This window comes from Paenibacillus agaridevorans, from assembly GCF_003112455.1.
Taxonomy (GTDB): Bacteria; Bacillota; Bacilli; order Paenibacillales; family Paenibacillaceae; genus Pristimantibacillus; species Pristimantibacillus agaridevorans.
In genome coordinates this window covers 395,047-442,421 of sequence record NZ_BDQX01000171.1, presented here as the reverse complement: position 1 = coordinate 442,421, position 47,375 = coordinate 395,047, and the positions used below count along the sequence as shown (strand labels likewise).

At 53.6% G+C, this 47,375-nt stretch carries 42 protein-coding genes and 1 tRNA gene; 37 read left to right on the top strand and 6 right to left on the bottom strand.

Annotated features, from left to right (window positions below):
• Positions 1-155 precede the first annotated feature (155 nt).
• Complete coding sequence (gene rph, locus PAT3040_RS16905; protein WP_108993644.1) at positions 156-893, top strand: ribonuclease PH; 738 nt, start codon at positions 156-158, stop codon at positions 891-893.
• Positions 894-897: 4 nt separating this feature from the next.
• Positions 898-1,575, top strand: coding sequence for an RdgB/HAM1 family non-canonical purine NTP pyrophosphatase (gene rdgB / locus PAT3040_RS16900; RefSeq protein WP_181376667.1), 678 nt, complete (start codon positions 898-900; stop codon positions 1,573-1,575).
• Between the two features lie 149 nt (positions 1,576-1,724).
• On the opposite strand, the gene asnB is transcribed toward rdgB, so the two are convergent.
• Positions 1,725-3,569, bottom strand: a complete 1,845-nt coding sequence (gene asnB / locus PAT3040_RS16895; RefSeq protein ID WP_108993643.1) for an asparagine synthase (glutamine-hydrolyzing) — start codon at positions 3,567-3,569, stop codon at positions 1,725-1,727.
• 155 nt (positions 3,570-3,724) lie between these two features.
• Here asnB and PAT3040_RS16890 point away from each other — a divergent pair, with 155 nt between their 5' ends.
• Positions 3,725-4,069: a hypothetical protein gene (locus PAT3040_RS16890; RefSeq protein ID WP_087566552.1), complete on the top strand. Its 345-nt coding sequence runs from the start codon at positions 3,725-3,727 to the stop codon at positions 4,067-4,069.
• Positions 4,070-4,199: 130 nt separating this feature from the next.
• On the opposite strand, the gene PAT3040_RS16885 is transcribed toward PAT3040_RS16890, so the two are convergent.
• A complete protein-coding gene (locus PAT3040_RS16885; RefSeq protein ID WP_087566551.1) occupies positions 4,200-5,297 on the bottom strand; it encodes an AI-2E family transporter in 1,098 nt (365 codons plus the stop codon).
• Between the two features lie 182 nt (positions 5,298-5,479).
• Here PAT3040_RS16885 and PAT3040_RS38710 point away from each other — a divergent pair, with 182 nt between their 5' ends.
• Complete coding sequence (locus tag PAT3040_RS38710; protein WP_305778781.1) at positions 5,480-5,809, top strand: metal-sensitive transcriptional regulator; 330 nt, start codon at positions 5,480-5,482, stop codon at positions 5,807-5,809.
• A gap of 49 nt (positions 5,810-5,858) precedes the next feature.
• Here PAT3040_RS38710 and PAT3040_RS16875 read toward each other — a convergent pair whose 3' ends face one another.
• Complete coding sequence (locus PAT3040_RS16875; RefSeq protein ID WP_108993642.1) at positions 5,859-6,188, bottom strand: four-helix bundle copper-binding protein; 330 nt, start codon at positions 6,186-6,188, stop codon at positions 5,859-5,861.
• A gap of 110 nt (positions 6,189-6,298) precedes the next feature.
• On the opposite strand from PAT3040_RS16875, the gene PAT3040_RS16870 reads away from it, so the two are divergent.
• The 3 genes from PAT3040_RS16870 to PAT3040_RS16860 are packed head-to-tail and all read left to right on the top strand — an operon-like array spanning position 6,299 to position 8,716.
• A complete protein-coding gene (locus tag PAT3040_RS16870) occupies positions 6,299-6,991 on the top strand; it encodes a response regulator transcription factor (RefSeq protein WP_108993641.1) in 693 nt (230 codons plus the stop codon).
• Complete coding sequence (locus PAT3040_RS16865; RefSeq protein WP_108993640.1) at positions 6,988-8,100, top strand: sensor histidine kinase; 1,113 nt, start codon at positions 6,988-6,990, stop codon at positions 8,098-8,100. Before PAT3040_RS16870 ends, PAT3040_RS16865 begins: the two co-directional genes overlap by 4 nt.
• 40 nt (positions 8,101-8,140) lie before the next feature.
• Positions 8,141-8,716 (top strand): YdhK family protein, encoded by a 576-nt coding sequence (locus PAT3040_RS16860; RefSeq protein WP_108993639.1) that lies wholly within the window; start codon positions 8,141-8,143, stop codon positions 8,714-8,716.
• Between the two features lie 249 nt (positions 8,717-8,965).
• Here the strand turns inward: PAT3040_RS16860 and PAT3040_RS16855 are convergent, their stop codons facing one another.
• A complete protein-coding gene (locus PAT3040_RS16855) occupies positions 8,966-9,583 on the bottom strand; it encodes a L,D-transpeptidase family protein (protein WP_258235019.1) in 618 nt (205 codons plus the stop codon).
• 272 nt (positions 9,584-9,855) lie between these two features.
• A tRNA-Arg gene (locus PAT3040_RS16850) sits at positions 9,856-9,932 on the bottom strand.
• A gap of 287 nt (positions 9,933-10,219) precedes the next feature.
• Between PAT3040_RS16850 and PAT3040_RS16845 the strand changes: the two genes are divergently transcribed.
• The 8 genes from PAT3040_RS16845 (at position 10,220) to yihA (ending at position 20,766) form a co-directional block, all read left to right on the top strand.
• Positions 10,220-11,065 (top strand): hypothetical protein, encoded by an 846-nt coding sequence (locus PAT3040_RS16845; protein ID WP_258235009.1) that lies wholly within the window; start codon positions 10,220-10,222, stop codon positions 11,063-11,065.
• An 88-nt stretch (positions 11,066-11,153) separates the two neighbouring features.
• The gene (tig, locus tag PAT3040_RS16840; protein WP_108993637.1) at positions 11,154-12,443 is read left to right on the top strand and encodes a trigger factor; all 1,290 of its coding nucleotides are present in this window, start codon (positions 11,154-11,156) and stop codon (positions 12,441-12,443) included.
• A 276-nt stretch (positions 12,444-12,719) separates the two neighbouring features.
• The gene (clpP, locus tag PAT3040_RS16835; RefSeq protein WP_087566544.1) at positions 12,720-13,307 is read left to right on the top strand and encodes an ATP-dependent Clp endopeptidase proteolytic subunit ClpP; all 588 of its coding nucleotides are present in this window, start codon (positions 12,720-12,722) and stop codon (positions 13,305-13,307) included.
• 24 nt (positions 13,308-13,331) lie between these two features.
• Positions 13,332-14,588 carry an ATP-dependent protease ATP-binding subunit ClpX gene (gene clpX / locus PAT3040_RS16830; RefSeq protein ID WP_087566543.1) on the top strand — a complete coding sequence of 419 codons (1,257 nt, stop codon included), beginning with the start codon at positions 13,332-13,334 and terminating at the stop codon, positions 14,586-14,588.
• Positions 14,589-14,768: 180 nt separating this feature from the next.
• A complete protein-coding gene (gene ispG, locus PAT3040_RS16825) occupies positions 14,769-15,878 on the top strand; it encodes a flavodoxin-dependent (E)-4-hydroxy-3-methylbut-2-enyl-diphosphate synthase (protein ID WP_108993636.1) in 1,110 nt (369 codons plus the stop codon).
• A 141-nt stretch (positions 15,879-16,019) separates the two neighbouring features.
• Positions 16,020-17,723 carry an ATP-dependent protease LonB gene (gene lonB / locus PAT3040_RS16820; protein ID WP_087566541.1) on the top strand — a complete coding sequence of 568 codons (1,704 nt, stop codon included), beginning with the start codon at positions 16,020-16,022 and terminating at the stop codon, positions 17,721-17,723.
• Positions 17,724-17,761: 38 nt separating this feature from the next.
• A complete protein-coding gene (gene lon / locus PAT3040_RS16815) occupies positions 17,762-20,152 on the top strand; it encodes an endopeptidase La (protein ID WP_108993635.1) in 2,391 nt (796 codons plus the stop codon).
• Positions 20,149-20,766: a ribosome biogenesis GTP-binding protein YihA/YsxC gene (gene yihA / locus PAT3040_RS16810; RefSeq protein ID WP_087566539.1), complete on the top strand. Its 618-nt coding sequence runs from the start codon at positions 20,149-20,151 to the stop codon at positions 20,764-20,766. The genes lon and yihA overlap by 4 nt, the downstream gene beginning before the upstream one ends.
• A gap of 200 nt (positions 20,767-20,966) precedes the next feature.
• Here the strand turns inward: yihA and map are convergent, their stop codons facing one another.
• Positions 20,967-21,713, bottom strand: coding sequence for a type I methionyl aminopeptidase (gene map, locus PAT3040_RS16805; protein WP_108993634.1), 747 nt, complete (start codon positions 21,711-21,713; stop codon positions 20,967-20,969).
• Between the two features lie 298 nt (positions 21,714-22,011).
• Between map and hemA the strand changes: the two genes are divergently transcribed.
• The 22 genes from hemA to PAT3040_RS16690 all read left to right on the top strand — a co-directional run bounded on the left by hemA (position 22,012) and on the right by PAT3040_RS16690 (position 47,365).
• A complete protein-coding gene (gene hemA / locus PAT3040_RS16800) occupies positions 22,012-23,415 on the top strand; it encodes a glutamyl-tRNA reductase (RefSeq protein WP_108993633.1) in 1,404 nt (467 codons plus the stop codon).
• A 30-nt stretch (positions 23,416-23,445) separates the two neighbouring features.
• Entirely contained in the window at positions 23,446-24,258 is an 813-nt protein-coding gene (ccsA, locus tag PAT3040_RS16795; protein WP_108993632.1) for a cytochrome c biogenesis protein CcsA, read from the top strand.
• 54 nt (positions 24,259-24,312) lie between these two features.
• Positions 24,313-24,993: a precorrin-2 dehydrogenase/sirohydrochlorin ferrochelatase family protein gene (locus tag PAT3040_RS16790; protein WP_181376666.1), complete on the top strand. Its 681-nt coding sequence runs from the start codon at positions 24,313-24,315 to the stop codon at positions 24,991-24,993.
• The gene (gene hemC / locus PAT3040_RS16785; protein WP_108993630.1) at positions 24,990-25,943 is read left to right on the top strand and encodes a hydroxymethylbilane synthase; all 954 of its coding nucleotides are present in this window, start codon (positions 24,990-24,992) and stop codon (positions 25,941-25,943) included. The genes PAT3040_RS16790 and hemC overlap by 4 nt, the downstream gene beginning before the upstream one ends.
• A 2-nt stretch (positions 25,944-25,945) precedes the next feature.
• Positions 25,946-27,508: a uroporphyrinogen-III C-methyltransferase gene (cobA, locus tag PAT3040_RS16780; RefSeq protein ID WP_108993629.1), complete on the top strand. Its 1,563-nt coding sequence runs from the start codon at positions 25,946-25,948 to the stop codon at positions 27,506-27,508.
• A gap of 1 nt (position 27,509) precedes the next feature.
• Positions 27,510-28,511, top strand: coding sequence for a porphobilinogen synthase (hemB, locus tag PAT3040_RS16775; RefSeq protein ID WP_087566532.1), 1,002 nt, complete (start codon positions 27,510-27,512; stop codon positions 28,509-28,511).
• On the top strand, positions 28,511-29,812 hold the full coding sequence (gene hemL / locus PAT3040_RS16770) for a glutamate-1-semialdehyde 2,1-aminomutase (RefSeq protein ID WP_108993628.1): 1,302 nt from the start codon (positions 28,511-28,513) through the stop codon (positions 29,810-29,812). Before hemB ends, hemL begins: the two co-directional genes overlap by 1 nt.
• A 25-nt stretch (positions 29,813-29,837) precedes the next feature.
• Positions 29,838-30,782, top strand: coding sequence for an RluA family pseudouridine synthase (locus PAT3040_RS16765; RefSeq protein ID WP_108993627.1), 945 nt, complete (start codon positions 29,838-29,840; stop codon positions 30,780-30,782).
• Positions 30,783-30,927: 145 nt separating this feature from the next.
• Positions 30,928-32,538 (top strand): LysM peptidoglycan-binding domain-containing protein, encoded by a 1,611-nt coding sequence (locus tag PAT3040_RS36395; RefSeq protein ID WP_146200442.1) that lies wholly within the window; start codon positions 30,928-30,930, stop codon positions 32,536-32,538.
• 868 nt (positions 32,539-33,406) lie between these two features.
• Complete coding sequence (locus PAT3040_RS16750) at positions 33,407-36,040, top strand: valine--tRNA ligase (RefSeq protein ID WP_373863952.1); 2,634 nt, start codon at positions 33,407-33,409, stop codon at positions 36,038-36,040.
• Positions 36,041-36,074: 34 nt separating this feature from the next.
• Entirely contained in the window at positions 36,075-37,454 is a 1,380-nt protein-coding gene (locus tag PAT3040_RS16745; protein WP_108993625.1) for a bifunctional folylpolyglutamate synthase/dihydrofolate synthase, read from the top strand.
• 7 nt (positions 37,455-37,461) lie between these two features.
• Positions 37,462-38,859: a UDP-N-acetylmuramate--L-alanine ligase gene (murC, locus tag PAT3040_RS16740; protein WP_087566524.1), complete on the top strand. Its 1,398-nt coding sequence runs from the start codon at positions 37,462-37,464 to the stop codon at positions 38,857-38,859.
• 145 nt (positions 38,860-39,004) lie between these two features.
• Positions 39,005-40,444 carry a hypothetical protein gene (locus PAT3040_RS16735; protein WP_108993624.1) on the top strand — a complete coding sequence of 480 codons (1,440 nt, stop codon included), beginning with the start codon at positions 39,005-39,007 and terminating at the stop codon, positions 40,442-40,444.
• A 61-nt stretch (positions 40,445-40,505) separates the two neighbouring features.
• Positions 40,506-40,748, top strand: a complete 243-nt coding sequence (locus tag PAT3040_RS16730) for a DUF4321 domain-containing protein (protein ID WP_087566522.1) — start codon at positions 40,506-40,508, stop codon at positions 40,746-40,748.
• Positions 40,749-40,791: 43 nt separating this feature from the next.
• The gene (locus PAT3040_RS16725; RefSeq protein WP_108993623.1) at positions 40,792-41,424 is read left to right on the top strand and encodes a Maf family protein; all 633 of its coding nucleotides are present in this window, start codon (positions 40,792-40,794) and stop codon (positions 41,422-41,424) included.
• Positions 41,425-41,450: 26 nt separating this feature from the next.
• Entirely contained in the window at positions 41,451-42,140 is a 690-nt protein-coding gene (radC, locus tag PAT3040_RS16720) for a RadC family protein (RefSeq protein WP_087566520.1), read from the top strand.
• Between the two features lie 66 nt (positions 42,141-42,206).
• On the top strand, positions 42,207-43,238 hold the full coding sequence (locus tag PAT3040_RS16715; RefSeq protein WP_087566519.1) for a rod shape-determining protein: 1,032 nt from the start codon (positions 42,207-42,209) through the stop codon (positions 43,236-43,238).
• 58 nt (positions 43,239-43,296) lie between these two features.
• Positions 43,297-44,160, top strand: coding sequence for a rod shape-determining protein MreC (gene mreC / locus PAT3040_RS16710; RefSeq protein ID WP_181376665.1), 864 nt, complete (start codon positions 43,297-43,299; stop codon positions 44,158-44,160).
• Positions 44,157-44,681, top strand: a complete 525-nt coding sequence (gene mreD / locus PAT3040_RS16705; RefSeq protein WP_087566518.1) for a rod shape-determining protein MreD — start codon at positions 44,157-44,159, stop codon at positions 44,679-44,681. Before mreC ends, mreD begins: the two co-directional genes overlap by 4 nt.
• An 88-nt stretch (positions 44,682-44,769) precedes the next feature.
• Entirely contained in the window at positions 44,770-45,414 is a 645-nt protein-coding gene (locus PAT3040_RS16700; RefSeq protein WP_087566903.1) for a septum site-determining protein MinC, read from the top strand.
• Positions 45,415-45,417: 3 nt separating this feature from the next.
• The gene (gene minD / locus PAT3040_RS16695) at positions 45,418-46,209 is read left to right on the top strand and encodes a septum site-determining protein MinD (protein ID WP_108993621.1); all 792 of its coding nucleotides are present in this window, start codon (positions 45,418-45,420) and stop codon (positions 46,207-46,209) included.
• Positions 46,210-46,216: 7 nt separating this feature from the next.
• Complete coding sequence (locus tag PAT3040_RS16690) at positions 46,217-47,365, top strand: FtsW/RodA/SpoVE family cell cycle protein (RefSeq protein WP_087566516.1); 1,149 nt, start codon at positions 46,217-46,219, stop codon at positions 47,363-47,365.
• Positions 47,366-47,375 lie beyond the last annotated feature (10 nt).

The following is a 47,375-nucleotide window of genomic DNA, read 5'->3' as shown; positions in this document are numbered from 1 at the left end:
GCGGGGGGTTCGCCCCTTTCTCTATGTGGTCGCGGAGATGCAATTATTAGCTATGCTCCGATGCCAGGGTGCAATTGCGGGTACACTTTGTTAAAATAGGAACGACCTGCAAGAGTCGGTCGGAGACGGATAATAGTTCAGGAGGCATACATAAGATGAGAAACGACGGTCGACAACCGAATGGACTTCGTTCGGTCACGATAACGCCAAACGTAAATAAACATGCGGAAGGTTCGGTCATGATCGAATTTGGCGACACAAAAGTGATTTGCACCGCAAGCGTGGAGGAGCGCGTCCCGCCTTTTATGAAGGGACAAGGAAAAGGCTGGGTAACTGCGGAATATGCGATGCTGCCGCGCGCGACCCATTCCCGCAACCATCGGGAAGCGGCTAAGGGCAAGCTGACGGGCCGTACGATGGAAATTCAACGGCTGATCGGCAGGGCTTTGAGATCGGTCGTCGATCTGCAAGCGCTGGGCGAACGCACGATTACGTTGGATTGCGATGTCATCCAGGCAGACGGCGGCACCAGAACAACTTCGATTACGGGCGCCTTTGTTGCATTGGCAATCGCCGTAAACAAGCTGTCCGCAACTGCCAATTTCTCCAAATTCCCGATCCGCGACTTCCTGGCTTCGGTCAGCGTAGGGGTCATTGGGGAGCGGGCATTGCTTGATCTGAACTACGAAGAGGATTCCAAGGCGAAGGTCGACATGAACGTCGTTATGACGGGGCAAGGTCGATTTGTTGAAGTGCAGGGGACAGGCGAGGAAGCAACGTTCTCCCGGGAAGAACTGAACGAGCTGCTTGCGTTGGCGGAAGGCGGAATCAACGAGCTGTTCGCGAAGCAGCGCGAGGTGCTGGGACCGATCGCCGACCGGATCAGAGGTTGACCGTATGGGAGAGGGCAATATTATTGCAGGAATCCGAGACGGATTAGGGAATGACGCCATTGTCGTCGCGACGAAAAATAACGGTAAATTAAAAGAATTCGCCCATGCGTTGGGTAAGCTGGACAAACGCGTCCTTAGTTTGCACGACTTCCCGGAAATTCCGGATATTGTTGAGGATGGAGACACTTTTGCGGCGAATGCCCGAATTAAAGCGAAGACGACTGGCGACGCATTAGGCGTACCGGCGCTTGCGGACGACTCGGGTCTGCGCGTTGAAGCGCTCGGCGGAGAGCCGGGCGTCTATTCGGCCCGATATGCAGGGGAAGGAGCGGCCGACGAAGAAAATAACGCCAAGCTGATTCGGGAGCTTACGAGCATCGGCGCCAGCTGTTCGGAGCAGCGACTGGACGATGGTTCTCGGCAACTCAGCAAAGCGCAGTTCGTCTGCGCCCTTGCGCTGTACGACCCTGCCACAGGAGAATTCGTGGAAGCGGAGGGCACGGTAGACGGCGTCATCACGGACAAACCGCACGGAGCCGGAGGTTTCGGCTACGATCCTCTCTTCTGGCTTCCGCAGCTTGGCAGAGGCATGGCGGAGCTGAGCAAGGAGGAGAAGGGAGCAATCAGCCATAGGGGAGATGCGCTTCGAAAGCTTCTTCCTCTACTTATGAAGCAGCAATAATTTCGAGCGATGTCTCCTAATGAAGCGGCTGCTCCTAAAGTGTTAGCGTGACATGAAAACATACTGAATTACAAACGAAAGGACCTCGAATTCCACTTTATTGTGGGGGTTGAGGTCCTTTTTCTTGAAGAAAATCGCTTTTTATTCTCTCAGCCTACGCTTACCTTGTAATGCTTCAGCCACAGGTTGACCTGGTACAAATACGCGAATATCTGCGGGCCTGACATCAGTTGGCCGAACCAAGGAATGTTGGACTTCGCAGAATCGGATTCCGCCAACGACCTGACTTTCTTTATATCGATCAAAGGAAGAATCGGGGAGTTCGGATCGTTTAGCACGTCGAGCAATAGCTCCTTGACCGCGGTCAAATAGTTGGGGTTATGCGTTTTCGGGTAAGGGCTTTTTTTGCGATAGAGCACATCGTCCGGCAGAACGCCTTGCAGCGCCTTGCGAAGAATGCCCTTCTCGCGGTCTCCCGCCGTCTTAATCTCCCAAGGGATGTTCCACACGTATTCGATCAGCCGGTGATCGCAGAACGGGACGCGCACCTCGAGACCCGCCGCCATGCTCATCCGGTCCTTGCGGTCCAGCAGCGTCGGCATAAATCTCGTTATGTTGAGGTAGGACATGCGCCGCATCCGGCTTAGCAGTTCATCCTCGCCGACCAGCTTCGGAACTTCGGCCACGGCATCGGCGTAACGGTCGTTGATATACTCCTGCGGCTTGATCCAAGCGGCCACCTCCGGGGACAGGAGGTCTGCGCGCATAGCCGTAGCTAGCGACCAAGGGAACGTATCGGCCCTCAGCGCTTCCTCGCGGTGGAACCAAGGGTAACCGCCGAATATTTCGTCCGCAGCTTCGCCTGACAATGCCACGGTTGCGCCTTTCTTGATCTCGCGGCAGAAGAGCAGCAACGACGCGTCAACATCGGCCATGCCTGGCAGATCGCGGGCAAGCGTAGCGTCCAAAAGCGCGTCGACGAGTTCGGGCGTGTCGAACTGGATCGGATGATGGACCGTTCCGAGATGGGAGGTCATCCGTTCAATCCAGGGCGCGTCGCTGTTCGGCTGAAAGGCATGTGCCTGAAAATGTTTGTCATTATCCCGATAGTCAACGGAATAGGTATGCACATTGCCTTGCCCATTAGCATCATAATATTGGACCGCAAACGTCGTTAGAGCGCTGGAATCGAGGCCTCCAGACAGCAGCGTGCAGACAGGCACGTCAGAAACAAGCTGACGTTCTACTGTATCACGCAACAACTCTCCGACATGTTTTGCCGTCTCCTCGACGGAATGCTCGTGAGGCGTGCTTCGAAGCTGCCAATAAGTGATCGTTTTGACTCCGGCACGGCTAACGACCATGCATTGACCGGGTTTCAGTTCAGTGAGATTTTTATACACGCCATGGCCCGGCGTGCGCGCGGGACCCATGACAAAGATCTCCGCGAGTCCTTCGGCACCAACTTCGGCTTTCACGGCGGAGTGCTCCAGAATGCATTTCGGCTCGGATCCGAACAGGAAAAGCCCGTCGACTTTGCATATAAACAAGGGCTTTACGCCAAGCCGGTCGCGCGCGAGGAACAGCTCCTGCGCTGTCACATCCCAGATTGCAAATGCGAAAATACCGTTAAACCGCTCGACGCAGGAGCGGCCCCATTCCATGAAAGAGACGAGCAGCACTTCGGTGTCGCACGTCGTCGTGAACGTTCTTCCTCTGCTTTGCAGCTCCTTGCGGAGCTCGGGCGCGTTGTACAACTCGCCATTATAGACAACGATGTATTGATCGTCGCCCGTGTACCTGATCATCGGCTGGGCGCCATTCTCGGGATCGATGACGGACAAGCGGCGATGTCCTAGCGCGCAATGCGCGGAAATCCAGGTGCCGGCGGCGTCCGGCCCGCGCGGCGCAAGCGTTTCGGTCATGCGCTCCAGATCGGCACTTTCCCGGGTCAAGTCACTGTTCCAATCGATCCAGCCGGTAATTCCACACATCTATCTCATTCCTCTCTATGCTGGACTCCAGTTGCGATAATAAACAGTTATATGCGGAAAAAAGGGATAAAATGTCTGTCCACAAGGGGAAGCTAAGGAAGGCATAACCCGAAGTTTGTCGCAAGCTGTACAAGCGATGGAGGTGAATTCAGATAATGGAAGGTCAAGGCGAGCAATTGCACGGAAGCGACGAAGAACGGCAGCATCTCTATGTATCCGTCCAGGCGGGGCAAATATTGACCGATCCCGAGGCGGCCGCTTACGAGTTGGATATCGTTGCGAACGAAGAGGAAGTATCGCGTCTTCGCGAGCTGTTCGAAGAGCTGTCGAGCATGGCGGAGGCGGAGCTTGGCTATTACGCAAGGCCTGTCGCTAAGAGCGACCATGACGAAACGATTAACGGCGCCAGCGATGAAATCATTACGAGGATCTACCGGTTGTTATACGAATGCGGCACGGAATCCACGCGGAGACATATTTCCTCTATGGGGCTTCTATAGCCAGCTTCATCATCCCGATCACTAATGGCGGCCAGGCCTCACTGCCGCCTTTTTGCCTTCTAAATTCAAAACAACAACCGCCCGGTGATCCGGGCGGTTGTTGTTTTGGTCGGACACCGGAGCCTTGCCGTTAAGCGGGCGGCGGCGTTTCCTCCCTGTTTTTGCGTGTTCGGATGTACAGCTCGTACGATTTGACTCCTACGATCTTGACGATCATGTAGATCGGAATGACGAGCAGGAAACCGACGATGCCGGCTATGTCCCCGCCTACCAGGACGAGAATGATCGTGGTCAGCGGGTGAATATCCAGCTTTTTGCCGAATACGTAAGGCGCGATCAGATTATCCTGAACCTGCTGGGCCGCGAGAATGATCACCAGCGACCAGATGGCCGTAGCCGGGGACACGATCAGCCCGATGATCACGATCGGAATGCTGGACAGGATCGCGCCGATGACAGGGAAGAAGTTCAAGATGACCGCGACCACCGTTAGCAGAAGCGCGTAGGGCAGCCCGATAATAAGAAAGCCGATGTACATAAGAACGCCGAGCGCCAGATTGACGATAACCCTTCCGACGATAAAATTGCTTAACGCCTGATCGATGTCCCCCAGCATGGAACGGCCATCCTCCTTATAGCGGGAAGGAAAAAACCACACGAGCCGATTTTTGAACTTGCCCCCTTCCTTCAGCATGTAGAAGAGCATGATCGGGAAGGTGATCAGCACGATCGCAAAGTCGGAGAAGAAGGTGAACAGACCGGATACAGAGCTGCTAACCACGTTAAAACCTTTGTTCAATAACTCGGTGACCTGTCCCGAAATGTCCGTGTTGGCAGGCAGCAACGGCGCGATAAACTCGTTGTCGCTCAACTTCTCGAGCTGTTCGTTGATGCCCGCGAATATGGCTGGAGCGTTATGCACCAAGTTCATCACCTGGCTCTTCAGAGAAGGCCAGACTCCGATGAAGAACACCGCGAGCAGCAAGGAAATAACGAGGTAAAGCAGCAGAATGGCGAGCGATCGGTTCAGCTTCTTGCCTTCCAAATAATCGATGAGCGGCCTCATCAAATAATAGAAAAACCCGGAGAGCAGAAGCGGCGTCAGAATAATGCTGAAAAGCGAGAGAAGAGGGGTGAAGATGAAGGAGACAAGCGAACTCAAATAAATAATACCCAATACCAACAACACTGCGATACATATCCGTATAAAGACGTTTAGCTTGGTCATCGTTTCTCTCCTGTTCCTGTCCATTCCTAAGCATCGACGCGATGCAACAAATCAGTAATACGCGGGATGAAGCCGCCGGTAGCAACAAAAGAGTCCAGTTGTGTAAAATCCAATATATGGAACCTATTTCTTTACATAGGGTTAGGGGGTATGTTAAATTGTATACAAAGGAGTTGATTGAATTGGATAATACAATACTTGAGGCTACCTCATGCGACCATACTTCCTCTACAGAGCGGAAAAGTCATCATTCCGAAAAAACGAAACGAGGTTTGATGCATCGTCTAAATCGGATCGAAGGGCAAGTGCGCGGGGTGAAGGGGCTGATCGAACGAGACACTTACTGTGATGATGTGTTGATTCAAATTGCTTCGATTCAGTCCGCTCTTAATGGATTGGGGAAGCAGCTATTGGAACACCATTTAAAAAGTTGCGTCGTTGGACGGATCGAAGAAGGTGATCATGAAGTTCTAGACGAGCTTTTGATCACGGTAAATAAGTTGCTAAAATAAGCCAAATAGGGGGATGCTTTAGAAAAAGCAATCCCCCTTTAATTATTTTTTACGCAATCATCTTCCGGCATGCTTCCGCACAACGGAAACAGGCTTCAGCACAACGTTTGCAATGCTCGTGGTGTTCGTGCTTGGCGCATTCATTGCCGCAAGCCTCGCAGACCTCGGCACACAAACGGCAGATATCCTTGGAAAAGGGGCTATTTCTGGACATGGCCGCAGCGGCCAGTGCGCAAATGTCAGCACATTCGCGATCCAGTCGGATGCAATCGGCCATCATCTTAACGTTATCTTCCTTTAGGCAAGCGTCGTAACAGTGATTACATTCCTGCATACATCTCAGACATTCTTCGATACATTGTTTGTAATGTTCATGCATGGGGTACTCACTCCTTTTTTTGGATTCATGTATAGTATACCCCTGTGTACTATATGTGAATCACTTTTGACAACTATACTACAATCAAAAAAAGAATGGCAGGGAACGTTATGAAAACCATCTTAATTGTCGACGATGAAGACAATATTCGCGAGGTTATTCGATCTTATTTACAAAAAGAAGGTTACCGGACGATTGATGTGGAGACAGGGGGTGAAGCCCTTCAGTGTGTGCGCAGTCTGCCGGTGGATTTTGTGATACTGGATTTAATGCTGCCCGATATGGAGGGGGAGCAAGTATGTCAGGCCATCCGTCAAATCGATTCCGTTCCCATTCTCATGCTTACAGCTAAAGTTTCCCAAAACAATCGTATTCGAGGGCTTTCAGTCGGTGCGGACGATTATGTGTTAAAACCATTTGACCCTAGAGAGATTGTGGCGAGGGTTCGAACGATATTACGGCGTTCGGATGATGATGTGCTTCTAGCCGACCGCTTGACGTTTAATCATGGCGAACTAATGATTGATTCGATGAAGCAGCAAGTTTTTCGCTCCGGCGAGCCGGTAAATCTGACACCGAACGAGTACAAAATTTTGCTGTTGCTCGCCAAATATCCGCAACGATGTTTTCAAAGGGACGAGCTGATTGAGCGCGTTTTGGGCCATGATTTTGAAGGTGATGTTCGTACCATTGATCAGCATGTAAAAAATCTCCGTCACAAGATCGAAAGCGATCCGAAAAAGCCGGTTTATCTAGTGACCGTGTACGGTTTCGGATACCGTTTCGCAGGTGAAACGGTATGAATCGTCGACTCTATTCGAGGCTCGCGTTCATTATTATTGGCACTGCGGTCGGCATTGTTTTAGTTTCTAGTGCGGTACTAATTATAACAACACACTACCATTTTCAGATGTATCAATCGCAGGCTTCTGTTGTAGGCCATGACTTAATTGAACTGAATTACCATTTGGAGCTGGCTTTGTTGCAAACGATTATTTGGACATGCATCGTGTCGATTGTGCTGGCGATCGTGCTTGGTTTTTATGTGGCCAAGCGGATCTCGTCCCCTCTCGTCCATATGAAGCATGTGGCTGAAAAGATGACAGTTGGCGAGTGGCACGCACGGGTTTCGCTTTCTGGCACAGACGAACTGGCTGAATTGGGAAGGTCTATCAATACACTGGCGGCGCAGTTGCAGCATCAGGAACAGCTTCGGGTCACGATGACGGAGAACATTGCTCACGAGCTGCGAACACCATTGACTACTCTGAAAAGCCATATGCGGGCGCTGGAAGACGGCATTTGGGAGCCGACCCCGGCGCGCATTCATACCTGTTACGAAGAAATTGAACGCTTGACAGAGCTGGTAGCCGAACTGGAGGATTTAAACCAGCTCGAATCGCCCGGCTTTCAATTGGTACGAAAGGAAGTACGGCTTGTGGAGGTCATTGAACATGCTGTCAATCTAGTCGATGCGTCATATCGGGAGAAGCATGTCCGCTTGGGTTATTCGGTCGATCCGGATATTCGGGCACTCATAGATCATGACCGGATGATTCAGGTTTTGGTGAATTTGCTGAGCAATGCGCTCAAATTTACATCCGAACATGGTGAAGTAAATATATCGGCAGCAGAAGAACAAGCGGAGATCCGGATCGTTGTAGAGGATTCGGGCGAGGGGATTCCTCCCGAAGATCTGCCCAACGTGTTTGAACGCTTTTACCGTGCAGATAAATCGCGAAGTCGCAGAATTGGAGGGAGCGGACTCGGATTAACCATTGTAAAACAGCTCATAGCGGCTCACGACGGGCGCATTAAAGTAGAAAGCGAAAAGGGTACAATCTTTACGATTCGACTTCCCAAACTCTTAAATGAATCTACACAAGTTCTTCAAAAGTATAAGGTAGATTAGTTGTGTAAGTCGAAATACATTACTGAAAGGAGTAAAGAAAATGAAAAAAGCGCTGATCTTATTTGGTCTTGCCGCTACACTCGTGCTTAGCGCATGCGGTAACGGCAATAATGACACGTCTTCTGAGCCGAATAAAGGTAACAATGAAATACAGAAAGAGGGGGAGAACGGTCACGCCGGCATGGATCATTCCGGTTCAAGCGGGGCTCCGGAAGGGATGCAAAAAGCCGCCAACCCGACGTTTCCCGAGGGAAGCGAGGCCGTCATTACTGATGCGCATATGGACGGTATGAAAGACGCGACAGCTATGGTTGCGGGCGCTTATGACACGACGGTATATACCGTGTCTTACACTCCTGCAAACGGCGGTGAGCGTGTAACGGATCATAAGTGGGTTGTTCATGAAGAAATCAAGGATGCCGGCAAAGAACCATTCAAGCCCGGCGATGAGGTGGTTTTGGAGGCTGACCATATGACGGGGATGGAAGGTGCTGCAGCAACCATTGATTCTGCGGAGCAGACGACCGTCTATATGATCGATTTCACCTCAACGACAACCGGCGAAGAAGTGAAAAACCATAAATGGGTGACGGAAGACGAGCTGGCTTTACCATAGAAAAACAACAACCAAGCCGACGGTTATTCAACCGCCGGCTCTTTCTTCGTGGGGAGCATGATGGAATGTCTGAACGGGTAAATATATATCGGAAAAAATAAAATCAAAGTTTTAGATTAACCGAGTAAGAAAAAATGTGTCATAACGGGATCGCCGGCGATTGACAGGAGGTGTTAATTTGCTGCGGGTGAATAGTAGATCGGGCCGGGCGGCGTTTCGTCCGGCCGATTCTTTATGTCGTAAGTTTTGCTATTCGATGAGGCCCAATTCTTCATATATTGTTCGCGAAACTACACCGTTGGGCAGTAAATGTCGATCGCGTTGAAATTTTTTGATAGCCGCCGTAGTATCCGAGCGGAACTTGCCATTACATTCACCTGTAAAATATCCGCTGCTCTTCAATCGGGATTGGATTAATTGTACGTCTCCGCCAACATCCCCTTCGGCCAAATCTCTAGGATCTTGATTCATGTAGCCAAGCACATGGCCGTGGATGATAACCTTTGTGCCAATCGGGATAAGCTCAAATAATTGCAAAACATCCGTATTATTCATGCGAATGCAGCCATGGCTTTGATGTTGGCCGATAGAATGGGGCTTGTTTGTACCGTGAATTCCATAGTTGCCCCATGGAACATTTAGTCCCAGCCAGCGTGGACCAAATGAAGGTCCCCAGTCCTTCCCTTTATAAGTGATGATGTAAACCCCGACGGGAGTGGGCGTAGACGGGGTGCCGACAGCGACTCTATACTGCTTGATCAGCATGTCTTCTTTAAATACAGTGAGTCGATGTTGGAGTGGAAAAACTTCGATTCGATATTCGCTTATTGGTGCATAAATAGGTAATGGGTCTTTATCGATTGCCATTGCGGATTCTGGCATCAAAGTCCAAATCCATACAATAAGCGGAAGCAATAGTGCGCATTTTAAAAGTCTCAATTGTCGTCATCACCATTCGTAATCAATGATTTCTGCAGCCTAATCGACGCTAGCTATATGATCTCCAACTGCAAGCTAAATATTACTATTGAGCTCACAAAGTTCCATTGAATCCGAACAAATAAAAATCCCCGCTGGCCCAGTAGAATGAAGGGCTCGCGGGGATTTCATTATTTTAAAAATAGTCATATGCCACGTAATGGCGTCCCAGGAGGGATTCGAACCCCCGACAACTCGCTTAGAAGGCGAGTGCTCTATCCGACTGAGCTACTGGGACACTGTTTGATAATATATCATGCCGACCTATGGTTTTGCAAGTAAAAAAATGGAGAAATTCAAAAAAGATTGACGGACATATCGATGGCCATTGAAGATAGAGGACTTTGTTTGGCGCGGACGACCATGCGTGGTATAATCGATCGCAGGATTATTCAGAACCTATTTACGAGCATGCCTTAAGGCGGTGTTATCATTACGACTCCTCAAGAGCCACATAACGATGGCAAGGACAATGTTTATTTATTCCCCAGCATGCTGGATCAGTACCAGATCTCGCTTACGAGGATGCTGGAGGCCGAACAATACAGGGAAGCGAAGGAGCTTCTCCGATTTCTGCTGCAATGCCAGGGGCAGGAGAAACGCCATTATGAGGAATGGGCGAATTTGCTGAGCTGGCTGGACATGGCGTTCCCGGTGGGGAGCGAGGCTGCAGAAGAGAACGCGCAGGAAAGCGGACAGGACGAAGAGGCGCTGCGTGCCGAGCTGCTGAAGCCGCCCGTTCAAGATGAAGCGTATATCAGCCAAGTTCTCTATATCATGCGCAACCATCCTATGATGGACCAGCAGCAGCTGGCGCTGGAGCGCGCCGTCTACATCGATGATCCCGGCGTTGACGCTGCCATCCTGGAATGGCTGAAGGATGAAAGCCTTCATCCCATCCTTCAATTCAAGGCGCTGCAATGTCTTAAGCGGAGAGGGGCGACAGGGGAAATACGGCTTAGACGGCTGGATGAGGATGTCATGCTGGAAATCGAAGCGACCCCGCTGTCGCTAGAGGAATTCCCGGCTCCGGTGGGCGACATCCTGGAGCGTACGATCGCGGTTGCGGAGGTTGACGACCCGACGCTGCCTCATTTCGCCACGGAATTATGGAAGGAGAGCCTGCAATTCCTTTATGGGACATCGGCTTACGGGTGGATGCTTAGAGACGAGGATGCGACGGTGGATTGTTTCGCGGCTGCGCTGCATCTTACGCTGCATCTGACGGTGTACGGCTCGGCGAACGACGACGATATACGCGATACATATGGCATTTCCGACAGTCTCAGATTTCGTTATGAACAGGCTTGCCGAACGCTCAGAGGCATCGCGATGCTGCTGCAAACGGGCGGCGATGAACATCAGCCTTGATAACTTGTCCATCTTTGTTTATAATAGAATGGTTTATGTAACGTGAAAACTATGGATGCATGCGCATTTTTGGAGGGGAAGGCATAAAATGAAAGCAACTTGGGAAAAAATAGACAAGAACATCGTATCTATCGATGTTGAGGTGGACGCGGACAAAGTGACCGGCGCTCTGGATCAAGCCTTTAAGAAAGTGGCGGCGAAGGTTAACGTTCCTGGTTTCCGCAAAGGCAAAGTTCCGCGGGGAATCTTCGAATCCCGATTCGGAGTAGAGAGCCTTTATCAGGATGCAATCGACATTCTGTTGCCAGAAGCTTATACGACTGCCGTTCAAGAGAACGAGCTGCAGCCTGTAGACCGTCCCGAGATCGACGTTACGCAATTCGCGAAAGGCCAATCTTTCAAGTTCGTCGCGAAAGTAACGGTTAAGCCCGAAGTAACGCTTGGCGAATACAAAGGCCTTGAGATCGATGCGGTCAGCTCCGAAGTAACGGAAGAAGAAGTGGCTGCCGAGTTGGAGCGTCTGCAACAGCGTCACGCTGAATTGACGGTTGTCGAAGAAGGAGCTGCCCAAAATGGCGACATCTCCGTTATCGACTTCGACGGATACGTGGACGGCGAGCAGTTCGAAGGCGGCTTCAGCGAGCGTTATTCCCTGGAGCTTGGATCGAACTCCTTCATCCCGGGCTTCGAGGAGCAAGTAGTAGGCATGCAGCTTGGCGACTTCAAGGACGTGGAAGTTACGTTCCCTGAGACGTACCATGCAGAGCACCTCGCTGGCAAAGCTGCCGTATTCAAAGTGAAGCTGCATGAGCTGAAACGCAAAGCGCTTCCTGCCCTGGACGACGAATTCGCCAAAGACGTAAGCGAGTTCGACACGTTGGAAGAATACAAAGCCGACTTGAAAACGAAGCTTCTGGAAAGCAAGGAGAAGGAAGCGGAGCAAGCGCGTGAAGTAGCGGTTGTCGACAAAGCGACGGCAGCGGCCGAAGTCGAAATCCCGGAAGCGATGATCGACACGGAAACCGACTATATGGTGAAGGACTTCGAGAACCGTCTGCGCATGCAAGGCATGAACATGGATCTGTATTACCAGTTCTCCGGCCAGAACGAAGAAGCGCTGCGCGGTCAAATGCGTTCCGACGCCGAGAAGCGCGTACGCAACAACCTCGTGCTGGAAGCGATCGCGAAAGCCGAAGGCTTCGACGCGACGGAAGAGGATCTGGCTGCAGAGCTGGAGAACCTGTCCAAGCAATACAACCGTCCTGCGGAAGAACTGCGCGACATTTTCGAGAAGAACGGCAACATTAGCAACCTTCAAGAAGATATTCTCCTTCGCAAAACGATCAAGTTTCTGCTTGACAACAGCAAAACTGCCTAAAAGTGTAACCTCTTAATACCGTTTGACATACGCTCCATGCGTGTGCATGGGAAGCGACATAGAAGAATAGGTTAGATCGAGGATAAGGCGCGTGCATGTAACGTGCCTTATTTTCACCCTACATATGAAATAGGCGGATCTCTTCGACCGCCAGGGAAGCGTACATATCAGGCGTCTGACGCCGTATACTGTAGTATTCGGCGAAATGACAATCCATAACTTAACGTGTTACAATAAGGATGCATTCCAAGTCCACAACGAAAAGAGGTTGGTCGCATGAACCTGGTACCGATTGTAGTCGAACAGACGAATCGCGGAGAACGGTCCTATGACATTTACTCCCGATTGCTGAAAGATCGCATTATTTTTCTCGGGAGTGCCATTGATGACGATGTCGCGAACTCCATCATCGCTCAGCTGCTGTTTTTGGCGGCCGACGATCCGGAGAAGGACATCCATCTGTATATCAACTCTCCCGGCGGCTCTGTAACCGCTGGAATGGGAATATATGATACGATGCAGTATATCAAGCCAGAAGTATCCACGATCTGCATGGGTATGGCGGCAAGCATGGGCTCCCTTCTTCTTACAGCCGGTGCGAAGGGCAAACGCTTTGCTCTGCCAAACGCAGAAGTGATGATCCACCAGCCTCTCGGCGGCGTCAGAGGCCAGGCGACGGATATCAAGATTCATGCCGACTGGATTCTCAAGACGAAGCAGAAGCTGAATCAAATCTATGTCGACCGTACAGGTCAGCCATATGAGAAGATTGATCGCGACACCGACCGCGATTACTTTATGAGCGCGGAAGAAGCCCTGAATTACGGTCTGATCGACAGGGTCATTACGGCGCCGCTGGGCTAACATAAACATTCAAGGGGTGAGTACATGTTCAAATTCAATGACGAAAAGGGTCAATTGAAGTGTTCGTTCTGCGGCAAATCGCAGGATCAGGTGCGCAAGCTGGTCGCCGGTCCTGGCGTCTATATATGCGATGAATGCATCGAGTTGTGCACAGAAATCGTGGAAGAGGAGCTCGGCAACGATGAAGAGCTTGATCTGAAGGATATTCCGAAGCCGAAGGATATTCGCGCCATTCTGGATTCCTATGTCATCGGTCAAGACTTCGCCAAGAAGTCGTTATCCGTTGCCGTCTACAACCATTACAAGCGGATTAATTCCGGCAGCAAAATCGATGACGTCGAGCTCCAGAAGTCGAATATTCTGCTTTTGGGTCCTACAGGCTCCGGCAAGACGCTGCTGGCGCAAACGATGGCCAAAATTCTTAACGTGCCGTTTGCAATCGCCGACGCCACTTCCTTGACGGAAGCCGGCTACGTAGGCGAAGACGTTGAGAATATTTTGCTCAAGCTGATTCAAGCCGCCGATTACGATGTGGAGAAAGCCGAGCGCGGCATTATCTACATCGACGAGATCGACAAAGTAGCCCGCAAATCCGAGAACCCGTCGATTACGCGCGACGTATCCGGCGAAGGCGTACAGCAGGCACTGCTGAAAATTCTGGAGGGTACGGTCGCATCCGTTCCGCCGCAAGGCGGACGCAAGCATCCGCATCAAGAATTTATCCAGATCGATACGACGAACATTCTGTTTATCTGCGGCGGCGCATTCGACGGCCTCGAGCAATTGATCAAACGCCGGATCGGCAAAAAGGTCATCGGCTTTAACTCCGCGGGAGACACGACAAAGGATTTGAAGCCGGGCGAATACTTGGGCATGGTATTGCCTGAGGATCTGCTGAAATTCGGTCTTATTCCGGAGTTTGTGGGCCGTTTGCCTGTCATTTCGACGCTGGAGCCGCTTGACGAGCCGGCATTGGTACGGATTTTGTCCGAACCGAAGAATGCTCTTGTCAAGCAATACCAGAAACTGCTCGAGATGGACAACGTAAAGCTCGACTTCGAGCCCGGAGCGCTCGACGCGATCGCGAAGGAAGCCATTAAGCGCAATACCGGCGCCCGCGGTCTTCGCGCCATCATCGAAGGCATTATGCTCGACGTGATGTACGAAGTTCCGACGCGAGATGACGTGAACACTTGCCTGATTACGGAGAAATCCGTGCAGGAGAAGATCATGCCTGAGCTTTCCGCCAAGAAGGGCAAGAAGAAGGAAGAAAGCGCCTGATAAGGGACGATACTCCACCCCGTGGCCTGCGATAACACGCTTGCCGCGGGGTGGACTTTGACGTTTTTGTCACCTTTCCGCTGATTTGGCGTAGTAGTTATAGCATGTTCAAAGTCCAATTGTCGGCACCATCTTCGTACTACGTTTCCCGAGATTGGACGCATGATGGGAGAGATCATAATGTATAAACGCCAAGATACGATTCCGGTGAAAGTCGGCGATCTGACGATCGGCGGCAGCAATGAAGTCATCATTCAGAGCATGTGTACGACGAAGACGGCTGACGTAGAGGCGACCGTGGCCGAGATTCTTCGTCTGGAGGAAGCGGGCTGCCAGATCGTTCGCGTAACCGTCAATAACAAAGAAGCTGCAGAAGCGATCAAGGAAATTAAGAAACGAATTCATATTCCGCTCGTTGCGGATATTCATTTTGACTACAGACTGGCCCTTGCAGCAATCGAAAACGGCATCGACAAGGTTCGGATTAATCCCGGCAACATCGGCCGCCGCGAGCGTGTGGAAGCTGTTGTGAAAGCTTGTAAGGAACGGGGGATTCCAATCCGGATCGGCGTCAACGCAGGTTCTCTGGAGAATCACTTGCTGGAGAAATACGGTTATCCAACGCCGGAAGCCATGGTGGAGAGCGCGCTTTTCCACATTGGCATTCTCGAGGAGCTCGACTTTCACGACATTATCGTTTCGCTAAAGGCGTCCGACGTGCCAATGGCGATCGCGGCCTACAGCATGGCTGCAGAGAAGATCAAATATCCGCTGCATCTTGGCATTACGGAAGCAGGCACTCTGCATACCGGCACGATCAAGAGTTCGGCGGGCATAGGAGCGTTGCTGGCTCTGGGCATCGGGAATACGGTTCGGATCAGCCTCAGCGCCGATCCTGTTGAAGAAGTAAAGGTTGCGCGCGAGCTGCTTAAGACTTTCGGTCTCATCATGAACGCGGCTACGCTCGTCTCCTGCCCGACATGCGGCAGATTGGACATCGACTTGTTCTCTATCGCCAACGAGGTAGAGGAGTATATCTCCAAGATCAAGGTACCCATCAAGGTGTCGGTGCTGGGTTGTGCGGTTAACGGTCCAGGCGAAGCACGCGAGGCGGATATCGGCATCGCGGGCGCTCGAGGTGAAGGCATGCTGTTCCGTTACGGCGAGATGATTCGCAAAGTGCCGGAAGCGGAGCTGCTTAACGAGCTGAAGAAGGAAATCGACAACATCGTGACCGTGTTTGAGGCCACCGGCGAAATTCCGGGACGCAAAAATCACGCCCACGCCTAATGTACAATAAATGAGGTTATCTGAACCGTCTAACGACTGTCAGAAGGCCTCTTCTTTTTTTCTGGCGGGGCAAGCGATTATTCCTGTATCCAAGCGGCAATACTGACAGAATACGGTTGGTATGAAAGGAGCGGGAAGGTTATGAGTTTAAGTTTGGTATTAATGCTGATTCAAGTGTTCTTTGCCGTGGTAATTGGATTGTACTTCTGGAATTTGCTTCGCAACCAGAAGACGAACCGATCGGCTGTTGATAGAGAGTCCAAGAAGGAGATGGACAAGCTCAGAAAGCTTCGCTCCATCTCGCTTACGAAACCTCTCGCGGAAAAAACGCGTCCGCAGACGATGAACGATATTATCGGACAGCGAGACGGTCTGCGCGCGCTGAAGGCCGCGCTTTGCAGCGCCAATCCTCAGCATGTCATTATTTATGGACCGCCCGGCGTCGGCAAGACGGCGGCAGCCCGCGTCGTGCTGGAAGAAGCGAAAAAAAATCCGTCATCGCCGTTCCTGGCCGAAGCGAAATTCACGGAGATTGACGCGACGACGGCCAGATTCGACGAGCGCGGCATTGCGGATCCGCTCATCGGCTCGGTTCATGACCCGATCTATCAAGGGGCCGGAGCGATGGGAGTGGCGGGCATTCCGCAGCCAAAGCCGGGCGCCGTAACGAAAGCGCATGGGGGGATTCTGTTCATCGACGAAATCGGGGAATTGCATCCCGTGCAGATGAATAAATTGTTAAAGGTGCTGGAAGATCGCAAGGTATTCCTCGAAAGCGCCTATTACCATTCCGAGGATGCCAATATTCCGTTATACATACACGATATTTTCCAGAACGGATTGCCTGCGGACTTCCGTCTTGTAGGCGCCACGACACGTTCCCCCGGCGAAATCCCGCCTGCGATCCGTTCCCGCTGCATGGAAGTATACTTCCGACCGCTGCTGGCGGATGAGATCGCGCAGGTGGCGGAGAATGCCGTGAAGAAGATCGGATTTCCTCCGTGCCCGGAGGCGATCGACGTCGTGAAGCGGTATGCTACGAATGGCCGGGAAGCCGTCAACGTTATTCAACTGGCGGCAGGCGTGGCTCTATCGGAGAAACGGGACGCCATCGCGGCAGCCGATATCGAATGGGTTGTCAACAGCAGCCAAATTCCGCCTCGCCCGGACCGCAAAGTGCCAAACGAGCCCCAGGTGGGATTCGTGAACGGTCTTGCCGTCTACGGTCCCAATATGGGGACGCTGCTGGAGATCGAAGTGAGCGCTATTCCCGCTGATGCCGGCAAAGGTACATTCAACATTACTGGCGTTGTTGACGAAGAAGAGTTGGGAGGAGGCTCGCGTACGCTCAGGCGTAAGAGTATGGCGAAGGGTTCTGTCGAGAATGTGTTGACGGTGCTCCGCAGAATCGGTCTGAATCCGCAGGACTTTGACTTGCATATCAACTTTCCTGGCGGGACTCCAATCGATGGGCCATCCGCGGGCATTGCGATGGCAACGGCGATCGCTTCGGCAATTCGGGAGATGCCGATCGACAACAAGCTGGCCATGACGGGCGAGGTTGGCATTCATGGCAACGTGAAGCCGGTCGGCGGCGTGCTCGCCAAGGTAGAGGCGGCATTTCAGGCCGGGGCGGTGCAGGTCATCATACCCAAGGAGAATTGGCAGGCGATTTTCGCCGATTTGGACGGTCTCAAGGTTATACCTGTCGATAAGGTGGAAGAGGTATTCAGGCACGTATTTCCAGAGTTGGAGACCGCTCGAGAGGAGAAAGAAGTGCCTGCCGTGAGCGAATTGTTTAGGCCAAGCAGCCTTCCTTATTTGCAGGCGGATTCCGCGGAGTGATAAGATAAGGTAGATGCTGTAGAAATGGAGGTGCAGGTATGGGACCAAGCAAGTCGAAAGGTCGCCGGCTGCCCTTGCTTCCGCTGAGAGGATTACTTGTTTATCCAAGCATGGTGCTCCACCTTGATGTGGGCAGGGATAAATCCGTCCGCGCGCTGGAGCGGGCAATGGTCGAAGACCACATGATTTTGTTGTGTTCGCAGTCGGAGGTCAATATCGAAGAACCGACGCAGGAGGATATTTACAAGGTTGGCACAATCGCGAAGGTCAGGCAGATGCTTAAGCTGCCAAACGGCACCATTCGCGTGCTTGTGGAGGGCGTCGTTCGCGCAGAGGTGCAGAGCTATGTAACGAATGACGAGTTCTATGAGGTTATGGCGAAGGAGCTGCCGGAGGAGGATACGGACGATCCAGAGGTGGACGCATTGATGCGCTCCGTCCTGAGCCAGTTCGAGCATTATATTTCGTTATCGAAAAAGGTTACTCCGGAGACCTATGCGGCAGTATCGGATATCGACGATCCTGGCCGCCTGGCGGACGTCATTACAAGCCATTTGTCGCTCAAGATCAAGGACAAACAGGATATTCTCGAAACGATCGATGTGGCGGCGAGGCTGGAGAGACTGCTGGATCTGCTGAATAACGAACGCGAAGTGCTGGAGCTGGAGCGTCAGATCAACCAGCGCGTCAAGAAGCAGATGGAGAAAACGCAGAAGGAATATTATCTCCGCGAACAGATGAAGGCCATCCAGAAGGAGCTCGGCGAGAAGGAAGGCCGGGCGGGCGAGGCCGAAGAGCTTAGAAGCCAGTTGGAGGAAGCCGGCGTTCCCGAAACGGTTAAGGAAAAGGTCGTCAAGGAAATCGACCGGCTCGAGAAGATGCCGCCTTCCTCGGCAGAAGGCGGAGTCATCCGCAATTATATCGATTGGTTACTCGCGTTGCCGTGGAACAAGAGAACAAATGATGATCTCAGCATCGAGAAGGCCGAGGATATTTTGAACGATGATCATTATGGCCTGGAGAAACCGAAGGAGCGCGTGCTGGAATATTTGGCGGTACAACAGCTCGTGGGCAAGATGAAAGGACCTATCCTCTGTCTCGTAGGCCCTCCCGGCGTCGGCAAAACATCGCTGGCCCGATCCATTGCGAAGTCGCTCGACCGGAAGTTCGTGCGCATCTCGCTGGGCGGCGTGCGCGACGAAGCCGAGATTCGCGGTCATCGCAGAACGTACGTCGGCGCGATGCCGGGCCGCATCATGCAGGGGATGAAGACGGCCGGCAGCCTTAACCCGGTGTTCCTGCTCGACGAGATCGACAAGATGGCGTCGGACTTCCGGGGGGATCCTTCGTCAGCATTACTTGAGGTGCTCGATCCCGAGCAGAACAACACGTTCAGCGACCATTACATCGAGGTTCCTTTCGACCTCTCCAACGTGATGTTCGTGACGACGGCTAATGCGCTGCACAATATTCCGCGTCCGCTGCTGGACCGGATGGAAGTGCTGTACATTCCGGGTTACACGGAGCTGGAGAAGGAACAGATCGGCGTGCGTTACCTGCTGCCGAAGCAGAAGCGCGACCACGGTCTTGAGGATACGCAGCTGGAGCTGACGGACGAGGCGCTGCAGCTGTTAATTCGCGAGTATACGCGCGAATCCGGCGTACGAAATCTGGAGCAGCAAATCGCAGCCGTTTGCCGCAAGGCGGCCAAACATTTTGTATCCGAGGTAAAAACAGCTGAAGAAGGTTCGGAAGAGCAGGAGACGAAGCCGCTAAAGGTGGACAGCGAGCTCGTTAAGCAATGGCTTGGACCTCCGAAGTTCCGATACGGCTTGGCCGAAAGCGAAGATCAGATTGGCGCCGTTACGGGGCTGGCCTGGACCGAGGTCGGCGGCGATACGCTGGTCATCGAGGTGACCGTCATGCCGGGCAGCGGCAAGCTGACGCTGACGGGCAAGCTGGGCGACGTGATGAAGGAGTCCGCGCAGGCTGCATTTAGCTATACGCGTTCCAAAGCGTTGGAGTTATCCATTGATCCGAGCTTCCACGAGAAAAACGATATCCATATCCATATCCCGGAAGGAGCCATTCCGAAGGATGGTCCATCCGCTGGCATTACGATCGCGACGGCGCTCATCTCCGCGCTGACGAATCGGTATGTTTCGCGCGAAGTGGCAATGACCGGCGAGATTACGCTCCGCGGCCGCGTGCTGCCGATCGGCGGCTTAAAGGAGAAGTCTCTTGCCGCGCATCGGGCGGGTATAAGGAAGGTACTGCTTCCGAAGGATAACGAACGTGATTTAAAGGACATCCCGGACAGCATCAAAGCAGATATGACTTTCGTGCCGGTGGGTCATATGGACGAGGTTCTTCTCCAAGCACTCGTTCCGGCAGGAACAGCAGAGAAAGCGGGTACCCCAATTTCATGAAAATAAAAGATTCTCAATTCATCATCAGCGCGGTTAAGCCGCATCAATACCCCGAGGATGCCTTGCCGGAGATTGCTCTGGCAGGGCGTTCCAATGTGGGTAAATCCTCGTTGATCAACAAGATGATCATGCGCAAAAACCTGGCTCGTACGAGCTCGCAGCCCGGGAAAACGCAGCAGCTTAACTATTATCGGGTCAACGATATGGTTTATTTCGTCGACTTCCCCGGCTATGGTTACGCCAAAGTATCCAAAACCCAGCGAGAGCAGTTCGGCGAGATGATCGAGACGTATCTTAGGGAACGGGAACCGCTCAAGCTTCAATTGCTCGTTATCGATGTCCGCCACGAGCCCTCCAAGGACGACGTGCTGATGTACCAATGGCTCAAGCATTACGAAATCCCCACTTGTATCGTAGCGACGAAAGCGGACAAGATCCCGCGTTCCAAGTGGGACAAGCATATCAAGATGATCAAGACGGCGCTGGAAGCCGACCCGCGCGACTCCGTCGTCCTGTTCTCCTCGGAGACCGGGCTTGGCCGCGATCAGCTCTGGGACGTCATTACGGATGCGATCGGCTACAATAGCGAGCAAGAAAACGATGTTCTACCATAAGGATGAGAATTCAGCGCAATTGTATCGATTTGTAAAGAAATCCTACATTTACACATAAGCTGTTTGCGCTGGAGGCATAAGTGAAGCTTCGGGGCGAAGGGAAAGCGGCCGCGCAAATGCGGCCGCTTTTTATTGTTTTTGTCCGTTCGGAGATAACTGGACGTTTTGTTCTTGCAGAGATCTAACGGCATTAACGGCTGCTATACGGCGGTCAAAATAATGGGTTCATTCTTCGTAATGATAATGGTGTGCTCGTGTTGCGCAACGAAGCTATTGTCGGGCACGCTTAAAGTCCATCCGTCCGCTTGCTCGACGACATACCCCGCGCCCGTAGACAAAAAGGGCTCGATCGTAATGACCATTCCTTCTTTTAATACCCGTTTATCGTGCTTGTTGTAAACCGGCAGTATCTCCTGCGGCGCCTCGTGCAGGGCTTTCCCGATGCCGTGGCTGCACAGATTCTCAATGACGTTATAGCCGCCTTTTTTGGCCTCGCTTTCGATAATCCTTCCTACTTCGTTTAACTTCACTCCATGTTTCAGCGACGAGATCACTTTCATCATCGTATTGTGCGTGTATTGGCATAGTCGCGTTAACGCCGGCTTGAATGGAGCGATCACAAAGGAATGTCCAGCGTCCGCGTAATAGCCTCCCAATTCAGCCGAAACATCAATGTTGATCAAATCGCCAGGCTTAATGACGCGTTTGCCCGGGATGCCGTGTGCGACTTCGCGGTTGATGCTAATGCAAGTGTCGCCGGGGAAATTGTAAGTTAACTTAGGCGCGGAAACGGCTCCGTGTTTTGCCAGAAACAGTCCTCCGATTTCGTCTAATTCCTTTGTCGTCATTCCGACGCGCGCGCTGCTTTTCATTTCTTGAATCGTCAATGCGACGATTTTGCCGATCTTCTTCAGTCCATCCATGTCTTCTTGCGAGCCTACTGTCATAAAAATACCTCCAAATCCCGAATTGATTGATTTATTATAACACATTTTCGAATGCTCCCTTGACGAGGCAATCCATGGTTATTTCTTTGCGGAATAAGGGAAATACTATGCTACATCGACCGCTGGACGGTACATATTATGTAATCCGCGCGGATTTCTTCAAACATTGGTCAAAAATGAACCCTGCATGAATGTCGAACTGTGCTATAATAATTCCAATCAACGGATTATCGGACCAAAAAGAACGTGGCGAAGACGGACAGGCTTGCGCTCGCGGAGGAAGGGGGGAATACCACGCATGCACATCATCGCGGTTGGATTGAATTACCGGACGGCGCCCGTAGAGGTTAGAGAGAAATTTACGTTCGCGGAGAAAGAGCTGCCGGAAGCGCTAAACGCCTTGATCGGAACGAAAAGCATCATGGAAGGTGTCATCGTGGCGACCTGCAACCGAACGGAGATGTACGCCGTCGTCGACCGTCATCAATTATGCGGGCATTATATTCGCAGCTTTATGGAGAAGTGGTTTGGTTTGCCGCGAGAGCAATTTACCAACCATCTCTACATGTACGAGGACGAAGCCGCCATTCGTCATCTCTTTAAGGTGACAAGCGGCTTGGATTCCATGGTCATCGGGGAGACCCAAATTCTCGGTCAGGTGAAGGACGCGTTCCTGCTTGCCCAGGAGAAAAAGACGACCGGCACCGTATTTAATATGCTCTTTAAGCAGGCGGTAACGATGGCGAAACGCGCCCATTCGGAGACAACGATCGGCGAATCGGCTGTTTCCGTAAGTTATGCGGCCGTAGAGCTTGGCAAGCAGATTTTTGGACAATTCAACCGCAAGACGGTTATGATTATCGGGGCAGGCGACACAGGCGAACTAACAGCTAAACACTTGTATGCGAACGGGGCAGAGCGTATTCTTGTCGTAAATCGTACTTTCGAGCGCGCTGCTCAGCTGGCAGACAAGTTCGGCGGCACCCCTTTATCGCTGGAGGAAGGTTTAAAGAAGCTGCCGGAAACGGACATAATTATTAGTTCGACGGGCTCGGAGAGTTATGTTCTTAATCGACTGCAGGTTGCCGAAGCCATGAAGAGCCGGAAATCCAAGCCGTTGTTTATGATTGATATTGCCGTTCCGCGTGATCTGGATCCAACAATCGCTGCCGTCGAGAACGTCTTTTTATATGATATTGACGATCTGGAAGGCATCGTGGAGAGCAATCTGGATCAGCGCCGCCGCGAAGCGGCGAAAATCGATGTTATGATCGACGACGAAATGGTTGCCTTCGAGCAATGGTACAAGACGCTGGGCGTCGTGCCGCTTATCCGATCGCTGCAGACGAAGGCGACGGATATCCATGACGAGACGATGAACAGCCTGACGAAAAAGCTGCCTGGCCTCAGCGAACGCGAGCTAAAGGTGATTCGCAAGCTGACCAAAAGCATGATGAACCAAATGATACAGGATCCCATATTGCGCATTAAAGAGATGGCCGGCGAAAAGCGGGCAGAGGAAGCGATGGACATGTTCGTGAAGCTGTTCGCGCTGGAGGAGCTTGCGGAATCGCAGCAGCAGTCCGGACTATATCCGGGAGCTGCCGAGAAGGCGGCGGGCGCCTCCAAGCTGAACACATCGACGGCTCTGGTCAAGAATGCTCAGCAACAGGCGGGGGCACCTGCTTTTGCCCCTACTTGATCGGCTGGAAGGTTTCAACGCGGAGGGGTTATGGGAACAGCAAATTGGTTATACGATACGATACTGTATGTTTACGCCCTGAGCCTTCTGTTTTATTTCTCCGACTTCATGAATGCAAGCCGGAGAGCAAAACGGATAGGCACAGGGCTCCTTGTTTTTGTATGGGTGCTTCAAACGGGCTACCTGATTACGAGGCTGGTCTCCCATCTGGATTTATCGCAAATATCCGCATTCGAATACTGGTTATGTTTTTCATGGCTGATCGTGACCGTATCGCTTGTGATGAGCCGCTTTTATTCCATCGATTACATCGTCTTTTTCGTTAATGTCGTCGGATTCGCCGTATTGGCCCTTAATTTATATGCCGGAGCGGCCCAAGGCAACGAGAATGCGGTAGGGCAGACGACTCGAGAGCTTTTATACGTACATATCAGCCTTATTGTATGCGCATATGCGGCGTTGACCTTCGGGGCCCTGCTCGCGGGGATGTACATGTTTCTTCATCATCGGCTTAAGAGCAAACGCTGGTCGAAGTTCGTGAGGCGTTACCCCAGCCTGGGTATGATCGAACGTTTCTCGGATCGCGCCGTGATGATCGGAGTTCCGCTGCTCGCGATGTCGCTTTCTATCGCCGTTACCTCGCTGCTTGTTGAGGGGCGAATCGTGTTGCTGCTGGATTGGAAGGTGCTGTCCTCGTTTGCCGCGCTTGTCATGTTTATTGTGTACATCTATCAGCGCGCCAGAAACAGGCGTACCGGGGAGCAGCTTGCCAAGCTTTATCTGATCGCGTTTCTTGTGCTCCTGCTGAATTTGGCTTCAAGCGCCTTCTCTTCCTTCCATTGACGGGGACGGGGATGTTCGGCTCGACATAGTAACTTGAGAGGGGGCATCGTCACGGTGGAACTGGCAAGGGAACATAAGGTGAGACCAACGTATTACGCTGCCGCGCTGGACTTAAAGGGCAAGTTATGCGCCGTTATCGGCGGAGGGATTGTGGCGGAGCGGAAACTGAAGGGACTGCTGGAGGGGGGCGCCGATCGGGTTCGATTGGTAAGTCCTGAGGTGACGCCAGGCATTGCCGCCCTGGCAGACGGGGGAAACATCATTTTAGAGCAGCGTGACTACCAGGAGAGCGATCTGGCGAATGTGTGGCTGGTCTTCGCTTGCACGCACGATGCGATGTTGAATGCCGCAATTGCGCTGGCTGCGAATCGGCGCGGAATATGGTGCAACGTGACGGACGATGCGGCGTCGGGCAGCTTTATTTCGCCGTCCGTCGTGCGCAGAGGCGATTTGCTGCTGGCCGTGACAGCTTCTGGAGCAAGCCCTTCTTTGTCAGCTTTGATCAGAACCGAGCTGGAACGGCAGTACGGTCCGCAATATATAGAACGCGTGGAGCGGCTGCGACAGCTAAGGGAATATGTATACAAGACGCAAAAGAACGAACGGGTTAGACGCGAAGTGTTGAGACTTGCAGCCGAAGGCACGTTAATGGATGACGGGGCTGCAGGAACGCTTGGATTAGATGAGTGGTATGCTGTGTTGCTGGAGATAACGATTGGGAGGCAGATGGAATGAGCAGAGAGGAACGCGTGATTACGGTAGGAACGAGACAAAGCGCGCTTGCGTTGACGCAGACGGGACAAGTCATTGACCAGCTCGAGGCGATATGCGAGGAGCATGGATTGCCCTATACGTTCGAAATTCGCAAAATCCTGACCAAAGGCGACCAGATTCTGGATGTCACTTTGTCCAAGGTGGGCGGCAAAGGGCTGTTCGTCAAGGAAATCGAACAAGCGCTTATCGATAAAGAGATTGATCTTGCCGTACATAGCATGAAAGACATGCCTTACGAGCTTCCGGAAGGGCTGATTAACGGCGCTACGCCTAAGCGGGTCCATCCCGGCGACTGTCTGATCATGAAGAAAGGGAACAGCCTGCAGGATCTGCCGCTTGGCGCCAAGGTCGGCACAAGCAGCTTGCGACGCTCCTGCCAGCTGAAGCATGCGAGACCGGATCTGCAGCTGGAGTCGATCCGCGGCAACATTGATTCCCGTATCCGCAAGCTGGAGACCGAGGGTTTCGATGCCATCATCCTCGCAGCAGCAGGCTTGTCAAGAATGGGCTGGGAGGATCGAATCTCCGCCCATGTTCCGATGGATATCTGCACGCCGGCGGTCGGGCAAGGCGCTCTTGGCATCGAATGCCGGGAAGGCGATTCCGACGTCAGGGAGCTGCTGAATCTCTTTAATGATTCCGAAACGGAGCTGACAGTGAAGGCCGAGCGGAGCTTCCTGGGCACGCTGCAAGGGGGCTGCCAAGTGCCGATCGGGGCGCATGCCGTCATCGTTGACCGTGCCAGTACCGTGCCGGTGCTGGAATTGACCGGCATCGTCGGCTCGCCTGACGGCGTTACGCTATTGAAAGAGATCAAACGCGGGACCGATCCCATCGAGCTGGGCAAGGAAGTGGCGAATGCGCTGCTTGCGGCAGGCGGAGATGTCATTCTGGCGGAAATCGGGGGATAACGATGGACAAGGGGAAAGTATATTTGGTCGGCGCGGGTCCGGGAGATCCCAAGCTGATTACGGTGCGCGGCCTGCAATGTCTGGAGCGATGCGACGTCGTCGTCTATGACCGTCTGGCAAGCCCGCGGCTGCTCCGGCATGTCAAGCCGACTGCGGAATTTATCTACGTCGGCAAGCTTCCGGACCGCCATACGATGAAGCAAGAAGCGATCAATCAGTTGCTCGTCGATCTGGCGCTGGCCGGAAAGACGGTAACGCGGCTCAAAGGCGGAGACCCGACGATTTTCGGGCGCGTGGGAGAGGAAGCGGAGCTGCTTTACGATAACGGCATCGAATTCGAGATCGTACCCGGCATCACTTCGGCCATTGCCGTTCCGGCTTACGCCGGCATCCCGGTCACCCATCGCGATCTGGCTTCCTCGTTGTCTATCGTGACGGGGCATGAGAGCCCGGATAAGCTGGACCGTTCCATTTATTGGGACAAGGTGACGAATGCGACCGGCACGCTGTTGTTCCTCATGGGCGTAGCCAAAATTGGATACATCGCGGAGCAGCTTATGAAGCACGGCAAACCCGCGTCTACTCCGGTAGCGCTGGTCCGCTGGGGAACTCGCGTGGAGCAGCGGACGCTGGTCGGTACGCTTGCCGATATCGAAGAGAAGGTCAAGGCGGCGAACTTCCAGCCGCCAGCCGTCATTATCGTCGGCGAGGTCGTGCTTCAACGGGAGAAGCTGCGCTGGTTCGAACGCAAGCCGTTGTTCGGCACGAGAGTGCTTGTGACTAGAGCTCGCGCGCAAGCAAGCGAGCTGTCGGAGTCCATCGAGGAATTGGGCGGCGAGCCTTGCGAATTCCCGGTCATCGATATTCGCGAGCCAGAGGGCGAAGCGGAGATTCAGGCACTTAAGGAGAAGCTGGCGGAAGCGGGGAGCTACGACTGGCTGATCTTCACGAGTGTGAACGGGGTCGATTATTTCTTCCGCTGGCTGCGCCGGTTCGGTCTGGATATACGTGCCTTCTCAAAGGCTCGCATTGCTGCTGTCGGACCCAAGACGGCGGAGGCGTTGGCGCATAGAGGGCTGCTGACAGAGGAGCTGCCTGTCAAGTTCCATGCGGAGTCGCTGCTGGATCGGGTTGAAGGCTGGATGAAGCCGGGAGAGAGAGCGCTGCTGCCAAGAGGCGATCTTGCGAGGGATGTATTGCCGAGGCTGCTGCGGGAAAGAGGCGTAGAGGCGGTTGAGGCGGACGTATACGAGACGTCGATTGCCGATACGCAAGACGAATTCGTGATGGATTGGCTGCGCGAGGGAGCTATCGGCATCATTACGTTTACCAGTTCCTCGACCGTAACCAACCTGATGACCCTGCTGCGGAAAAACGGGATCGAGGAGCCCGCGCAGGCTCTGTCGGGCATCCCGATTGCTAGCATTGGCCCAATCACTTCCGAGACGGTGCGAAGCGTCGGTCTTGAGGTGACGGTCGAAGCGGAAGAAGCTACAATTGATGGTTTGCTGGCCGCGGTCGTCGATTGGCGGCATAAGGATAAAGCATCGAAGGAGGACGATTAATATGGCATTCCCGATTACAAGACATCGCAGACTTCGCAGAACGGCGGGCATTCGCGGCATGGTGCGCGAGACGTTATTGACGGCGGAGGATTTTATATATCCCATCTTCGTAACGCATGGTACGAACGTGAAGGAAGAAATTCCGTCCATGCCCGGCGTCTACCATTTCTCCATGGATCGATTGGAGGAGGAGATTCGCGACGTAGTGGCTTCCGGCGTAAGGTCCGTGCTGCTGTTCGGCGTTCCCGAGCACAAAGATTCGATCGGCAGCTCCGCCTATGACCGGGATGGAATCGTGCAGCAAGCGATTCGGGCAGTCAAGAGTTGGGCGCCGGAGCTGGTCATCGTAGCCGATACTTGCCTCTGCCAGTTTACGGATCATGGCCATTGCGGCATCGTGCATCAAGATACGGCGTCGGGTACGGCAGTGGTAGACAATGATCAATCGCTGGAGCTGCTCGTGCGTACGGCGGTATCCCAAGCAGAGGCCGGCGCGGACATTATAGCTCCATCCAATATGATGGACGGATTCGTCCATGCGATCCGCAGCGGCCTGGACGATGCGGGCTACAGCGATATCGCGATTATGTCATATTCCGTCAAATACGCTTCCGCCTTCTACGGGCCGTTCCGCGATGCGGCGCATTCCGCTCCGCAATTCGGCGACCGCAAAACGTACCAGATGGATCCCGCCAACGTTAGGGAGGCGATCCGGGAAGCCGATTCCGACGTTGCGGAAGGCGCGGATATGTTAATGGTAAAGCCGGCGCTTGCTTATCTCGACGTGCTGCGATTGCTCAAAGAGCAATTTGACCTTCCGCTGGTCGCTTACAACGTCAGCGCGGAATACTCCATGGTGAAGGCGGCGGCCGCGAACGGCTGGATCAATGAGCGCGGCATCGTGCTGGAAACGCTGACTGGCATGAAGCGCGCCGGCGCGGACATTATTATTACTTACCATGCCAAAGACGCATCCCGCTGGCTGAGAGGAGAAGAGGTCTGATGAGCGAGAATTCGAGAGTTAGGCAAGATGCCAAGTCCGCAGAAGCGTTCGCGAGAGCGAAGAAGGTGATCCCGGGCGGAGTAAACAGTCCCGTACGGGCGTTTAAGTCCGTTGGACTGACTCCCGTTTATATGGAACGAGGCGCAGGCAGCCGTGTATACGATATCGACGGCAACTCTTATATCGACTACGTTGCCTCCTGGGGCCCGCTTATTATGGGCCATGCTCATCCGGAGGTTGTGGAAGCGCTCCGGAAGACTGCGGAGAAGGGGACGAGCTTCGGCGCGCCTACGGAGCTGGAGACGCTCATGGCTGAGCTTGTCTGCGAGCGAGTGCCGTCCGTGGACGTCGTGCGGATGGTCAACTCCGGCACGGAAGCGACGATGAGCGCGCTCAGGCTCGCTCGCGGCTATACGAAGAGGAGCAAGATCATGAAGTTCGAAGGCTCCTACCATGGACATGCCGACAGCCTGCTCATCAAGGCGGGTTCCGGCGTCGCGACGCTCGGCCTGCCGGACAGCCCAGGCGTGCCTGAGCATGTCGCTTCCCACACGATAACGGTGCCGTACAACGACATCGAGTCGGTGAAGCTGGCGTTCGAGAAGTTCGGCGAGGAGATTGCTTGCGTCATCGTGGAACCAATCGCCGGCAACATGGGCGTAGTGCCTCCGCTGCCAGGTTTCCTGGACGGTCTGCGGGCCATTACATCGGAGTACGGCAGCCTGCTGATCTTCGATGAAGTCATGACGGGCTTCCGCGTTGGATATTCCTGCGCGCAAGGACTCTACGGGATCACCCCTGATCTGACTTGCTTCGGCAAGGTCATCGGCGGCGGATTGCCGGTCGGCGCCTATGGCGGCAGACGCGAAATTATGGAGATGATCGCGCCAAGCGGGCCCATCTACCAAGCGGGCACCCTGTCGGGCAATCCGCTGGCCATGGCTGCAGGCTACACGACGCTTAAGCTGATGACGCATGACAAGTACGAGCTGCTGGAGCGCCAGGCGGTCAAGCTTCAGCTTGGCATCGAACGCAATGCCGCAAAGCACGGCATCCCGATAACCATCAACCGGGTGGGCTCCATGGTATGTCCGTTCTTTACGGAGAAGACGGTCATCAACTACGATGCCGCGAAGACATCCGATCTGGAACGATTCAAGTCTTATTTTGCGGCTATGCTGGATCTCGGAGTTAGTCTCCCGCCATCCCAGTTCGAAGGCATGTTCGTATCCGCCGTCCATTCCGACGAGGATATTGAAGCGACGATCGCGGCCCATGACGGGGCGCTGGGTCGTCTATAGAGGTTAGAGGAGGTTGGCACGGAGGATGGATATCGCGTATGTACGTAGAGGGGAATGGCTTGAGCTGGATGCCGGAACGCTCGCCTTATCCGCCGGAGCCGGGCCGATCGAAGCCGGCAGTCACTCGCATGAGGTGCGAAAGTGGCTGCTGGCTTGTTCCGTATTCCCGGACAAATGGATCAATCGCCTCTACTCCGTCGGGGGCATCAAAATGACGGAAGGAGGGCGGATCGCCTTGCTGGCATTCCCAAAGGCGGATGAACGGCAATCGCTCCTCTATGTCGCGGCTGCCAAAGAACCGGATCTGATCGTGCCTCCGGTTTTGTACGAAGACGACTTCTGTCTTGTGCTGGACAAGCCGGCGGGGATGTCCGTGCACGGGTCGCATCCGGGGCAAGCCGGAACGCTTGACGTAGCAGCCGCTAAGCATATGCTCGCGCAAGGCGACAATCTCCCTGTCCGCCATATTCACCGGCTTGACGACGACACATCCGGTCCCGTGCTGTATTCCAAAAACGATCTCGCTCAGCATCGTCTCGACGAGGCGATGCGGGAGAAGGAGATCGACCGGATCTATATCGCGGTCGTCCACGGACGTCTGCGCAAGCCAGCCGGCATCATTGATGCGCCTATCGGCAAGGATCGCCATCATAAGTCCAGGCGGATCGTTACGCCTGGCGGGGATGAGGCGGTTACGCGTTATGAACGGCTGAGCGTTTCGGACGCCATCTCTATTGCCAGGGTGGAGCTCGAGACGGGCAGGACGCATCAGATCCGCGTCCATATGAGCCATCTTGGACATCCGCTTATCGGCGACTCGCTGTATGGGGGAAGGGAGGCGAGAGGTTTCTCTCTCGGGCATCAGGCTCTTCATGGAGAGAAGCTGCTGTTCCCCCACCCCCTTACCGGTGCGCGGATTGAGGCGGATTCGCCTTGGCCGGCGTGGCTCGCGAGGCTGTTAAACAGGTAACAGGTTTATCCAGACCAAGATTCCTGTCTTCCAATCTTCTTGGCTATTAAAAAAGACAGTCATGCTCCCGCTTGCAAGGCCATATAGATAAGTAGTGTATGTGCCATTAGACCAAGCATTCAGTATGAGAAGGGAGGACTTTGGCGTGTCGAATCAGAGCAACGGTTTACGATTTGACGTGTATGAGCGCGTGCATCTGCCGGATGACGTCGCGGCGATAGACGAGTTGGAGGAGATAGAGCTGGTTCCCCGCATCCAGGTCATTGATCAGGGGGACCAAGCCGTCCTGAAGGGGCAATTACTGCTAAGCGGAGTCTATCGGGGACAAAACGCGATCGCGGGACCGCTGACGCTGGAGCATTGGATCCCGGTGGAAATCTCGCTGCCGATGAACCGCGTGTCGCGGCTTGACGACATCTCGATCGAGATCGACAACTTCGACGTGGATTTGATATCCGCGCGTACGCTTAACGTGACTGGCGTATTATCGCTCAGAGGCATCTTGGTTGATCCGATCGAAGAACAGTCCGCGCAGCCTTGGGAGGAAGAACCCTTTACGGCGTCGCATGAACGCGAGGCAGGCTTCCAGCAAGAAGGAGACGACAACGGCATACAAACCGTTCAGACGTATGGTGTCGGGTCGTACGGCAACGTCGATGAGACGGCGGACGGAGAAGCGTCGCAGATCTGGTTCCAGCAGCAACAGCAGCTTCGCGAGCAGCAAGAGGCGCAGCTCTGGGCTCAGCAACAGCAGCAACAACAGCAACAGCAGCTTCGCGAGCAGCAAGAGGCGCAGCTCTGGGCTCAGCAACAGCAGCAACAGGATCAGGAACAGCTTCGCGAGCAGCAAGAAGCGCAGTTCTGGGCTCAGCAACAGCAGCAAGAGACAGCTCAGCAAAACTTTCAAGACCGTCAGCAGCAGGAGTGGAATCAGAACGACATTACGCCGCCGTCATTTCAGGCTGAGCAGAACGAGCAAGGCTACATAGCGGGCGAGCAGGCGAAAGCATGGACGGAGGACGGGCAGCGGGAGATTACGATCGCGTCCCAGCAAGGGGGAAGCGACAGCTGGCTGCAATGGAGCGCTCTTGCGGGATCCGGTCAGAACAACGTAGAAAACCAGCAAACGGCCCAGTCCCAAGAAGAGCTTGCTTCTGTAGCGCAGCCTTGGACAACCGATGCGGCGAACGCCTCATACGTTCAACAAGAAGTCGTCCGTCCCGAAGACGAGAATGTTTTTCCTTCGGAAGATGAGGCGGCAACTGACATGTATGCCGCCGAATCCGAAGAAGATACCGGCATACGGCAGGAGCTTGAAGAGTCTTCGGAGGATGTTGGCGAAGCTCAACAAGAGCAGGATGCGCGCAGACAGCAAGAAGTTCAGATCGCTTTCGCCAGCAAATCGCCATCGGGCAGCGGAGAAGAACGACCCGATGTGGGTTTCCGCGCAATTCTGCAATCGAGTCAGCGCGAGCAAGCGGCGCGCGAGGCGGCGGAACAATACAATCAAGAGCAGCAGGCACAGCAAGAAGGCTCGCGGACGGTTGCTGTCGAGGAAGAGATTGAATGGAAAAAGCTATTCCTCAGCAAGGCCGAGGGCAACGAGTTCCGCAAGATCAGGATGTGTATCGTCCAGAAGGAAGAGACGCTGGAGCAGATCGCGATGCGCTACAGCATGAATCCGCGGGAGATTCTGAATCATAACGGCTTGCATGAATCGGCGATCGAGGAAGGGCAACTGCTCTATATCCCTTAGTACGTCCGCCGTCCCAAGCCCAGGCAAAGCCTTCAGGCTCGCTCATGAAGCGGGATTTGGGGGCTTTTGTCGTGTGTACGAAAAATCATACACAATCGCCCTGAGATGGCGGTATCGAGGCGCACGTGTATGAAAAAACATACACAATTGCCCTGAGATGGCGGTATCGAAGCGCACGTGTATGAAAAATCATACACAATCGCCCTGAGATGGCGGTAACGAGGCGCACGTGAATGAAAAATCATACGCTATCGCCGCTGCATGCCGGTATCGAGGCGTGCGAGCTCGTTTATTCTACTCGTGTACTTGACACCCTGGTTGACTCCGTCCGTTAACAAATGTATGATAGAGCATATGTATGTATAAGTGCGAGTTCAAAAAGCTGGATTTTTTTGAACAACCTTTATAAGAGAGACCTTGAAGGGGAGTAGTACGCAGTAGGCCTTCAGAGAGCAGAACCGTTACGCTGTGAGGTTCTGCAGGATTGGACTGCATACGGGTCGCCCCTGAGTCGCCGCGCTCAACGCGGAAGGTGGCAAGACAATTGTCACGGTTCCCGCCCAAGCCTGGCCGGCCGCAGCCGTTATCTGCTCCAAGTGCCGCGCGTGCAAGCGCTGCGGAACAAAGGTGGTACCACGGAAGCTAACCTTTCGTCCTTTACGGGACGAAAGGTTTTTTTGATTTTCAAGAGATACAGGAAAGTATAGTTTTTCTTCCTACTTGACCTCTATTTCTCGAAATGAAACGCGCTGCGCCGCCAAGGGAATGGCGACAGCCGATTCACCTTGGATTTATGTATTATTTATGTATTATATCTTGTTGCATGAATTTGCGCAGAAGAATGAATGGAGATGACACGATGTCTGACATGGAGAACAAATCGGCAATGCCCACGACGTACGACCCCAAATCTGCGGAGCAGAAGTGGTATTCGTATTGGGTGGAGGGCAATTATTTTCAAGCGGGGAAGAGGCCGGAGGCAGAGCCGTACACGATTGTCATCCCGCCGCCAAACGTTACGGGCATGCTGCATATCGGGCATGCGCTCGATTTCACGCTGCAGGATATATTGATTCGCACAAAGCGGATGCAGGGCTATGACGCCTTGTGGCTGCCGGGTACGGACCATGCAGGGATCGCCACGCAAACGAAGGTGGAGCAGAAGCTCCGCGAGCAGGGCTTGACGCGCCACGATCTGGGCCGCGAAGCGTTTCTGGAGAAGGTCTGGGAGTGGAAGGGACAATACGCGGACACGATCCGCGCGCAATGGGCGAAGATGGGGCTGTCGCTTGACTACTCCAGGGAGCGGTTCACGTTGGACGAAGGACTGTCCAAAGCTGTACGCGAGGTGTTCGTCCGCCTCTACGAGAAAGGCCTGATCTATCGCGGCAAAAAGATCATTAACTGGGATCCTGCAGCCCGCACGGCCTTATCCGACATCGAGGTCGAATACAAGGAATTGAACGGCCATCTCTACCATCTGAGATATCCGCTAAAGGACGGCTCCGGCTTTATCACGGTCGCGACGACGCGTCCGGAGACTATGCTCGGCGATACCGCGGTAGCGGTTAATCCGTCGGATGAACGTTACAGCCATCTGATCGGCGCCACGATCGTATTGCCGGTGCTTGGCAGGGAAATTCCGATCATCGCCGACGAATATGTGGAGAAGGAATTCGGCTCCGGAGCCGTAAAGATCACGCCTGCGCATGACCCTAACGACTTCGAGGTCGGCGAGCGTCACGGTCTGCCTCAGATTATCGTCATGGATGAATCCGGCGTCATGAATGCGGAGGCGGGTCCTTATCAAGGGCTTGATCGCTTCGAATGCCGCAAGCAGCTCGTGAAGGATCTGCAGGAGCAAGGCGTCTGCATCGAGATCGAGGACCACGTGCACCAGGTTGGCCATAGCGAACGCAGCGGCGCTGTGGTCGAGCCTTACTTGTCGACGCAATGGTTTGTGGCGATGAAGCCGCTCGCGGAAGCAGCCATCGCAGCGCAGAAGTCGGGCAAAGGCGTTCAATTCGTGCCGGAACGCTTCGAGAAGACGTACTTGAACTGGATCGAGAACGTACGCGACTGGTGTATTTCCCGTCAGCTATGGTGGGGGCACCGCATTCCGGCATGGTACGATGACGCGACGGGCGAAATTCACGTGTCCCGCGAAGATATGGAAGGCGATCACCTGCGTCAGGACAACGACGTGCTGGATACGTGGTTCAGCTCGGCGCTGTGGCCGTTCTCAACGCTGGGGTGGCCGGATCAGACCGGCGATCTGCAACGTTTCTATCCGACGAGCGTGCTTGTAACGGGTTACGATATTATTTATTTCTGGGTGGCTCGCATGATCTTTACCGCCCTGGAATTCACGGACGAGATGCCGTTTAAGGACGTGCTTATGCATGGTCTCGTGCGCGACAAGGATGGCCAGAAGATGTCCAAGTCGCTCGGCAACGGCGTCGATCCGCTTGAGGTCATCGAGCAATACGGAGCCGATGCGATGCGCTTTATGATCTCTACCGGCAGCACGCCTGGACAGGATCTGCGATTCCGCTTCGAGAAGGTGGAGCAGGCCCGCAATTTCGCAAACAAGATCTGGAACGCGTCGCGCTTCGCCCTGATGAATCTGGAAGGATTTACGGCCGCCGACATCGACATCAACGTCAAGCTGGGTACCGCAGATCGTTGGATTTTGCATCGACTTAACGAGACGGCGCGCGACGTAACGCGTTTGATCGACAGCTACGAGTTTGGCGAGACCGGCCGCGTGCTGTACAACTTTATCTGGGATGACCTCTGCGACTGGTACATCGAATTCTCCAAGCTGAGCTTGAACGGCGAAGACCAGGCTGCGCGCCGGGCGACGCAATCCGTTCTTGCGTTTGTGCTGGACCGGACGCAGCGGCTCATTCATCCGTTCATGCCGTTTATCAGCGAAGAAATATGGCAGCATCTTCCTCATGAAGGCGAGACGATTACGCTTGCGGCCTGGCCGGTATACGATGCCGCGCTTGAGGCGCCGGATGCGGTCAAAGAGATGGAGCTGCTCATGGAGATGATTCGTTCCGTCCGCAATATCCGCGCGGAAGTTAACGTGCCGATGAGCAAGAAGGTCGAGCTTTTGATCAAGCCTGCCGGCGAGGCGGAAGAAGGCATTCTTCGCCGCAACGAAGAATTCGTACGGCGGTTCTGCGGAACGTCACTGCTTGAGATAGGCCGCGCGCTGGCCGCGCCGGACAAAGCGATGACTGCCATCGTAACGGGCGCGGAGCTGTATTTGCCGCTTGCCGGCCTCATCGATATCGCGCAAGAGATCTCGCGCCTCGAGAAGGAACTTAAGACGTTGATCTCCGAGGTAGAACGCGTGGAGAAGAAGCTGGGCAACGAAGGTTTCGTCGCGAAAGCTCCGGCGAAGGTGATTGAAGAAGAACGGGCTAAGATGAACGATTATGCGGAGAAACGCGATAAGGTGCTTGCACGAATCTCGGAACTGCGCGGTTAACGGACGCGATCAAGGCAAGGAAGAAGGGATATGCATGACTTCAGAAGGAATCAAGGGGACAGCGGCGCTGTCCTCCTATCAGGAAGCGGTAGACTGGATTACGGGACTTATCCCGTTCGGTATCCGTCCCGGCCTGGAGCGAATTGAGCTGTTAATGGAACGGCTGGGCAACCCGCATCGCAGGCTCAAGTTCATCCATGTCGCGGGCACGAACGGCAAGGGCTCCACCTGCGCCTATCTGACCAGCGCGCTTATGAAAGGCGGATACGATGTCGGGACGTTTACGTCGCCGTACATTACGAAGTTCACGAACCGCTTTCAATATAACGGATCCGATATCGAAGAGGAGACGCTGCTCTCGCTCGCGAACGAACTTCGGCCGCATGTATCGGCCATCGCGGAGACGGAGCTGGGCTCGCCGACGATGTTCGAAGTGTCAACGGCGCTGGCTATTCTGTTCTACGCGAAAGTAACTTTCCCGGACTATGTCGTATGGGAGACTGGTCTCGGCGGCAGGCTTGATGTCACGAACATCGTGTATCCGGTTCTATCGATCATTACGAACATCGGCCATGACCATATGGACCGGCTTGGCGGTACGTTGACGGCCGTAGCCCGGGAGAAGGCCGGCATTATTAAGCCGGGTGTGCCCGTAGTCAGCGCAGCGACACAGCCGGAGGTCGTCGAGGTGCTCAGACGCACGGCAGCGGAGCGCAAGTCTACTTTTTATTGTATTGGGGATCAATTTGGCGAAGTGCCGTTAGAAGTCTGCGAGGACGAGCAGTCCTTCCGGTTCGAAGGATTGTTCCGAACAATCGAGCCGCTTGCGATTAAGCTCAACGGCGCGCATCAACGTACCAACGCCGCAACAGCCGTCATGGGTTTGGAAGTGCTGCGTCAATACAGCGCTCTCGTGCTGGATGACGATATGCTGCGCGAAGGGCTGCGGGAAGCAGCGTGGCCGGGCAGACTGGAGATGGTAGCCCGGGAGCCGCGTATCCTGCTGGATGGGGCGCATAATCCTGAAGGGGCGGAGATGCTCGCAGGAGCGTTGAAATCCACGTACAAATTCAATAAGCTGCATCTTATGATGGGGATGCTGGAGAATAAGAATCATCGGGATACAATTAAGCATATACTACCAATAGTGGATACGCTTATATTGACGGAACCGGATTACCGTATGCGAATGGACGCGGCGGAACTGGCCGCAATTGTCCAGGAGCTGTGCGAAGACATGCCCGAGCTCCCTCCGTTTCAGATCATCGTCGAGAAGAATTGGCAGCAAGCATTAAACAAATTACAGCAGATAACCGGGAACGAGGATCTCGGGGTCGTGACGGGGACGCTTTATTTGATAGCGGACGTACGCTCCCGCGTGATTGGCGGATCGGCTGCTGAAAAAGGGTGGTGAACCGTCTTTGAACAGTGCAGAACACGTTCATTTCATCGGAATCGGCGGTTACGGGATGAGCGCGATCGCCAGGGTCATGCTCGAGATGGGTTATAAAGTATCCGGCTCCGACGTTGCTCGCCAAGAGTTAACGGAGAAGCTGGCCGCCAAGGGGGCGGACATCTTTATCGGCCATCAGCCTGAGCATGTAAACGGTGCTGATCTCGTCGTCTATTCTACCGCGTTGACAAGCGATAATGTAGAGCGCAAGGCCGCCGAGGCGTTAAACATTCCCGTTCTACACCGCTCTCAGATGTTAGCCAGGCTGATGAATGCCGGCAAAGGTGTTGCCGTAGCGGGAGCGCATGGCAAAACGACGACATCCTCGATGATCGCGCTCGTTATGGAAACCTGCGGGATCGACCCCACTTATATCATCGGAGGCGAGATTGTCAACGTTGGCACGAATGCCAAAGCAGGCAAGGGGGAATACGTCGTAGCGGAAGCGGACGAAAGCGACGGCTCCTTCCTGCATTATCATCCCTCCATTGCGATCGTGACGAACATTGAGCCCGACCATCTGGAAAATTACGATGGCGACTTTGAGAAGCTCAAGTCGGCATACGTCCAATTTTTAAGTCAGGTAAGCGAAGGCGGCAAAGCGATAGTCTGCTCAGACGATCCCATCGTCCGGGAGTTGCTGCCAAGAGCTTGCGGGGGAGAGTTCGAATTGCCGGGGTCAGCCGTCATTACTTACGGCATAGAGGGGGATTCGGCCTATAAAGCGGAGAATATCGAGCTCGGCGATCGCAAGGTTTCCTTTGATATGAGCCTGCAAGGCGAAAGCCTTGGCAATGTCGAGCTGTCCGTGCCCGGCATTCACAACGTGTACAATGCCATGGCTACCATCATAACGTGCCTGGAAGCGGGGCTGTCGTTCGAAGCGGTTAAGGAAGCCATCAAGTCGTTCCGCGGTGCGAAGCGCAGATTTCAGGTGCTTGGCGAAGTAAACGACATTCTTGTGATCGACGATTATGCGCATCACCCTACGGAGATTCAGGCGACGATCAGCGCGGCGAAAGCGACGGGCAAGCGGATTATTGCCGTGTTCCAGCCGCAGCGCTATTCGCGAACGTTTTTCTTGTTCGAACAATTTAGCAAAGCGTTCCCCGAGGCGGATCAGGTTATCATTACGGATATCTATTCGCCGGCAGGAGAGAAGCAGATCGAAGGCGTCAGCTCCGGCAAGCTCGTAGAGCTAATTCGGAGCAATAGCAATGCCAGCGCCGAATATATCCCGACAAAGGAAGAAGTGCTGGAGACGCTCAAGGCCCGCATAGCGCCGGGAGACCTGGTCATTACGATGGGTGCCGGCGATATCTGGAAAGTAGCAGACGCGCTTGCGCGAGCATTAAACGAAAAGTAGAACTTAGTCCAATAAAGAACCGTTTCCGGAGAGCGTTTAACTGCGCCGGGACGGTTCTTTTTGCCGTCTGCCCCGAAGTCTCTCGTCATAACTCTCTTAAAGCGTTCATAGACTACTAATAGACCAGGTAGAGGGAGAGATCGACATGAAACCGAACAACCGAATTACGTACCGCTTTGACGTTCAGGGAGCGCAGACCGCGAAGGACAAGCCGGAGCGCGAAAAAGTTGTCGGGGGTGAGCCCATATCTGCGGAGTTAGACAAACATTCCGGACAAGCGCTGCATGGGAAAAATAATGTTGTACCCTTATATCAACGGAATGCTGCGAATGGTATAGGCGAGGTTCAGCCATGGAATAACGCCTATCAGGAGGATATTGGCGCGCTGGAGCAGCTCATCCGCGAGGCAGACGCAGAAGCAGAAGCAGAAGGTGCTCAACCGCCGGTTGAACCTTCAACTCCGAATGCAGAAGACCTCAGCCGTTGGCCTGCCATTGTACAGCAACCGTCGTTTTCGGAAGCAAAAAGTTCCGAGAAGCAATGGCCGGTCATTAATCCCGATGCCGAATGGATTTCGCGGGGAGGCGATAGCGGCTACCAACCATCGGTCGAGCCTTTTGGCAATCGCCCATCCCCGGTGATCATTGCCGGCGATACGCGTCGTACGGGCGGCAAAGGCCCATCCTGGCTACATGTCTTCCTGTCTGTAAGCGGGGCGCTGGCAACCGGCGCCATATTCGGGTATTTGATACTGACTTTGTTTACGGGAGGTCTTGCTCAGCCCGACCGGGATACACAAGGCGACACCGGAATTCCGGTCGTGCAGCCGGGGACGAAGGAGACCATCGGTCTTGACGACCTGACCGGAGTACCCGTGGGAAGCAAAGAGGGCGAGGGTGGTAAGGATGGCAAAAATGGCGAGGTTGTCGATCCAGGAGCAGCAAATGCGGCAACCGTTAACGTTGCCGGTATCCAAAGGACGTATACCTTGCTGCAATACGGCGTATTCAGCAATACGGAAGGAAGGGACGCTGCGCTGGGTCAGCTGAAGGACGTCGGATTGGCAGGTTCGTCGATGAAGACCCCAGAGGGCTACCGCGTCTATGCAGGCATCGCGCTTGACGGCACGAAGGCCGCCATCGTTATAGGAGGTTTGCCGGACATCCTGTTGTACAAAAAGGAAGTGGCTGTGCAAGGTCCGGAAAAGCTGACATTCGCCGGAGGAGCGGAAAAAGCGGAAGCTTTTTTTGCCGCCACCAACGACTTGATCGGGACTTGGTCTGACCTTGTCGTTGCGCAGTTAGAGCAGCCTTCTCTGTCTAAACTGGGCAAGGCGGCGTCAGAAGGCTGGCAGGCCCAGCTGGCGCAATGGACTGCGAATGCCGCGGAGATGGAGTCTGGGCTGCCGGAGGATGTCCGCTCATCTTATTTCGTTAAGCTGAAGAAGGCAATGGATACGGCTGCTGGATCGATGAAAGCATACGACGAAAATCCTTCCAAAGCTCAGTTATGGTCCGTGCAAACGGCACTAATGGAAGCGGTCCTGGTGCAAAAAGAATGGTTTGAGTCTCCAAGCGCATTGTAAACGGAAAGTATAGTGCGTATAATGGTTATAGGTGTCATTTCGTGGCGAGGGGATTTATACGATGAAGAAAAACGGATGGATACTATTTTTGTTTATTGTGCTCGGGATGATTGCAGGGGCGCTGGTCGCAAGATGGCTGGATTCCGTGCCGGGCGTATCCTTCCTGACGAGACCGATTCAGACGACTTGGTCGCCAAACGTCGATCTTTATGTCCTAAGCTTCAACTTGTCGCTCTCGCTTCAGATTAGTCTGCTGAGCATCGCGGGTGCCGCCGTCGCCATCTGGTTATATCGCAAAATGTAAGCTGCGAAGCCGGGATTATGGCACGCATAAGGAGTATGAACCTATGATCGAAAACCAACTCAACCAAGCAACGATAAGCCGGATTGTGCTGGCTTCATCGTCTCCGCGCCGGAAGGAACTGGTCGCATCTTTGGCCCTTTCCTTGCCGGTTTCTATTTTGTCTACGGACACTGACGAGACTTACGAAAAGGATTGGACGCCGGCGGAAGTCGTGGAGCGATTGAGCCTTCGCAAAGGCATCGCTGCGGAAGCCATGCTGGCGAAGCAAGAAATGCCTCTCGAGGGCACGCTGATATTGGCAGCGGACACGATCGTTGTGTTGGATGGGGCAGTGCTGGGCAAGCCTGCAAACAGCGATGAGGCGGCTGCCATGTTAACCTCCCTGCAGGGCCGCTCGCACGATGTGTATAGCGGCATTGCGCTTTTGGAGGCAGGATCGGACAAGCGGATCGTGGCGAGTCGGCGAACCCGAGTGGCGATGAAACCTCTCTCCGAGGAAAGGATCCGTCGTTATGTCGCTTCCGGCGAACCGATGGACAAGGCCGGGGCATATGGCATTCAAGGTCTTGGAGCGGCTCTGGTAGAAGGGATTGAGGGATGCTACTTCAATGTTGTTGGCCTGCCGATCTCGCTGCTGACGGACAAGCTTGAGCTATTCGGAGTTCGAACGTATTAATTCGGAAACTAGAGGATGGGATATTTATGGAAATACATGGAAATGTATTGCGTGATGTCCCCCATGAAGAACGTCCAAGAGAGCGCATGATGCGATATGGGGCAGAGGCGCTCAGCCATGCTGAGCTGCTTGCAATCTTGTTAAGAACGGGTACGAAGAAACAGTCTGCGGTACATCTGGCAGGCTCCATTCTTAAGCAATGCGGCAGCTTGCGAGGGCTGCTCGACATGAGCGTGGAGGAGATGACGGCCATTAACGGCATCGGCCCTGCGAAGGCGCTTCAGCTGCGTGCCGGCATAGAGCTCGGCAGGCGGATGATTCGAACACGGCATGAAGACATCATTACGATTCGGAAGCCCAAGGACGCGGCGGATCAGGTTATGGAGGAACTTCGATATTTGGACAAGGAGCACTTCGTTTGTCTTTTCCTGAATACGAAGAACGGCATTATTGCCCGGGAAACTTTGTCCGTCGGAACGCTTAATGCCTCGCTGGTCCATCCCCGTGAAGTGTTCCGGGCCGCAATCAAGAGGAACAGCGCATCGGTCATCTGCGCCCATAATCATCCCAGCGGCGATCCTGCGCCCAGTCCCGAGGATATCTCGCTGACCAAGCGGCTTGCGGAAGCAGGGCAGCTTGTCGGTATAGAAGTACTGGATCATATCGTCGTTGGCGATGGCCGCTTCGTAAGTTTGAAGGAGCTTGGTCATCTGTAATATAATAATAAATACGTGGAAACACATCTGCGGCATCGCGTTGTAATGGAGAAGGGAGCAGTAACAATGTTTGGTAGATTGAACAAGGATTTAGGAATCGATCTTGGTACGGCGAATACGCTTGTATTCGTTAAGGGAAAAGGAATTGTCGTGAGGGAGCCTTCCGTGGTGGCCTTGCGTACCGATACAAAAACGATCGAAGCAGTCGGCGAGGCAGCCAAAAAGATGATCGGCAGAACGCCCGGCAATATTCGCGCCGTACGTCCTATGAAGGATGGAGTAATCGCCGACTTCGAGACGACGGCAACGATGATCAAATATTTTATCCGCTCCGCTCAGAAGCAGCGGTCTCTCTTTCCGCGTCATCCCAACGTTATGGTATGCGTGCCTTCCGGCATTACGGCTGTCGAGCAGCGCGCCGTCGAGGACGCAGCGAAGCAAGCCGGCGCCAGAGAGGCTTTTACGATCGAAGAGCCGTTTGCGGCCGCGATCGGCGCCGACCTCCCGGTATGGGAGCCGACGGGCTCCATGGTCGTTGATATTGGGGGCGGAACGACGGAGGTGGCCGTCATCTCTCTTGGCGGCATCGTGACGAGCCGTTCGATCCGGGTAGCCGGCGACGATATGGACGAGGCGATCATCCAATATATCAAGAGACTCTATAATCTGATGATCGGCGAGCGAACGTCGGAGCAGCTGAAGATGGAGATCGGTTCCGCCTTGCAGCTGGACAAGCCGGAGACATTGGAAATTCGCGGCCGAGACCTTGTGTCGGGACTGCCGAAGACGCTGGCGATTACATCGGACGAAATTACGGATGCGCTTATGGATACGGTCAATTCCATAGTGGAAGCCGTCAAGGTTACGCTGGAGAAGTGTCCTCCGGAGCTGTCTGCCGACATTATGGATCGCGGTATCGTATTGACAGGCGGCGGGGCGCTGCTTCGTAATATGGACAAGCTTCTGCAGCGCGAGACGGGCATGCCGGTCATCGTGGCGGACAATCCGCTTGACTGCGTAGCGATCGGAACGGGCCGTTCGTTGGATAACATCCATTTGTTCAAGAGCAGAGGCACTTCGAATCGTTCGAAGCGCTAGGCGCTCGAGATAGAATGTACGGATATGAGACAGGCAGGTGATCGGGCTGTTTAATTTCATGAGAAATAAGCGTGTTTTTATGCTTATGATCGGATTTATTTTGTTTATCGCGATCATCGGCTTCTCGCTCAGCGATCGCAAAGAGCTCACGTGGCCGGAGAAGTTCCTTAAGGACACCTCCGGTTTCGTGCAGCAGTGGTTCTACAAGCCCGCTGGTTATATAGCGGGTTTCTTTGAGGATATCCGCGATTTCCGGATGATCTACGAAGAGAACGAGCGGCTTAAGAGTACCGTTGCCGCATACGCGCGGGACAAGGTGGAATACAACTTTATTAAAAAGGACAATGAGCGCTACAAGGAGTTGCTTGGCTTCAGCGAGCAACAGAAACAGATGTATGATTACAACTATCTGATTGCCCAAGTCATCTCCATCAGCAATGACGCGAACAACCGGACGATGACGATTAATTTGGGGTCGAAACATGGCATCGAAAAAAATATGGCTGTGACGACCGTCGACGGTTTGGTCGGGCTGGTGAGTTCCGTGACGCCTTTTACGGCGGCGATCACCCCGATCACGGAGCTTAACGAAACGTCGCCGACTTTCAATTCCATCTCCGCGACGATCGAAGGCCGCGAGAACGAATCCTTCGGCATTCTGAGCAGCTTCAACAAAGAGACGAACCGGATTTTGATGACGCGAATCGGCGAGAACGACAAGATGGAGATTGGCGATACCGTTATCACTTCCGGCCTTGGCGGCGTTTATCCAAGAGGGCTCCGAATCGGCACGGTAGAGACCAAGCAGGTCGGCGACTTTGGATTGACCTACACGGCAAGCGTCAAGCTTGCGACCAACTTCGACCATCTGGCCGAGGTGTTCGTCGTTCAGGCTGCGAGCTCTGAGGAGAACGCTCCATGAGCATGAACCGAATCGTTGCGATTATGCTGTTGCTATTCTTTATCGAGGGCTCGCTCATGCCATGGATTATCCCGGAGGGATACGGGAGCCGGATTATACCGCACTTTATATTCGTATTCGTCTTATTTTCGGCATTGTACGGCAATCGCCATATGGCACTGTTGCTGGGAGCGGGTTTCGGCCTGCTGCAGGACGTCGTCTATTTCGGCCAGTTGCTCGGACTTAACTTTTTTGCGATGGGGATTATTGGCTATTTTACGGGCGTGCTGCTGGAGAGAAAGCGGGCGACGGTCATGATGGCGATTACGGTCATCGGCTTCGCATGTATTTTATACGACACGGCCCTCTTTTTTATTTACCAGGTATTCCGGATTACGAGCGCATCCTATGCGTGGGCGCTGCTCAATCATATATTGCCGAGCTTGTTCCTCCAGCTGGCCTTCGCGCTGGTTTGTTATGTGCCGGTCAGACGTATGTTCGAGTCGCGCAAGGAAACGGGAGAAAATGGAGAAGAAGAATAAAGCGGGACGGAAGCAGCAGGAATTCGGGACCAGCATCCAGAATTGAATAGGTTGGGGAGGGACAAATGTGACCGAAAAGCAGCATATTATGATTAAAGGCGTTAAGGAAGGTCTTCTGTTCCTTCTCGACGATCAATGCGTGTTCGATGCGCTGGTTGCCGAACTCAGGCACAAGCTGGAGAAAACGCACCAGCAGTTGCTGACGGGACCGCTCGTTCATATACATGTCAAGCTGGGCTCCAGAATCATAACGGACGAACAAAGGGAGCAGCTTGCAAGCATCATCGGCGCACAGGGTAACTTGATGATTCAGTCGATGGAATCCGATCCTCCGGCGAAGCCGGAGAGCGGCGGGGGAGCGGCGAACATGCACGTTTTGTCATCCATCGTTCGCTCCGGGCAGACGCTGCAGCACGAAGGCGACCTGCTTTTAATCGGGGATGTCAATCCGGGGGGCTCCATCCTGTGCACCGGCGATATCTATGTATTGGGAGCGCTTAGGGGGATGGCGCATGCGGGCTTCGCGGGACGCACCGATGCCATCATCGCGACTTCGCTCATGCGGCCGACGCAGCTGCGAATTGCCGATGTCGTCAGCAGGCCGCCGGAGGAATGGCTGACTTTCGATTCCGCGATGGAATTCGCGTATCTTAATGAAGGTCAGATGCAGATTGACAAGTTGTCGCAGCTATTCCGCATCAGGCAGAATCCTATCCTATTTAGAGGGGTGTAGAGTATGGGAGAAGCGATCGTAATTACATCAGGCAAAGGCGGCGTCGGCAAGACGACGACCTCTGCGAACATCGGAACAGCTCTTGCGTTGCTTGGCAAAAAAGTGTGTATGGTGGACACGGATATCGGTCTGCGCAATCTGGATGTCGTTATGGGGCTTGAAAATCGCATTATATATGATCTGGTCGATGTGGCGGAAGGACGCTGCCGCCTGAACCAGGCGTTAGTCAAGGACAAACGTTTCGACGAGCTGTACATGCTGCCGGCCGCACAGACGAAAGATAAAGACTCCGTTAAGCCGGAGCAGATTCGAGACATCGTGCTGGAGCTCAAGCAGGGTCATGATTATATCATTATCGATTGCCCGGCCGGTATCGAACACGGCTTCCGCAACGCTATTGCCGGCGCGGACCGCGCAATTGTCGTCACAACGCCGGAGAATGCGGCCGTGCGGGATGCCGATCGTGTCATCGGATTGCTGGAAGGAAACAAAATTCCGTCCAAGCTGCTGATTAACCGGATTCGGCCTTCTATGGTAAAGAGCGGAGAAATGCTGGATATCGACGAAATCTGCCAGGTTCTTGCCATAGATCTGCTGGGTATTGTTCCTGATGACGAAAAGGTCATTACGGCGGCCAACAATGGGGAGCCGACGGTTATGAACCCTGCTTCCCGTGCTGCCATCGCGTACCGCAATATTAGCCGCCGAATATTGGGCGATATGGTGCCGTTAATGGTGCTCGACGAGAAGGCAGGCGCGTTCAAGCGGTTCCGCAAGTTTCTGGGAATAGGATGATTGACCTGTGCTTAATAAAATAAAGAAACTGGATTGGGGCATAATCCTTATTCTCGGATGTCTCGCGGCGATCAGCGTTATCGCCATACATAGCGCGACTGCGAATCATCCGGGATATGCCAATTACGAAATCAAACAGCTGGCGTTTTACGGTCTTGGATTTGTCGTGGCTATTGCCGCGGTGTTGTTCGATTACCGGATCATCCTGAAGTTGTGGCATGTGTTGTATGGCATCGGCGTTGTATTGCTGATATTGGTTTATTTCATTGGAGTGGAAATAAACGGTGCAAAGGGATGGTTTAAGCTTCCGGGAGATTTTTTGTTTCAGCCGGCAGAAATGGTCAAGATCATACTGATCATAGGCATTGCATATTTGTTAGGTCGACGTCAAGGAGATCGATTGCATTTTTCAAGCGATATTTTGATGATTGGCGCATTCTCATTCCTGCCCTTTTTGTTGGTCATGATTCAGCCCGACCTCGGAAATGCGATTATTTATATCGTCATCGTGATCGGGATGCTTTGGATCGGCAATGTCAAGTATTCGCATGTAGCGATCGGACTGGCTGTCGTAGTAGCAGGCATCATCTTGTTTATGTTCCTCTTTAATGCCTTTAACGAAGAAATCAAAACCTATCTCGTCGACAATTCCAAAGGGCACTGGTATGAACGAATAAATACGTTCATCAATCCCGAGTTGGCTTCTTCCGATAATAAACATCAGTCCATGTATGCTCAGATGGCGATCGGGTCAGGCGGATTAAACGGGGAAGGATTTCTGGAAGGCAATCTCAAGAACGGCGGGTATATCCCTTATGCCTATTCGGATTCCATCTTCGTCGTCATCGGCGAGGAATTCGGATTCCAGGGCGCCGCGATTCTGCTGCTGCTTTATTTCCTGCTCATCTATCGAATGATTATGGTCGCCTTCAAGTGTTACGACAGGCGGGCCTCGTACATGGTCATCGGAATCGTCTCCATGTTCGTCTTTCAGGTGTTCCAGAACATCGGCATGATGATAGGGCTCATGCCCATTACAGGCATTACGCTGCCGTTCGTCAGTTATGGTGGCACTTCGCTGCTGCTCAACATGATCTCGATTGGTCTTGTGTTCAGCATCAAAGCCCATCAAGAGGTCTATGAGCTCGCCGAGTAACGGGAGCTGG

Coding starts and splice junctions, on each gene's coding strand:
- rph (WP_108993644.1), top strand. CDS start 156: ATGAGAAACGACGGTCGACAACCGAATGGACTTCGTTCGGTCACGATA.
- rdgB (WP_181376667.1), top strand. CDS start 898: ATGGGAGAGGGCAATATTATTGCAGGAATCCGAGACGGATTAGGGAAT.
- asnB (WP_108993643.1), bottom strand. CDS start 3,569: ATGTGTGGAATTACCGGCTGGATCGATTGGAACAGTGACTTGACCCGG.
- PAT3040_RS16890 (WP_087566552.1), top strand. CDS start 3,725: ATGGAAGGTCAAGGCGAGCAATTGCACGGAAGCGACGAAGAACGGCAG.
- PAT3040_RS16885 (WP_087566551.1), bottom strand. CDS start 5,297: ATGACCAAGCTAAACGTCTTTATACGGATATGTATCGCAGTGTTGTTG.
- PAT3040_RS16875 (WP_108993642.1), bottom strand. CDS start 6,188: ATGCATGAACATTACAAACAATGTATCGAAGAATGTCTGAGATGTATG.
- PAT3040_RS16870 (WP_108993641.1), top strand. CDS start 6,299: ATGAAAACCATCTTAATTGTCGACGATGAAGACAATATTCGCGAGGTT.
- PAT3040_RS16865 (WP_108993640.1), top strand. CDS start 6,988: ATGAATCGTCGACTCTATTCGAGGCTCGCGTTCATTATTATTGGCACT.
- PAT3040_RS16860 (WP_108993639.1), top strand. CDS start 8,141: ATGAAAAAAGCGCTGATCTTATTTGGTCTTGCCGCTACACTCGTGCTT.
- PAT3040_RS16855 (WP_258235019.1), bottom strand. CDS start 9,583: ATGGCAATCGATAAAGACCCATTACCTATTTATGCACCAATAAGCGAA.
- PAT3040_RS16845 (WP_258235009.1), top strand. CDS start 10,220: ATGCTGGAGGCCGAACAATACAGGGAAGCGAAGGAGCTTCTCCGATTT.
- tig (WP_108993637.1), top strand. CDS start 11,154: ATGAAAGCAACTTGGGAAAAAATAGACAAGAACATCGTATCTATCGAT.
- clpP (WP_087566544.1), top strand. CDS start 12,720: ATGAACCTGGTACCGATTGTAGTCGAACAGACGAATCGCGGAGAACGG.
- clpX (WP_087566543.1), top strand. CDS start 13,332: ATGTTCAAATTCAATGACGAAAAGGGTCAATTGAAGTGTTCGTTCTGC.
- ispG (WP_108993636.1), top strand. CDS start 14,769: ATGTATAAACGCCAAGATACGATTCCGGTGAAAGTCGGCGATCTGACG.
- lonB (WP_087566541.1), top strand. CDS start 16,020: ATGAGTTTAAGTTTGGTATTAATGCTGATTCAAGTGTTCTTTGCCGTG.
- lon (WP_108993635.1), top strand. CDS start 17,762: ATGGGACCAAGCAAGTCGAAAGGTCGCCGGCTGCCCTTGCTTCCGCTG.
- yihA (WP_087566539.1), top strand. CDS start 20,149: ATGAAAATAAAAGATTCTCAATTCATCATCAGCGCGGTTAAGCCGCAT.
- map (WP_108993634.1), bottom strand. CDS start 21,713: ATGACAGTAGGCTCGCAAGAAGACATGGATGGACTGAAGAAGATCGGC.
- hemA (WP_108993633.1), top strand. CDS start 22,012: ATGCACATCATCGCGGTTGGATTGAATTACCGGACGGCGCCCGTAGAG.
- ccsA (WP_108993632.1), top strand. CDS start 23,446: ATGGGAACAGCAAATTGGTTATACGATACGATACTGTATGTTTACGCC.
- hemC (WP_108993630.1), top strand. CDS start 24,990: ATGAGCAGAGAGGAACGCGTGATTACGGTAGGAACGAGACAAAGCGCG.
- cobA (WP_108993629.1), top strand. CDS start 25,946: ATGGACAAGGGGAAAGTATATTTGGTCGGCGCGGGTCCGGGAGATCCC.
- hemB (WP_087566532.1), top strand. CDS start 27,510: ATGGCATTCCCGATTACAAGACATCGCAGACTTCGCAGAACGGCGGGC.
- hemL (WP_108993628.1), top strand. CDS start 28,511: ATGAGCGAGAATTCGAGAGTTAGGCAAGATGCCAAGTCCGCAGAAGCG.
- PAT3040_RS16765 (WP_108993627.1), top strand. CDS start 29,838: ATGGATATCGCGTATGTACGTAGAGGGGAATGGCTTGAGCTGGATGCC.
- PAT3040_RS16750 (WP_373863952.1), top strand. CDS start 33,407: ATGGAGAACAAATCGGCAATGCCCACGACGTACGACCCCAAATCTGCG.
- PAT3040_RS16745 (WP_108993625.1), top strand. CDS start 36,075: ATGACTTCAGAAGGAATCAAGGGGACAGCGGCGCTGTCCTCCTATCAG.
- PAT3040_RS16735 (WP_108993624.1), top strand. CDS start 39,005: ATGAAACCGAACAACCGAATTACGTACCGCTTTGACGTTCAGGGAGCG.
- PAT3040_RS16730 (WP_087566522.1), top strand. CDS start 40,506: ATGAAGAAAAACGGATGGATACTATTTTTGTTTATTGTGCTCGGGATG.
- PAT3040_RS16725 (WP_108993623.1), top strand. CDS start 40,792: ATGATCGAAAACCAACTCAACCAAGCAACGATAAGCCGGATTGTGCTG.
- radC (WP_087566520.1), top strand. CDS start 41,451: ATGGAAATACATGGAAATGTATTGCGTGATGTCCCCCATGAAGAACGT.
- PAT3040_RS16715 (WP_087566519.1), top strand. CDS start 42,207: ATGTTTGGTAGATTGAACAAGGATTTAGGAATCGATCTTGGTACGGCG.
- mreC (WP_181376665.1), top strand. CDS start 43,297: ATGAGAAATAAGCGTGTTTTTATGCTTATGATCGGATTTATTTTGTTT.
- mreD (WP_087566518.1), top strand. CDS start 44,157: ATGAGCATGAACCGAATCGTTGCGATTATGCTGTTGCTATTCTTTATC.
- PAT3040_RS16700 (WP_087566903.1), top strand. CDS start 44,770: ATGATTAAAGGCGTTAAGGAAGGTCTTCTGTTCCTTCTCGACGATCAA.
- minD (WP_108993621.1), top strand. CDS start 45,418: ATGGGAGAAGCGATCGTAATTACATCAGGCAAAGGCGGCGTCGGCAAG.